The 56,734-nt window shown below is 66.6% G+C and carries 50 protein-coding genes (1 of these 50 cut by a window edge); 24 read left to right on the forward strand and 26 right to left on the reverse strand.

Annotated features, from left to right (window positions below):
- The first annotated feature begins 402 nt into the window (after nucleotides 1-402).
- Entirely contained in the window at nucleotides 403-1,530 is a 1,128-nt protein-coding gene (locus QZ546_RS09065) for a mechanosensitive ion channel domain-containing protein (protein WP_294236329.1), read from the forward strand.
- 55 nt (nucleotides 1,531-1,585) lie between these two features.
- On the opposite strand, the gene QZ546_RS09070 is transcribed toward QZ546_RS09065, so the two are convergent.
- The 6 genes from QZ546_RS09070 to sdhC form a co-directional block, all read right to left on the reverse strand.
- Nucleotides 1,586-3,001: a trehalose-6-phosphate synthase gene (locus QZ546_RS09070; RefSeq protein ID WP_294236331.1), complete on the reverse strand. Its 1,416-nt coding sequence runs from the start codon at nucleotides 2,999-3,001 to the stop codon at nucleotides 1,586-1,588.
- Nucleotides 2,998-4,779, reverse strand: coding sequence for a glycoside hydrolase family 15 protein (locus QZ546_RS09075; RefSeq protein ID WP_294236333.1), 1,782 nt, complete (start codon nucleotides 4,777-4,779; stop codon nucleotides 2,998-3,000). Before QZ546_RS09075 ends, QZ546_RS09070 begins: the two co-directional genes overlap by 4 nt.
- A complete protein-coding gene (gene otsB / locus QZ546_RS09080; protein ID WP_294236335.1) occupies nucleotides 4,776-5,549 on the reverse strand; it encodes a trehalose-phosphatase in 774 nt (257 codons plus the stop codon). The genes QZ546_RS09075 and otsB overlap by 4 nt, the downstream gene beginning before the upstream one ends.
- A gap of 506 nt (nucleotides 5,550-6,055) precedes the next feature.
- Nucleotides 6,056-7,864 carry a succinate dehydrogenase flavoprotein subunit gene (gene sdhA / locus QZ546_RS09085; protein WP_294236337.1) on the reverse strand — a complete coding sequence of 603 codons (1,809 nt, stop codon included), beginning with the start codon at nucleotides 7,862-7,864 and terminating at the stop codon, nucleotides 6,056-6,058.
- Complete coding sequence (gene sdhD / locus QZ546_RS09090) at nucleotides 7,864-8,247, reverse strand: succinate dehydrogenase, hydrophobic membrane anchor protein (RefSeq protein ID WP_294236339.1); 384 nt, start codon at nucleotides 8,245-8,247, stop codon at nucleotides 7,864-7,866. The genes sdhA and sdhD overlap by 1 nt, the downstream gene beginning before the upstream one ends.
- The gene (sdhC, locus tag QZ546_RS09095) at nucleotides 8,247-8,657 is read right to left on the reverse strand and encodes a succinate dehydrogenase, cytochrome b556 subunit (protein ID WP_294236341.1); all 411 of its coding nucleotides are present in this window, start codon (nucleotides 8,655-8,657) and stop codon (nucleotides 8,247-8,249) included. The genes sdhD and sdhC overlap by 1 nt, the downstream gene beginning before the upstream one ends.
- A 230-nt stretch (nucleotides 8,658-8,887) precedes the next feature.
- On the opposite strand from sdhC, the gene QZ546_RS09100 reads away from it, so the two are divergent.
- From QZ546_RS09100 to QZ546_RS09140, 9 genes are all read left to right on the forward strand, one after another.
- Nucleotides 8,888-10,261 (forward strand): methyl-accepting chemotaxis protein, encoded by a 1,374-nt coding sequence (locus QZ546_RS09100; protein ID WP_294236344.1) that lies wholly within the window; start codon nucleotides 8,888-8,890, stop codon nucleotides 10,259-10,261.
- Between the two features lie 51 nt (nucleotides 10,262-10,312).
- Complete coding sequence (locus QZ546_RS09105; RefSeq protein WP_294236346.1) at nucleotides 10,313-11,008, forward strand: SDR family NAD(P)-dependent oxidoreductase; 696 nt, start codon at nucleotides 10,313-10,315, stop codon at nucleotides 11,006-11,008.
- Complete coding sequence (locus tag QZ546_RS09110) at nucleotides 10,998-11,930, forward strand: 50S ribosomal protein L11 methyltransferase (RefSeq protein ID WP_294236348.1); 933 nt, start codon at nucleotides 10,998-11,000, stop codon at nucleotides 11,928-11,930. The genes QZ546_RS09105 and QZ546_RS09110 overlap by 11 nt, the downstream gene beginning before the upstream one ends.
- A gap of 362 nt (nucleotides 11,931-12,292) precedes the next feature.
- Nucleotides 12,293-13,819, forward strand: coding sequence for an acyl-CoA carboxylase subunit beta (locus QZ546_RS09115; RefSeq protein WP_294236350.1), 1,527 nt, complete (start codon nucleotides 12,293-12,295; stop codon nucleotides 13,817-13,819).
- Nucleotides 13,820-13,975: 156 nt separating this feature from the next.
- Nucleotides 13,976-14,395 (forward strand): methylmalonyl-CoA epimerase, encoded by a 420-nt coding sequence (gene mce / locus QZ546_RS09120; protein WP_294236351.1) that lies wholly within the window; start codon nucleotides 13,976-13,978, stop codon nucleotides 14,393-14,395.
- A gap of 8 nt (nucleotides 14,396-14,403) precedes the next feature.
- Nucleotides 14,404-15,162 (forward strand): enoyl-CoA hydratase-related protein, encoded by a 759-nt coding sequence (locus QZ546_RS09125; RefSeq protein ID WP_294236353.1) that lies wholly within the window; start codon nucleotides 14,404-14,406, stop codon nucleotides 15,160-15,162.
- Between the two features lie 78 nt (nucleotides 15,163-15,240).
- A complete protein-coding gene (scpA, locus tag QZ546_RS09130) occupies nucleotides 15,241-17,502 on the forward strand; it encodes a methylmalonyl-CoA mutase (RefSeq protein ID WP_294236355.1) in 2,262 nt (753 codons plus the stop codon).
- A 13-nt stretch (nucleotides 17,503-17,515) separates the two neighbouring features.
- Complete coding sequence (gene bioB, locus QZ546_RS09135; protein ID WP_294236357.1) at nucleotides 17,516-18,541, forward strand: biotin synthase BioB; 1,026 nt, start codon at nucleotides 17,516-17,518, stop codon at nucleotides 18,539-18,541.
- A 191-nt stretch (nucleotides 18,542-18,732) separates the two neighbouring features.
- Nucleotides 18,733-20,730 carry an acetyl/propionyl/methylcrotonyl-CoA carboxylase subunit alpha gene (locus tag QZ546_RS09140; protein WP_294236359.1) on the forward strand — a complete coding sequence of 666 codons (1,998 nt, stop codon included), beginning with the start codon at nucleotides 18,733-18,735 and terminating at the stop codon, nucleotides 20,728-20,730.
- Nucleotides 20,731-20,835: 105 nt separating this feature from the next.
- On the opposite strand, the gene QZ546_RS09145 is transcribed toward QZ546_RS09140, so the two are convergent.
- Nucleotides 20,836-21,678, reverse strand: a complete 843-nt coding sequence (locus tag QZ546_RS09145) for a CoA ester lyase (RefSeq protein WP_294236515.1) — start codon at nucleotides 21,676-21,678, stop codon at nucleotides 20,836-20,838.
- A gap of 218 nt (nucleotides 21,679-21,896) precedes the next feature.
- On the opposite strand from QZ546_RS09145, the gene QZ546_RS09150 reads away from it, so the two are divergent.
- The 5 genes from QZ546_RS09150 to cyoD are packed head-to-tail and all read left to right on the forward strand — an operon-like array spanning nucleotide 21,897 to nucleotide 26,299.
- Nucleotides 21,897-22,340 (forward strand): hypothetical protein, encoded by a 444-nt coding sequence (locus QZ546_RS09150; protein WP_294236361.1) that lies wholly within the window; start codon nucleotides 21,897-21,899, stop codon nucleotides 22,338-22,340.
- Nucleotides 22,341-22,390: 50 nt separating this feature from the next.
- Complete coding sequence (gene cyoA, locus QZ546_RS09155; protein WP_294236363.1) at nucleotides 22,391-23,278, forward strand: ubiquinol oxidase subunit II; 888 nt, start codon at nucleotides 22,391-22,393, stop codon at nucleotides 23,276-23,278.
- A complete protein-coding gene (gene cyoB, locus QZ546_RS09160; protein ID WP_294236364.1) occupies nucleotides 23,275-25,287 on the forward strand; it encodes a cytochrome o ubiquinol oxidase subunit I in 2,013 nt (670 codons plus the stop codon). Before cyoA ends, cyoB begins: the two co-directional genes overlap by 4 nt.
- Nucleotides 25,284-25,919 (forward strand): cytochrome (ubi)quinol oxidase subunit III, encoded by a 636-nt coding sequence (locus tag QZ546_RS09165; protein ID WP_294236366.1) that lies wholly within the window; start codon nucleotides 25,284-25,286, stop codon nucleotides 25,917-25,919. Before cyoB ends, QZ546_RS09165 begins: the two co-directional genes overlap by 4 nt.
- Entirely contained in the window at nucleotides 25,916-26,299 is a 384-nt protein-coding gene (cyoD, locus tag QZ546_RS09170) for a cytochrome o ubiquinol oxidase subunit IV (protein ID WP_294236369.1), read from the forward strand. Before QZ546_RS09165 ends, cyoD begins: the two co-directional genes overlap by 4 nt.
- Here cyoD and glgX read toward each other — a convergent pair.
- From glgX to ubiA, 8 genes are all read right to left on the reverse strand, one after another.
- A complete protein-coding gene (gene glgX, locus QZ546_RS09175) occupies nucleotides 26,296-28,092 on the reverse strand; it encodes a glycogen debranching protein GlgX (RefSeq protein ID WP_294236371.1) in 1,797 nt (598 codons plus the stop codon). The two genes, cyoD and glgX, sit on opposite strands and share 4 nt — an antisense overlap.
- Before the next feature lie 144 nt (nucleotides 28,093-28,236).
- Entirely contained in the window at nucleotides 28,237-29,862 is a 1,626-nt protein-coding gene (locus QZ546_RS09180) for an alpha-D-glucose phosphate-specific phosphoglucomutase (RefSeq protein WP_294236373.1), read from the reverse strand.
- Entirely contained in the window at nucleotides 29,859-31,313 is a 1,455-nt protein-coding gene (gene glgA / locus QZ546_RS09185; protein WP_294236375.1) for a glycogen synthase GlgA, read from the reverse strand. The genes QZ546_RS09180 and glgA overlap by 4 nt, the downstream gene beginning before the upstream one ends.
- 8 nt (nucleotides 31,314-31,321) lie before the next feature.
- A complete protein-coding gene (gene glgC / locus QZ546_RS09190; protein ID WP_294236377.1) occupies nucleotides 31,322-32,584 on the reverse strand; it encodes a glucose-1-phosphate adenylyltransferase in 1,263 nt (420 codons plus the stop codon).
- Nucleotides 32,585-32,662: 78 nt separating this feature from the next.
- Nucleotides 32,663-34,816, reverse strand: a complete 2,154-nt coding sequence (gene glgB / locus QZ546_RS09195) for a 1,4-alpha-glucan branching protein GlgB (RefSeq protein ID WP_294236379.1) — start codon at nucleotides 34,814-34,816, stop codon at nucleotides 32,663-32,665.
- On the reverse strand, nucleotides 34,813-37,245 hold the full coding sequence (locus QZ546_RS09200; RefSeq protein ID WP_294236381.1) for a glycogen/starch/alpha-glucan phosphorylase: 2,433 nt from the start codon (nucleotides 37,243-37,245) through the stop codon (nucleotides 34,813-34,815). The genes glgB and QZ546_RS09200 overlap by 4 nt, the downstream gene beginning before the upstream one ends.
- A gap of 90 nt (nucleotides 37,246-37,335) precedes the next feature.
- Nucleotides 37,336-38,646: an Nramp family divalent metal transporter gene (locus QZ546_RS09205; protein WP_294236384.1), complete on the reverse strand. Its 1,311-nt coding sequence runs from the start codon at nucleotides 38,644-38,646 to the stop codon at nucleotides 37,336-37,338.
- Nucleotides 38,647-38,841: 195 nt separating this feature from the next.
- A complete protein-coding gene (gene ubiA, locus QZ546_RS09210; RefSeq protein ID WP_294236386.1) occupies nucleotides 38,842-39,765 on the reverse strand; it encodes a 4-hydroxybenzoate octaprenyltransferase in 924 nt (307 codons plus the stop codon).
- Between the two features lie 89 nt (nucleotides 39,766-39,854).
- Here ubiA and QZ546_RS09215 point away from each other — a divergent pair, with 89 nt between their 5' ends.
- A complete protein-coding gene (locus tag QZ546_RS09215) occupies nucleotides 39,855-40,007 on the forward strand; it encodes a hypothetical protein (protein WP_294236389.1) in 153 nt (50 codons plus the stop codon).
- A gap of 3 nt (nucleotides 40,008-40,010) precedes the next feature.
- Here the strand turns inward: QZ546_RS09215 and QZ546_RS09220 are convergent, their stop codons facing one another.
- Together QZ546_RS09220 and ppk2 are read right to left on the reverse strand one after the other, a co-directional pair.
- Complete coding sequence (locus tag QZ546_RS09220; RefSeq protein ID WP_294236391.1) at nucleotides 40,011-41,027, reverse strand: glycosyltransferase family 2 protein; 1,017 nt, start codon at nucleotides 41,025-41,027, stop codon at nucleotides 40,011-40,013.
- Between the two features lie 83 nt (nucleotides 41,028-41,110).
- Nucleotides 41,111-41,866, reverse strand: a complete 756-nt coding sequence (gene ppk2, locus QZ546_RS09225; RefSeq protein WP_294236393.1) for a polyphosphate kinase 2 — start codon at nucleotides 41,864-41,866, stop codon at nucleotides 41,111-41,113.
- Nucleotides 41,867-41,943: 77 nt separating this feature from the next.
- Between ppk2 and QZ546_RS09230 the strand changes: the two genes are divergently transcribed.
- Genes QZ546_RS09230 through QZ546_RS09240 form a run of 3 tightly spaced genes read left to right on the forward strand, consistent with a single transcriptional unit; the run spans nucleotide 41,944 to nucleotide 44,297 of the window.
- Entirely contained in the window at nucleotides 41,944-42,687 is a 744-nt protein-coding gene (locus QZ546_RS09230; RefSeq protein WP_294236395.1) for a 16S rRNA (uracil(1498)-N(3))-methyltransferase, read from the forward strand.
- Nucleotides 42,688-42,732: 45 nt separating this feature from the next.
- On the forward strand, nucleotides 42,733-44,106 hold the full coding sequence (locus tag QZ546_RS09235) for a glutamate--cysteine ligase (protein WP_294236397.1): 1,374 nt from the start codon (nucleotides 42,733-42,735) through the stop codon (nucleotides 44,104-44,106).
- Nucleotides 44,106-44,297, forward strand: a complete 192-nt coding sequence (locus QZ546_RS09240) for a hypothetical protein (protein ID WP_294236398.1) — start codon at nucleotides 44,106-44,108, stop codon at nucleotides 44,295-44,297. Before QZ546_RS09235 ends, QZ546_RS09240 begins: the two co-directional genes overlap by 1 nt.
- A gap of 115 nt (nucleotides 44,298-44,412) precedes the next feature.
- Here QZ546_RS09240 and QZ546_RS09245 read toward each other — a convergent pair whose 3' ends face one another.
- Nucleotides 44,413-45,684, reverse strand: a complete 1,272-nt coding sequence (locus QZ546_RS09245) for an isoprenylcysteine carboxylmethyltransferase family protein (protein ID WP_294236400.1) — start codon at nucleotides 45,682-45,684, stop codon at nucleotides 44,413-44,415.
- A 331-nt stretch (nucleotides 45,685-46,015) separates the two neighbouring features.
- A complete protein-coding gene (locus QZ546_RS09250) occupies nucleotides 46,016-46,474 on the reverse strand; it encodes a hypothetical protein (protein ID WP_294236517.1) in 459 nt (152 codons plus the stop codon).
- Between the two features lie 136 nt (nucleotides 46,475-46,610).
- On the opposite strand from QZ546_RS09250, the gene QZ546_RS09255 reads away from it, so the two are divergent.
- A complete protein-coding gene (locus QZ546_RS09255; protein WP_294236402.1) occupies nucleotides 46,611-46,817 on the forward strand; it encodes a hypothetical protein in 207 nt (68 codons plus the stop codon).
- A 12-nt stretch (nucleotides 46,818-46,829) separates the two neighbouring features.
- On the opposite strand, the gene trmB is transcribed toward QZ546_RS09255, so the two are convergent.
- Nucleotides 46,830-47,510, reverse strand: a complete 681-nt coding sequence (gene trmB / locus QZ546_RS09260) for a tRNA (guanosine(46)-N7)-methyltransferase TrmB (RefSeq protein WP_294236405.1) — start codon at nucleotides 47,508-47,510, stop codon at nucleotides 46,830-46,832.
- A 64-nt stretch (nucleotides 47,511-47,574) separates the two neighbouring features.
- Between trmB and QZ546_RS09265 the strand changes: the two genes are divergently transcribed.
- Nucleotides 47,575-48,378 (forward strand): formate/nitrite transporter family protein, encoded by an 804-nt coding sequence (locus QZ546_RS09265; protein ID WP_294236407.1) that lies wholly within the window; start codon nucleotides 47,575-47,577, stop codon nucleotides 48,376-48,378.
- A gap of 3 nt (nucleotides 48,379-48,381) precedes the next feature.
- Here the strand turns inward: QZ546_RS09265 and QZ546_RS09270 are convergent, their stop codons facing one another.
- The 3 genes from QZ546_RS09270 to lnt all read right to left on the reverse strand — a co-directional run bounded on the left by QZ546_RS09270 (nucleotide 48,382) and on the right by lnt (nucleotide 52,097).
- Nucleotides 48,382-49,176 carry a hypothetical protein gene (locus tag QZ546_RS09270; protein WP_294236409.1) on the reverse strand — a complete coding sequence of 265 codons (795 nt, stop codon included), beginning with the start codon at nucleotides 49,174-49,176 and terminating at the stop codon, nucleotides 48,382-48,384.
- A 138-nt stretch (nucleotides 49,177-49,314) separates the two neighbouring features.
- Nucleotides 49,315-50,517 carry a methionine adenosyltransferase gene (gene metK / locus QZ546_RS09275; protein ID WP_294236410.1) on the reverse strand — a complete coding sequence of 401 codons (1,203 nt, stop codon included), beginning with the start codon at nucleotides 50,515-50,517 and terminating at the stop codon, nucleotides 49,315-49,317.
- 41 nt (nucleotides 50,518-50,558) lie between these two features.
- Nucleotides 50,559-52,097 carry an apolipoprotein N-acyltransferase gene (gene lnt / locus QZ546_RS09280; RefSeq protein ID WP_294236412.1) on the reverse strand — a complete coding sequence of 513 codons (1,539 nt, stop codon included), beginning with the start codon at nucleotides 52,095-52,097 and terminating at the stop codon, nucleotides 50,559-50,561.
- A gap of 227 nt (nucleotides 52,098-52,324) precedes the next feature.
- On the opposite strand from lnt, the gene QZ546_RS09285 reads away from it, so the two are divergent.
- From QZ546_RS09285 to QZ546_RS09295, 3 genes are read left to right on the forward strand one after another with little or no spacing between them, the layout of a single operon-like run.
- A complete protein-coding gene (locus QZ546_RS09285) occupies nucleotides 52,325-52,756 on the forward strand; it encodes a VOC family protein (RefSeq protein ID WP_294236414.1) in 432 nt (143 codons plus the stop codon).
- Nucleotides 52,753-53,055, forward strand: a complete 303-nt coding sequence (locus QZ546_RS09290; protein ID WP_294236415.1) for a polyhydroxyalkanoic acid system family protein — start codon at nucleotides 52,753-52,755, stop codon at nucleotides 53,053-53,055. The genes QZ546_RS09285 and QZ546_RS09290 overlap by 4 nt, the downstream gene beginning before the upstream one ends.
- 28 nt (nucleotides 53,056-53,083) lie before the next feature.
- Nucleotides 53,084-53,713, forward strand: a complete 630-nt coding sequence (locus QZ546_RS09295; RefSeq protein ID WP_294236417.1) for a LysE family translocator — start codon at nucleotides 53,084-53,086, stop codon at nucleotides 53,711-53,713.
- A gap of 37 nt (nucleotides 53,714-53,750) precedes the next feature.
- Here QZ546_RS09295 and QZ546_RS09300 read toward each other — a convergent pair whose 3' ends face one another.
- From QZ546_RS09300 to ybeY, 3 genes are all read right to left on the reverse strand, one after another.
- Complete coding sequence (locus QZ546_RS09300; RefSeq protein WP_294236419.1) at nucleotides 53,751-55,079, reverse strand: sorbosone dehydrogenase family protein; 1,329 nt, start codon at nucleotides 55,077-55,079, stop codon at nucleotides 53,751-53,753.
- A 333-nt stretch (nucleotides 55,080-55,412) separates the two neighbouring features.
- Complete coding sequence (locus QZ546_RS09305) at nucleotides 55,413-56,318, reverse strand: hemolysin family protein (RefSeq protein ID WP_294236421.1); 906 nt, start codon at nucleotides 56,316-56,318, stop codon at nucleotides 55,413-55,415.
- Nucleotides 56,319-56,327: 9 nt separating this feature from the next.
- Nucleotides 56,328-56,734, reverse strand: partial view of an rRNA maturation RNase YbeY gene (ybeY, locus tag QZ546_RS09310; protein WP_294236423.1) — the 3' portion only. It continues 109 nt past the right edge of the window; the window shows 407 of its 516 coding nt (coding positions 110-516); its start codon lies beyond the right edge, outside the window; the stop codon is at nucleotides 56,328-56,330.

The raw sequence follows: 56,734 nt of genomic DNA on the forward strand, positions 1-56,734 counted from the left end.
GTACGGTCTCGTGGGCTCGGAGATGTGTATAAGAGACAGCCCGGGTGGATGCGCACCGGGTGGTCCGGGTGGTCCGGGTGCCGTGCCCCCGCCCCCGCCGCCGGTGAACGGTGCGGCCCCGCAGGGTGCCCCCGTACCGCCGCCTCCGCCGCCTGCAGGGGCTCCGGCTCCGGCCCCCACCGGGGCGGTTCGCCCGGCGCGGTGAGCGGGTCTTGACGAAGACGCCCTCCGGCTTTGGTCGGGGGGCGTTTTTGCTTTGGGGGGGGATGGGGCGTGGCCTTCGACTTCGCTCAGGCTGAACGGAGGTTGGTACTGGAACCCCGTTCAGCCTGAGCGAAGTCGAAGGCCAAGGGAATCCGACAACCAAAAGGAACCTTCGCCCCTTTGACCCTTTAGCACCCCATGCGCTGGCTTCGATCGCTCGACATTCCGGCCGAATGGCTGTGGCTCCAAAACGGAACGATCATTGCGGTCGCGATCCTGATCGCGGTGCTGGTCCATGCCGTGGCCATGCGGATCGCGGGCCATGCCGCCCGGCGGACCGCCAGCCAGAGCGACGACCTGGTCCTGGAGCATATCCGTCAACCGCTGCGCTGGGTGGCGATCGCCATCGCGGTCAGCTTCGCGATGCGCCTCGTGCCCATGACGAGCGACGGGCGTGAGATATGGCGGCAGGCGCTAGGCTTCTGCGTGCCGGCACTCCTCGGCTGGCTGGCGGTGGCGGCGCTGCGGGCGTTGCAAGGTGTGGTCTATCTTCGCGCCGATATCAGCGTCGAGGACAATCTCCGCGCCCGGCGCAAGCGGACGCGGGCACAGATATTGGGGCGGATCGGCATCTTCCTGATCGTGTTCCTGACCGTTTGCCTGATGCTGCTCAGCGTGCCGGGCATCCGCACCATCGGCGTCACCCTGATGGCGTCGGCGGGTATTGCAGGATTGGTCGTCGGCGCCGCCGCGCAGCCCGCGCTCAAGAATCTGATCGCGGGCGTGCAGATGGCCTTTACCGAGCCGATCCGCCTCGACGACGTAGTCATCATCGACAATGAATGGGGTCGGATCGAGCAGATCCATTTGACCTTCGTCGTGGTGCGCATCTGGGACGAGCGGCGGCTGGTCGTGCCGGTCGCCAAGTTCCTGGAGAACAGTTTCCAGAACTGGACGCGCGAGACCAGCCAGTTGCTGGGATCGGTCTTCTGGTATCTCGATCCGGCGGCGGACATTCCCCGCTTGCGCGCGAAAATGGGCGAACTGGTCGAGGCGAGCACGCGCTGGGACCGGCGGTTCTTCAACATGCAGGTGACGGATGTGAAACCGGATTCGATCGAGGTTCGCGGTCTGATGACGGCACGCGATGCGGCGATCGCGTTCGACCTGCGCTGCGAAATTCGCGAGGGGCTGCTGGAGTATATCTGGCGGGAGATGCCTGAGGCGCTGCCCCGGCGCCGGTTGGAGCATCATTCCAACATTCCTCCCCTGCAAGGGGAGGGGGACCAGCCGCAGGCTGGTGGAGGGGTGTCGCCTTCTCGATAGCAGGACACCCCTCCGACGCGCTATGCGCGCCACCTCCCCTTACAGGGGAGGAATTTTATGACGCCGCCGCCTCGATCGCCTTCGCTTCCTCTTTCACTCCGTCTCCGCGCAGCGCGGCGAGGAACAGCTCGCACCACCAGAACACGTCTTCGCGCCGGACATTGTCGATCAGGCTCTCCCAGCGCCGGACGCGCTCGCCGCGTGGCATGGTCAGCGCCTGGACGATCGCGTCGGACATTTCCTCGGCGCTATAGGGGTTGATGAGGACCGCGTCCTTCAACTGCTCGGCGGCCCCGGCAAAGCGCGACAGGATCAGCACGCCGGGATCCTCCGGGTCCTGCGCCGCGACATATTCCTTGGCGACCAGGTTCATCCCGTCGCGCAAGGGCGTCACCAGCCCGATCCGCGCGGCGCGGTAGATGCCGGCGAGCACCGGCCGCGGAAAGCCCTTGTTGACGTAGCGGATCGGCACCCAGTCGATATCGGCATATTCGCCGTTGATCCGCCCCGACAGCGCGTCGAGATTGGCGCGGATCTCCTGATAGGTGTTCACCTTCTCACGACTGGGCGGTGCGATCTGGAGCATATAGACCAGCGCTCGCCGCTCCGGATTCTGCGCCAGGAATCGTTCGTAACCCAGAAAGCGCTCGGCCAACCCCTTGGAATAGTCCAGCCGGTCGACGCCGACGATCAGGCTGCGGCCCGTCGCCGACATATACATGCGTTCGCGCGCGAAGCGGGCGTCATGGCCGTTCGCCGCTTCCTCGAACTCCTTGGTCTCGATGCCGATCGGCGCGCGGATCGCCTGAATGGTCTTGCCGTTCCACGTTACCGCGCCATTTTCGCCCAGCGTGCCACCCAGCTCCTTGGTCACATAGTCGCAGAAGCTGTCCAGCCAGTCCTCGGTATGGAAACCCACCACGTCATAGGCGAAGAGCGACTCCACCAGCTTGCGATGGCTGGGCAGCGACATCAGCAGCCGCACCGGCGGCCAGGGGATGTGGAGGAAGAAGCCGATCCGGTTCTTGAACCCCCGTTTGCGCAGGTCGCGGCCCAGCGGGATCAGGTGATAGTCGTGGACCCAGACCAGATCGTCGGGTTCGATCAGCGGCTGCACCGTATCGGCGAACCGTTCGTTGACGCGGGCATAGCCGGAATCGAAATCCCGCTCGAACTCGGTCAGGTCGATGCGATAGTGGAAGAGCGGCCACAGCGTCCGGTTGGCATAGCCGTTATAATATTCGTCGATATCCTGCTCTTCCAGGTCGATGGTCGCGGTGGTGACGCCGCCGCCCTGCTGGAAGTTGATATGGCCGCTGAACTCCTCGGTGGTCTCCCCCGACCAGCCGAACCAGATACCGCCCTGTTCGCGCAGGGCGGCGAGAAGTGCGACCGCCAGCCCGCCCTGATTTCCGCCCGGCCCGGTGGTGGGCGGCTGGACCCGGTTCGAGATGACGATCAGGCGACTCATCGCACGGCACTCCATGGTTTACTCAGCAGGACGGCGCAGTTGATCAGGCCGACCAGCGAATAGGTTTGCGGATAATTCCCCCACAGCTCGCCCGTATTCGGGTCGATATCCTCGGACAGAAGCCCGGCGGGGGTGCAGCGCGCCACCATCTCCTCGAACAGCGCGCGGGCGTCGGCATGACGGCCCGTCACATATAACGCTTCAATCAGCCAGAAGGTGCAAACGTTGAACGCGGTATGGGGCAAGCCGAAGTCGTCCTCGGTCGCATAGCGCAGCATATGGCTGCCCCGGCGCAGGCCCTTTTCCACCGCGTCGAGCGTCGAGCGGAAGCGGGGATCGTCGGGCGACAGGAAACGCAGATCGAGCAGCTGGATGATGCTTGCGTCCAGATCGTCGCCGCCGAAGGTCGCCGACATGCGCTGGGTCTCGGGACGCCACGCCGCCTGCTCGATCGTCTCGCGCATCAGGTCGGCGCGCTCCTGCCAGAAGGTGCGGCGCTCCTCCAGCCCCAGCGCCTGCGCGGCATTGGCGAGCCGGTCGCACGCGGCCCAGCACATGGCGGCGGAATAGGTGTGGACATGGCTCTTGGTGCGCAGCTCCCACAGGCCCGCATCGGGCTGGTCGTACTTTGCCCAGGCGCGCTCGCCGACGCGCTCCAGCGAGTGGAAATCCTCGACGCCCGACATGCGGAACAGGCGGGTGTCGAAAAAGGCCTGCACATCGGACAGCACGATCTGGCCATAAGCGTCGTGCTGGATCTGCTCATAGGCCTGGTTGCCGACACGCACCGGGCCCATGGCGCGGTAGCCGGGGAGCTTGGTCTCGATCCGCTCGACCAGGGTCGCCTCGCCACCGACGCCGTAGAGCGGCTGGATATGCCCGCCGCGCGCGGCGTCGACGATGTTGCGGAGATATTCGAGATACCCCTCCAACACGTCGAGCGCACCCAGCCGGTTGAGCGCCTGCACCGTGTAATAGGCGTCGCGAATCCAGCAGTAGCGATAGTCCCAGTTGCGCCCCGAATCGGCATGTTCGGGCAAAGAGGTGGTGAGCGCGGCGACGATCGCGCCGGTTTCTTCGTGCTGGCACAGCTTCAGGGTGATGGCGGCGCGGATGACGACCGCCTGCCATTCTACCGGCGTGGCGAGCCCACGCACCCAGTGATGCCATTCATGCGTGGTGCGCTCCAGCATCGCGCGGCTGGCCTCGCTCAGCACGCCCTGGAAACTCTCATCCGGCCCCAGGAACATGTGGATCGGGCGCTCGAGCCGGAACCACTGCTCGGCGGCGATATGGCCGACCGGCGCGTCGGTGGTCAGGCGCAGCGTCTGCTGCGTCATCAGATAGCGGATATGGTTGGAGCCTTGCGTCCGCTCGGTCGGATTGCCCCAGTCGGTCGCGACGCGCAGCGCGATGCGAATGCGGGGCGAGCCGATCGGCCGGACGATCCGCACATAGCTGGTCGGGCGATAGACACGGCCATCACGCGAGAAGCGGGGGCAGAAATCGGTGATCTCGATACCGTTGCCGCGATCGTCCATATGCGTGGTGACGAGGATCGGCGTGTTGCGCAGATAGCCTTGCGTGGTCGAGACCCGGTCCTCCAGGTCGATCGCCCAATAACCCGTCTCCGGCGCGCCATCGCCCAGCAGCGCGCAAAAGGCCGGGTCGCCATCGACGCGCGGCACGCAGCCCCAGACGAAGCGCCCGGTCGAATCGACCAGCGCCGAAACTTGGCAATTGCCGATCGGCCAGAGATTCAGGTCCTGTTGGATCATTCGGCATTCTCCAGCGCTTGGGCGAGCCATTCATGGACGGCGGCGACATCGGGCAGGCGGTAGCGCGCGGCGGTTTCGCGCATCGGGCCGACCAGCACGCCGGCCCCGCCGAGCGCGGCGGCGGCGGCGAAGCCGTCCTCGTCGGTCACGTCGTCGCCGAAGAAGATCGGGATGGTGCCACGCATGGCGGGGCTTTCCATCAGCGTCTCGATCGCCTGGCCCTTATCGCCAGGCAGGCGGATCTCGACCATCATCTTGCCGGGTTGCAGCGTCAGCCCGTGGCGTTCGGCGATGGCGGTGGCTTCGCGCAGGGCTAGCGGTTCGGCCTGCGGGTTGCGGCGATAGTGAAGGCCGGCGCCGAAGCTCTTGGTCTCGAAATACAGATCGTTGGCTTCTGCCACGGCGCGCATTTCGTCGGTCGCGGTGGCGAGATGGTCTGGCTTGTCCGGCTGGACATGGCCGTCCTCGGGAGAGCGGCGTTCGGCGCCATGGCTGCCCGCCAGCGTGAAATGCTGGGCCTGCGGGCCGAACAGCGCGTCGAGCTGCGCGATCGAGCGGCCGCTGACGATGGCGAGGCGGCCGGGCATGTGCACGGCCAATGCGTCCAGCCGGTCGGCGAGTTCGCGGCTGACATATACGCCCTCCGGATTGTCGGCGAGGTCGACCAGCGTGCCGTCGAAGTCGAGGAACAGGCTGTCCGTGGCGGACAGGCGGGGCGGGGGCGGGGCGAGGTCGGCCAGCATGGGCGAAAGCATAGCGGATGCAGACATGCCGAGTGAACCCATCCCCGCCGCTCGCGTTCCGCTGCGCTGCCGAAATGATTACGGAAGGGGGGCCGAGGAGGCTGTGACGGAGCGGCTCGGCACACCCCCTCCCGCAGGCGAGTTTTAGGTCGGTCATGCCCCCGGCATGACCTAAACGATGCGGGGCATCGTTTACCTGAAACTGGGGATGGGGGGAGGACCCTTTCCATGGGCTGTATCGCTTGTGGCTTTCCCTCCCCCAACCCCTCCCGCTTGCGGGAGGGGAGAAGAAGGGGCTGCCAGTGCGGATTGATTCCGGCGCTCAGCGCTTGGCGCACCCCCTCCCGCAGGCGGGAGGGGGATGGGGGGAGGGGACTCTCCGCAAGCTGGATCGCCTGAGGCTTGTCCCTCCCCTAGCCCCTCCCGCTTGCGGGAGGGAAGTAAGAAGACGGCGCTGCCATGAGCGAACCGAAAACAAAAAAGGGCCGGCGATCGCTCGCCAGCCCCTCTTTTCCGAACCGTGAAACCGGGCCTCAGTAAACCCGCTTCTTCGGCTTGATATACTCAATATCGTCGGTCAGCGTGTAGTCGTGCACCGGGCGATAGTCGATGGCGACCCCGCCGCCCTGGCCGCCCCAGCCGTCGAAGGTCGCGACGGTGTGCTTCATCCAGTTGGCATCGTCGCGATCGGGGAAGTCCTCGTTCACATGCGCGCCGCGGCTTTCCTTGCGGTTCAGCGCCGATTCCATCGTCACGACGGCCTGGCTGATGAGGTTGTCCAGCTCCAGCGTCTCGACCAGATCGGTGTTCCAGATGAGCGAACGATCCCTGATGCCGATGTCCTTCATCCGGTCATAGGTGGCACGGATCATCTGGCGGCCTTCGGTCAGCAGCTCGTCGGTGCGGAACACGGCGCAGTGGCGCTGCATCGTCTTCTGCATCTCGCTGCGCACCGACGCGGTGGTCGAGCTGCCGGCGGCATTGCGGAAGTGATCCAGGCGACCCAGGGCCAGCTCTTCCGAGCCCTTGGGCAGCGGCGCGTGCGGCGTGCCGGGCTTCAGCGTGTCCTTGATGCGCAGGCCGGCCGCACGGCCGAACACGACAAGGTCGATCAGCGAGTTGGAGCCGAGGCGGTTGGCACCATGGACCGACACGCAGGCCGCTTCGCCGACCGCGAACAGGCCGGAGACGACCGAATCCGGGTTGCCGTCCTTCAGGCGGACGACCTCGCCATGATAGTTCGTCGGAATGCCGCCCATGTTGTAATGGACGGTCGGCGTGACGGGCAGCGGCTGGCGGGTCAGGTCGACACCGGCGAAAATCTTGCCGGTCTCGGTGATGCCGGGCAGGCGCTCGGCCAGGACCTTCGGGTCGATATGGTCGAGATGGAGGTAGATATGATCCCCCTCCTTGCCGACGCCGCGCCCTTCGCGGATCTCCATCGCCATCGAACGCGACACGACGTCGCGGCTGGCGAGATCCTTGGCCGACGGCGCGTAACGCTCCATGAAGCGCTCGCCCTCGGAGTTGGTGAGGTAGCCGCCTTCGCCGCGCGCACCCTCGGTGATGAGGACGCCAGCACCATAGATGCCGGTCGGGTGGAACTGCACGAACTCCATGTCCTGGAGCGGCAGGCCCGCACGCAGCACCATGCCGCCGCCGTCACCCGTGCAGGTGTGCGCCGAGGTGGCCGAGAAATAGCAGCGGCCATAGCCGCCGGTCGCCAGCACGACATTGTGCGCGCGGAAACGGTGGATCGAGCCGTCTTCCATGCACAGCGCGATCACGCCACGGCAATTGCCCTGATCGTCCATGATCAGGTCGAGCGCGAAATATTCGATGAAGAAGTCCGCGTCATATTTCAGCGACTGCTGGTACAGCGCGTGCAGCATGGCGTGGCCGGTGCGGTCGGCGGCGGCGCAGGTCCGCTGCGCGGGCGGGCCTTCGCCCATATTCTGCATCATGCCGCCGAAGGGGCGCTGATAGATCTTGCCCTCTTCGGTGCGGCTGAACGGCACGCCTGCGTGCTCCAGCTCGTACACGGCGGCGGGCGCCTCGCGGCACAGATATTCGATCGCGTCCTGGTCGCCCAGCCAGTCCGACCCCTTGACGGTGTCGTACATGTGCCAGGTCCAGTGGTCCGGGCCCATATTGCCCAGCGAGGCGGCGATGCCGCCCTGCGCGGCGACCGTGTGGCTGCGCGTCGGGAACACCTTGGTGATGCAGGCGGTCTTCAGACCGGCTTCTGCGATGCCCATGGTCGCGCGCAGGCCCGAGCCGCCCGCACCCACGACGACCGCGTCATAGGTATGGTCGATGATCTTGTAAGCGGCAGCGGACATTATGCAGCGGCTCCGAAAGCGATCTTGAGGATCGAGAAGATGGCGATGGCGGCGATCGTGAAGACGAACAGGTTCATCACGACCAGCAGCGCGACGCGGTTCTGGTCCTGCTCATAATCCTCGATCACGACCTGCAGCCCCAGGCGCATGTGATAGAAGATCGATGCGACCAGCAGCACCATGGGGATGGCGGCCCAGGGATTGGCCAGCCACAGATGCATCGCCGCATAGTCGAAGCTGGGCTGGCGCAGGATCGAGATCAGCAGCCAGGCGACCAGCAGGAAGTTGGATCCGGCGGTCAGGCGCTGGTTCAGCCAGTGATGGGTGCCCGACTTGGCCGAGCCCAGGCCGCGCACGCGGCCGATCGCGGTTCCCGAACGCATCACTTGATCCCCAGATAGAGCCAGAACGCCACCGTCATCACGACGGCGAAGATCATGGTGGCCTGCGCCTGCAGCTTGTTCGACTTCAGCTCGAACCCGGCGCCCACGTCCATGAACAGGTGGCGGATGCCGTTGGCCATGTGCTGGAACAGACAGGCGGTCAGGCCGATGCCGACGACATAGCCGATGATGTTGAGCCGGCCCGACTGGACGGTGAAGACGTCGCGGAAGGTCGCATAGCTTTCCGGGCCCCCGGCGATGGCAGCCAGGAACCAGACGAGAAGCGCCGCACCCACGGTCGCCATGCCAGTGCCGGTGGCACGATGCAGGATGGAGACCAGCATGTTGGGGCCCCATTTCCAGATCTGGAGGTGTGGGGAGAGCGGGCGTGCGGTGTTGCGGGCGGCCAAGGGCAAATCCTCGAACAGTCTAAAGTCAGGCTGGTTTGCGGATACGCCTATGGTGAAGACGCCGTCAGGATGCAAGTCGCGAGGCGAGATTGATTGCATCGGCCGGGCCGGTCGCCGCCATGGGACGGGATGGGCCATTCGCACGCTTCGCCGTTGGCATAACCCGCTTTTAACCCTTTTTGCGCAAGGTCGTGACGAATGTTTCCACGCGTTTGAAACGGGGAGCCTGCGTGCCCAATTCCGACTTCAAGTCCGACCTGCCCCCGCCCACGGTCATCACCGCCGCGATCGACCTCGACGCGCGGATCCGGGCCTTTGACGGCGGCGACGGCTCGCTGATCCGGGTGGCCGCCGAATTATGGCCGGTGATCGAGCCCAGGGCGCATGAGGTCATCGACGCCTATTGGGACCATTGGCGCAAGTCCAATCCCGGACAGCCCGAATGGACCCCGCTCGACCAGGAGCGGCGCCGGGCCGCGGGCAATGCCTATCTGCGCAATCGCTTCTGCAACCTGTCGGGGCGCGACTGGGTCGAGTCGCTGGGCCGCTCGGTCGCCTCTGCCTTTGCCGGTGGGGTCAAGCCCATGGACGCGCTGGCCATGTCCTGCGCCAGCGACCGGGCCGCGCTCAGGATCCTGGTGGAGGACATGTCCGCCGACGATCCGCGTCGCGCGGCGGCGATCGATGCGCTGATGCGCCTGTTCGGCATGGAAACCGAGCTCACCGTCGAACTGTTCTCGGGCTATGAGAATTGGTGTGCCGGTCGTGAGCGCGAACGGCTGGCCGGGGATTTCCGCAACGGCATCGTCACGGTGGTCGAGAATGCCTCGGTCGAGGGACAGGATCTGCGGCGTCAGGCGCAGGATGCCTCGCTGTCGACTCGCGGGATGCTGGGCAAGTCGAGCGAGGTCGCGGCCGCCGCCGAGCAGTCCGCGGTCGCCATGCGCGAGGCGGCGCAGACCGCCGCCGGGCTGATCCGCGCGATCGAGGATGCGCGGGCCGAGGTCGACCAGGCCGCCGATGTCGCCAACCGCGCCGCCGACCAGGCGGGCCAGGCGGTCGGCATGTCCGAAATGCTGTCGGACCATGCCAAGTCGATCGAATCGATCCTGGGGCTGATCCGCGACATTGCGGGGCAGACCAATCTCCTGGCGCTGAACGCCACGATCGAGGCCGCTCGCGCCGGCGATGCGGGCCGGGGCTTCGCGGTCGTCGCGCAGGAGGTGAAGAGCCTCGCCAGCCAGACCGCCCGCGCCACCGACGATATCGCGACCAAGATCGCCGCCATCCAGGCTGCGACCCGCTCCACGGTGGAGACCAACGCCTCGATCAAGGCGACGGTCAACGAACTCCAGGCCTCGGCCGAGCATATCCGCCACGCCATGGAGGCGCAGGCGCAGACGGTGACCGCGATCACCGCTGCCGTCGACGAAACCGCGCTGGCCGCCGATTCGATGTCGCATACCATCGCCGCGATCCGCCAGGATACCGAGCATGTCGCGCAGGAGATCGACCGGGTCGGGCGCGGCTTCGACCATCTGGACACGCGCCTGGGCGACCTGAAGACCAGCGCCACCCAATTCGTGGCGCGGGTTGCCGCCTGATCCCCGCCGTGCCGGTTGACGCCTCGGCGATCGACCGGCACGGACAGGGACATGACGACGATATTGGTAACGGGCAGCAGCCGAGGCATCGGCGCGGCTATCGCATCGACCCTGGGCGAGATGCCCGGCACGCGGGTCCTGGGCCATGCTACGCGCAGCGGGATCGCTGCCGACCTGTCGAAGGATGGGGCGCCCGCGCAGCTCTGGGCCGCCGCGCTCGCTGAAGCGGGCGGCGCGATCGACGTGCTGGTCAACAATGCCGGGATTTTCGAGGCGAGCCCGCTCGACGCCGACGACTGGTCGGACAGCTGGGCGCGGACCATGCAGGTCAACCTGACCGCCTCGGCAGAGCTGTGCCGCCTGGCCGTGCTGCACTGGCAGGAACGGGGCGTCGGCGGACGGATCGTCAATATCGCCAGCCGCGCGGCCTATCGCGGCGACTCGCCCGCCCATTGGCATTATGCCGCGTCCAAGGGCGGCATGGTCGCGATGACCAAGACCATCGCGCGGGGCTATGCCGCGCAGGGCATCTTGGCCTTCGCCGTCTGCCCCGGCTTCACCATGACCGGCATGGCCGAGGATTATCTGGCCAGCCGGGGCGGCGACAAGCTGCTCGCCGACATTCCGCTCGGCCGCGTGGCCTCGCCGGAAGAGGTCGCCGCGACCGTCCGTTTCCTCTGCACCGACGCGCCCGCTTCGATGACCGGCGCGGTCCTGGACGTGAACGGAGCCAGCTATGTCCGCTGACAGCTGGAAGCTGACCCTGCCCTGCACCCGCGACGAGGCCGAGGCGATCGACGCGGCCGACGATCTGGCGATCGAGGCGGTCATCATGACCACCGAGGAGGTGGAGGACGACCGCGAGCATTGGCGGCTCGACGCCTATTTCGAGGCGGAGCCCGATGCTGCCACCATCGCAGCCGTCCGTGCGCTGGTGCCGAGTGCGGGCGACCATCCTGCCACGGTCGAGCATGTGCCGGCGCAGGACTGGGTGACGATGAGCCAGGCTGGACTTGAACCGCTCTCGGTCGGGCGGTTCTTCGTCCATACCGGCGACGAGGCGGTGCCGGAGGGTCTGCGGGGCTTCCATATCCCGGCGGGGCGCGCGTTCGGCACCGGGCATCACGAAACGACGAGCGGCTGCCTCGCCATGCTGGACGGTATGGCGGACGAGACGGTCGCGAATGCGATCGACGTGGGCACCGGCACCGGCCTGCTCGCCTTCGCCGCACGGCACCTCTGGCCCGAGGCGAAGGTGGTCGCGACCGATATCGACCCCATCGCGATCGACGTGACGGCCGAGAATGCCACGATCAACGGCGTCGACGGGGTGGAGCTGATCGTCGCCGACGGCGCGCTCGCCGATCCGATCATGGCGGGGGCGCCCTATGATCTGGTCATCGCCAATATCCTGGCCGGGCCGCTGATCTCGATGGCGCCCGAACTGGCGGCGATTGCGGGACCGGCGGCGACGTTGGTGCTGGCGGGTCTGCTGGAGACTCAGCGGGCGGATGTGGTCGCTGCCTATGCGGCGTGCGGCTGTTCGCTGGAGGCGGTCGACCGGCGCGGCGACTGGAGCGTGTTGCGGCTGCGCGCTGGGCGGGAGCGGTTCTTGCCGAGCGGGCCGTTCGATCCCAAGGGGCGGGATGGCTGGGCTTTGGATATCTGACTGTCTTTCTCCCCTCCCGCAGGCGGGAGGGGTTGGGGGAGGGCAAGGCCACAGGCGATGGTCTCGGTGAGACTCCGAGCCCTCCCCCCAACCCCCTCCCGCCTGCGGGAGGGGGAGCGCATGCGGCGATTGAATCCCTCTTCTTCTCCCCTCCCGCAGACGAGTTTCAGGTCGGTCATGCCCCCGGCATGATCTAAACGATGCTGGGCATCGTTTACCTGAAACTGGGCTGGGGGAGGGAAGGCGACACGCCATGCGCTCTGATGTTCGCTTACCTCCCCCTTACGAAAACGTCAGCCGCACCATTTGCCATCCCCCCGGCCTCTCGGGCATAAGCCCGCGCAAAGAGTGAAGGAGAGGTCATGGCATCGACGATGGTCGAACTGGAACGCCGCCGCGCGGCCGCGCGTGCCGGCGGGGGCGAGAAGCGCGTCGCCGCGCAGCACGCCAAGGGCAAGCTGACCGCGCGCGAGCGGCTCGACGTGCTGCTCGACGAGGGCAGCTTCGAGGAGCTCGACATGTTCGTCGAGCATAACTGCACCGATTTCGGCATGACCGAACAGATCGTTCCCGGCGACGGCGTGGTGACCGGCTCGGGCACGATCAACGGGCGGCTGGTCTTTGTCTTCAGCCAGGACTTCACCGTCTTCGGCGGATCTCTGTCGGAACGGCACGCTCAGAAGATCTGCAAGATCATGGACATGGCGATGAAGGTCGGCGCGCCCGTGATCGGCCTGAACGATAGCGGCGGCGCGCGCATCCAGGAGGGGGTGGCCTCGCTCGGCGGCTATGCCGAGGTGTTCCAGCGCAACGTGCTGGCGAGCGGCGTGGTGCCGCAGCTCAGCCTCATCATGGGCCCCTGCGCGGGCGGCGCGGTCTATTCGCCGGCGATGACCGACTTCATCTTCATGGTGAAGGATTCGAGCTACATGTTCGTCACCGGCCCCGATGTGGTGAAGACGGTGACCAACGAGGTCGTGACGCAGGAAGCGCTGGGCGGCGCGGTGACGCACACGACCAAGACCGGCGTCGCGGATGTGGCGTTCGAGGACGATATCGAGGCGCTGCTGGCGGCACGCGACTTCATCGACTTCCTGCCCGCCAACAATCGCGAGGGCGTGCCCGAACGGCCGACCGCCGACGCCTGGGACCGGATCGAGGAAAGCCTCGATACGCTGATCCCGGCCAGCGCCAACCAGCCGTATGACATGCATGAGCTGATCGCCAAGGTCGTGGACGAGGGCGATTTCTTCGAGGTCCAGCCCGCGCATGGGGCGAACATCATCACCGGCTTCGGCCGGATCGAGGGGCGCACCGTCGGCTTCGTCGCCAACCAGCCGATGGTGCTGGCGGGGGTGCTCGACATCAACGCATCCCGCAAGGCGGCGCGCTTCGTACGCTTCTGCGACGCGTTCGAGATTCCGATCGTCACCTTTGTCGACGTGCCCGGCTTCCTGCCCGGCACCGCGCAGGAGCATAACGGCATCATCAAGCATGGCGCGAAATTGCTCTTCGCCTATGCCGAGGCGACGGTGCCCAAGATCACGGTCATCACGCGGAAAGCCTATGGCGGCGCCTACGACGTGATGGCGTCGAAGCACTTACGCGGCGACCTCAACTATGCCTGGCCGACCGCCGAGATCGCGGTGATGGGCGCCAAGGGCGCGGTCGAGATCATCTTCCGGGGCCGCACGCCTGAGGAAATCGCCGAGCGCACCGCCGAATATGAGGCGCGCTTCGCCAACCCGTTCGTCGCGGCGTCCAAGGGCTTTGTCGACGAGGTGATCCAGCCGCATTCGACCCGCCGTCGTATCGCACTGGGCCTGCGTAAGCTGCGCAACAAGGACCTCGCGAATCCGTGGAAGAAGCATGACAATCTGCCGCTCTGAGATGATCGCGGGCGGGGTTTCCCTCCCCCATCCCCTCCCGCTTGCGGGAGGGGCGTGTTCGGGGCCAGCGGTCGCCCGGAACCTCTCCCCTCCCGCAGTCGGGAGGGGCCGGGGGAGGGCTGGCGCTGTCCCCACGCCGAAACGCTGGAGGCGCGCATGACCCTGGGCCGCCTCAACCATATCGGCATCGCCACGCCTTCGATCGAGAAGACGGTCGAAACCTATCGCCATCTCCTGGGCGCAGAGGCGATCGGCGCGCCGTTCGACCTGCCCGCACAGGGCGTGCGGGTGTGCTTCATCGACGCGCCGAACACCCAGATCGAGGTGATCCAGCCAATCGACGAAACCTCCCCCATCGCCAATTTTCTGAAGAAGAACCCAGGCGGTGGGCAGCATCATCTATGCTTCGAGGTCGCCGACATCCCCGCCGCCGTCGCCGAATTGCAGGCCAAGGGTGCGACCCTGTTGGGCCAGCCGCGCATCGGCGCGCATGGCACGCCGGTCGTGTTCCTCCACCCGCGCGACATGGGCGGCGTGCTGGTCGAACTGATGGAAACGCCGGGAGAGGGGCATTGAGCGAACCCATGTTGTTGACGGAACGGCGCGGCGACGTCCTGGTCCTGACGCTCAACCGGCCCGAACGGCTGAATGCCGCGCCCCCGGCATTGTTCGATGCTATCCGTGAAGCGCTGGAGGCACGCGGCGATGCGCGCGCGATGCTGATCGCGGGCGAGGGCCGGGCCTTCTGCTCGGGCGCGGACATATCGGGCGGCGATGTCGGCCCCGACACCGTCCACCGCGCGCTGGTCGAGCATTACAACCCCGCCATGCTGGCGCTCGCCGACCTGCCCATTCCGGTGGTCAGCGCGGTGCGCGGGGCGGCGGCGGGGATCGGGTGCAGCCTGGCGCTCGCCGCCGATTTCTGCGTGGCGAGCGAGAGCGCCTATTTCCTCCACGCCTTCGTCAATATCGGGCTCGTCCCCGATGGCGGGGCGAGCTGGATGTTGCCGCGTCTGATCGGCCGCGCCCATGCCGCCGAGATGATGATGCTGGGCGAGCGTGTTCCGGCGGCGAAGGCGCTCGACTGGGGCATGATCCACAAGGTCGTGGCCGACGATGTGCTCGACGCAGAAGCCTTTGCGCTGGCCGAGCGGCTGGCGGCGGGGCCGAGCGTCGCGCTGGGCCTGATGCGTCGTGCGCTCCAGGCGGGTTTCGAGAGCGACTATGCCACCGCGCTGGCCCGCGAGGCGGAGGACCAGCGCAGAGCCCGCGCGACGCTGGACGGTGAGGAAGGCGGCCGGGCCTTTTTCGAGCGGCGTCCCCCGCGTTTCCTGGGGCGATGAGACTTGCGCGCGAATGATGATTTCGCTCTAGTGAAAGAAAATAAGCGTCGCGCGTAACGAATGGATTAGGAGTGGCCGATGGCCGAACGCCCCGACCTGTCTGACTGGGAAGCCCTTGCCGCCCGTGAGGTGAAGGGGCGCAACCTCGACTGGCAGACGCCGGAGGGGATCACGGTCAAGCCGCTCTACACGGCTGCCGATGTGCGGGAGGACCCCGGCCTGCCGGGCTTTGCGCCGTTCACGCGCGGGGTTCGGGCCAGCATGTATGCGGGTCGCCCCTGGACGATCCGGCAATATGCGGGCTTCTCGACCGCCGAGGAGTCGAACGCCTTCTACCGGCGCAATCTGGCGGCGGGGCAGAAGGGGCTGTCGGTCGCCTTCGATCTGGCCACCCACCGGGGCTATGACAGCGACCACCCGCGCGTGACCGGCGATGTCGGCAAGGCGGGCGTCGCGATCGACACGGTCGAGGATATGAAGATCCTGTTCGACGGCATTCCGCTCGATGCCATGTCGGTCAGCATGACGATGAACGGCGCGGTGATCCCGGTGCTGGCCTTCTTCATCGTCGCGGCCGAGGAACAGGGGGTTCATCGCTCCAAGCTGGAAGGGACCATCCAGAACGACATCCTCAAGGAGTTCATGGTCCGCAACACGTACATCTACCCGCCCGAACCCTCGATGCGGATCATCTCGGACATCTTCGGCTATACATCCGCCGAGATGCCGAAGTTCAACAGCATCTCGATTTCGGGCTATCACATGCAGGAGGCCGGGGCGACGCAGCTCCAGGAGCTGGCCTTCACCATCGCCGACGGCATGGAATATGTGAAATACGGTGTCGCCTCGGGCCTCGACATCGACAAGTTTGCCGGGCGCCTGTCCTTCTTCTTTGCGATCGGCATGAACTTCTTCATGGAGGTCGCCAAGCTGCGCGCCGCGCGCGTGCTGTGGCACCGGGCGATGACGCAGCTGGGCGCGAAGGACGAGCGCTCCAAGATGCTGCGCACCCATTGCCAGACATCGGGCGTGTCGCTGACCGAGCAGGACCCGTATAACAACGTCATCCGCACCACCATCGAGGCGATGGCGGCGATGCTGGGCGGCACCCAGTCGCTTCACACCAATGCGCTGGACGAAGCGATCGCGCTGCCCACCGACTTCTCCGCCCGGATCGCGCGCAACACGCAGATCGTGTTGCAGGAGGAAACGGGGATGACCAAGGTCGTCGATCCGCTGGGCGGCAGCTATTATGTCGAGAGCCTGACGCAATCGCTGGTCGACGGCGCCTGGGAATTGATCGAGCGGATCGAGTCCGAAGGCGGCATGGCGAAAGCGGTCGCGGCGGGCTGGCCCAAGGCGATGATTGAGGAAGCCGCCGCCGCCCGCGCGGCCAAGGTCGACCGGGGCGAGGATGTGATCGTCGGGGTCAACAAATACCGGCTGGCCGATGAAGCGCCGGTGGAAATTCTCGACATCGACAATCATGCGGTGCGCGCGGGCCAGGTAGCGCGGATCGGCCGGGTGAAAGCCGCCCGCGATGAGGCCGTGTGCCGGGCGGCGCTGGATGCCCTGCGCGAAGCTGCCCAAAATCCTCCTCAAGCTCGTCTTGGGGAGGGGGACCATCCGAAGGATGGTGGAGGGGCCGGGGCTGACGTCGCCGCCCCTCCACCACCGGCTGCGCCGGCGGTCCCCCTCCCCGAGCAAGCTCAGGGAGGATTGGGGAATAATCTCCTTGCCTTGGCCGTGGAGGCGGCACGGGCACGGGCGACCTTGGGCGAGATTTCCTCGGCGCTGGAGGACGTGTTCGGCCGCTACGGGACCCAGCCGACCCCGGTCTCGGGGGTGTACGGCGGCGCTTACGCCGAAGACGAACGCTGGGCGCGCTTGATCCGGGGCGTCGAGGCCGTGGAACGCCGTCTCGGCCGCAAGCCCCGGCTGTTCGTCGCCAAGATGGGCCAGGACGGGCATGACCGGGGCGCGAACCTCGTCTCCTCGATGTTCGGCGATCTGGGGTTCGAGGTCGTGCCCGGCCCGCTCTTCCAGACACCGGCGGAAGCCGCGCAGATCGCGCTCACCCGCGACGTCGATGTCGTCGGCGCCTCCAGCCTCGCCGCCGGGCACAAGACCCTGATCCCCGAGCTGATCGGCCATCTCCGCGAGGCGGGCCGCGCGGATATCAAGGTGATCGCGGGTGGCGTTATTCCCGCACAGGACTATCAGGCGCTGTATGATGCCGGGGTGCAGGCGATTTTCGGCCCCGGCACCAATCTTGTGAAAGCGGCCGAGGATGTGCTGAGGCTGCTGGGCCATAATATGCCGCCCGAGACGGGCGAATGACAGGACGAAGGACATGACGACGACCACCGCGCTGCGCCCCGAGGCGACGAGCTTGCGCACAGACTGGACCCGCGCCGAGATCGCTGCGCTGTTCGACCTGCCCTTCACCGAGCTGCTGTTCCGCGCGGCCGAGGTGCACCGCGCGCATCATGCGGCGGACGAGGTGCAGCTGTGCACTTTGTGTTCGATCAAGACCGGCGGCTGCCCCGAGGATTGCGGCTATTGCTCGCAAAGCGCCTCGGCCGAGAGCGACGTGAAGGCCGAGAAGCTGATGGACGTAGACGCGGTGCTGGCGGCGGCGGCAGACGCCAAGGCGGCGGGCTCGCAGCGTTTCTGCATGGGCGCGGCGTGGCGCAGCCCCAAGGAGCGCGACATGGACAAGGTCGTCGCCATGGTCGAGGGCGTGAAGGCCATGGGGCTGGAGACCTGCATGACGCTGGGGATGCTGGATGCGCCCCAGGCACAGCGGCTGGCCGCGGCGGGTCTCGATTACTACAACCACAATATCGACACCTCGCCGGAGAACTACGCCAACGTCATCACGACGCGCTGTTTCGAGGACCGGCTGGAGACGCTGTCGAACGTGCGCGAGGCGGGCATTTCGGTCTGCTGCGGCGGGATCGTCGGCATGGGCGAGACGCGGGGCGACCGCGTCGGCTTCGTCCATGCGCTGGCCACTCTGCCGCGCCACCCCGAAAGCGTGCCGGTCAACGCGCTGGTCCCGGTCAAGGGCACGGTGCTGGGCGACATGCTGGCCGATACGCCGCTCGCGCGGATCGACGATATCGAGTTCGTCCGCACCGTCGCGGTCGCGCGCATCACCATGCCGATGAGCATGGTCCGCCTGTCGGCGGGCCGCGAGAGCATGTCGGCGTCGACGCAGGCCTTGTGCTTCCTGGCGGGGGCGAACTCGATCTTCACCGGCGACAAGCTGCTGACGGCAGGCAATGCGGGCGACGATGCGGATGCGGCGCTGTTCGCCAAGCTCGGCCTGAAGCCGATGGAAGGCGCCGAACCGATGCGGATCGCGGCGGAGTGACCGTTCCACCGCCCTGTTCCCCGGCGAAGGCCGGGGCCCAGTTGCGGTGAGCCCTTGATGGCGCGTGACAGATGCCTCCCCCGAGGAGCCACGGCGCGCCATCGGCTACAGGGAAACCGGACCCCGGCCTTCGCCGGGGAACGGCTCTGAATTTCGACACGGACCAACGACATAAAAGGAGAGGTACCCCCGTGTTCCAGAAGATTCTGATCGCCAATCGCGGGGAAATCGCGTGCCGGGTGATCCGCACCGCCCGCGCGATGGGTATCGCCACCGTCGCGGTATATTCCGACGCCGATGCGGGCGCGCCGCATGTCCGGCTGGCCGATGAATCGGTGCGCCTGGGCCCCGCGCCCGCCGCCGAAAGCTACCTCAAGGCCGAGTTGATCCTCGCCGCCGCGAAAGCCACGGGCGCAGATGCGATCCATCCCGGCTATGGCTTCCTGTCCGAGCGCGAGAGCTTCGCCAAGGCCTGTGCCGAGGCGGGTGTCGCGTTCATCGGCCCGCCGCCGAATGCCATTGCCGCGATGGGCGACAAGATCGAATCGAAGAAGCTCGCCAAGGCGGCGGGCGTCAATGTCGTCCCCGGCTATCTGGGCGAGATCGCCGATACCGAGGAAGCGGTGCGAATCGCGTCGGATATCGGCTTTCCGGTGATGATGAAGGCCAGCGCGGGCGGCGGCGGCAAGGGGATGCGCCTCGCCTGGTCCGAGGCCGATGTCCGCGAAGGCTTCGAGGCGACCAAGCGCGAAGGGCTGGCCAGCTTCGGCGACGACCGCGTCTTCATCGAGAAGTTCATCGAATCGCCGCGCCACATCGAAATCCAGGTGCTCGGCGACCAGCATGGCAATATCGTCTATCTGGGCGAGCGCGAATGTTCGGTCCAGCGCCGCCACCAGAAGGTGGTCGAGGAAGCCCCGTCGCCCTTCGTCACCCCCGAGATGCGCCGCGCCATGGGCGAGCAGGCGGTCGCGCTGGCGCGTGCGGTCGGCTATTATTCGGCGGGCACCGTCGAGCTGATCGTCTCGGGCGCGGATACCACCGGCAAGAGCTTCTACTTCCTCGAGATGAACACCCGCCTCCAGGTCGAGCATCCCGTCACGGAAGAGATCACCGGCCTCGATCTGGTCGAACAGATGATCCGCGTGGCCGCCGGTGAACCTTTGGCCTTCACGCAGGACGCGGTGACGCTGACCGGCTGGGCGATCGAGAATCGCGTCTATGCCGAGGACCCGTATCGCGGCTTCCTGCCCTCGACCGGGCGGCTGGTCCGCTACAACCCGCCCGCCGAGCAGGCTGATGACACCGTCCGCGTCCGGGTCGACGATGGCGTCGCCGAGGGCGGTGAGGTCAGCATGTTCTACGACCCGATGATCGCCAAGCTCGTCACCTGGGCCCCGACCCGCGAAGCCGCGATCGACGCGCAGATCGCCGCGCTCGACGCGTTCGAGATCGTCGGGCCGGGCACCAATATCGACTTCGTCTCCGCGCTGATGCAGCATCCCCGCTTCCGGTCCGGCGCGCTGTCGACCGGCTTCATCGCCGAGGAATATCCCGAGGGCTTCAGGGGCGCGCCTGCGTCGGAGGAACTGACCCGGACGCTCGCCGCTATCGCGGCCTTCGCCGCCACGGCCGAGGCGGACCGCGCGCGTCGCATCGACGGCCAATTGGGCCACCGGTTGCAGCCGCCCGCCGACTGGACGGTGCGGATCGGCGGGGTCGACCATGCGGTGAACGTGTCGACCGAGGGCTTGCGTGTCGACGGTGTGGGCCTGGACCTGGAGATCGCCTATACGCCGGGCGACCGGATGATCGCGGTCGAGGACGAGGCAGGCGAAACCCTCCATGTCCGCATTGCGAAAACCCGCACCGGCTTCCGCCTGACAACGCGGGGGGCCAGCCATCAGGTCCGCGTCCTGCCCGCCCGCGCGGCGGCCTATGCGCGGCACTTGATCGAGAAGGTGCCGCCCGACCTGTCCAAATTCCTGATCGCGCCGATGCCGGGCCTGCTCGTCCGCCTCGACGTGGCCGAGGGCGACAAGGTCGAGGCGGGGCAGCCGCTCGCTGTCGTCGAGGCGATGAAGATGGAGAACATCCTGCGCGCGGCCAAGACGGGGACGGTCAAGACGATCTCTGCCAAGGCGGGCGACAGCCTGGCCGTGGATGCGGTGATCCTGGAACTGGAGTAAGCCAAAAACACCCTCACCCTTCCGGCGCTCGGCGCCTCCCTCCCTCTCCCGGCGGGAGAGGGAAGGGCCCCGCCCGCGATAGCGGGTGGGAAGGGTGAGGGCGGGTTATTGGACCGGCATCTCCGCGAGCGCCAAGATGCGCTCGGCGTCCGCCAGGTGAAGCCGCTCGACCATCTGCCCGTCCAGCCGGATCGCCCCCAGCGCCGTTTGCGCGGGATCGGCAAAGGCCGCGACCACCCGCTTGGCCCATGCGATCTCTGCCGCATCCGGCCCGAACCCCCTATTCGCCGCCGCGATCTGGTTGGGGTGGATCAGCGTCTTGCCGTCAAAGCCCAGCCGCCGTCCCTCGGCACATTCGACGGCCAGTCGCTCCGGCGCGTCGAGGGCGTTGCATACGCCGTCCAGTGCGATCAGCCCGGCGCTGCGGGCCGCGACGACGATCTGCACACGCAGTGGCAGCAGCGCCTCGGCTGCGGGCGGCGAGGGCAGGCGCATTTCCTTGGCCAGGTCGTTGGTCCCCGCGATCAGCGCCGTCAGGCCCAGTTCGGCCGCTGCCTGGGCGATCACGCCCAGGGACAGGATGCCGCGACACGTCTCGATCATCGCCCAGAGCGGCACGTTCGGTCCCAGCGCGGCACGAGCGGTCGCAAGAGTCGCGACATCGTCGACCTTGGGGATCAGCACCGCCGCCGGTCGCGCGCTCGCCAGCGCCGTCAGGTCGTCCGCCGCATGGGGGGTATCCAGGCCGTTCGTTCGCACGACCAGCAGCCGGTCGCCAAAGCCGCCTTCGCGCACCGCTGCCACCGCCGCCGCGCGCGCATCGGTCTTGGCGTCGGGGGCGACCGCATCCTCCAGGTCCAGTATTGCCGCATCGCTGTCGAGCGTGCGCGCCTTGGTGATGGCGCGGGGGTTGGAGGCGGGGAGGAACAGGGCGCTGCGCAGGATCATGGTGCCAGCATAGACGGGCGGGGACACCGCCGTCACGCCTCTGGTGCCATGGCCGTTTCCTACCCATAATGTCAGGATTGCAAAGCCGACTCCACCATCCCGGCGAAGACCGCGATTCAGCAGGGATTGCCGGGCAAATGGCGCCTATCCTGGACCCCGGCCCTTGCCGGGGTGAGGCACAGGGGACGGTAGGGGCATCGAAACGGGGAAAGATCGCAATGACGGCTGCGCTGTTGCTTTTGGGTCTGACGATATTGCTACGCTGTTGTCCGGCCTTGCCGGTCAGCCGCTGGCTGGCGGCGTTTCTAGTCGCCGCTCCGGCCAGGCTGCTGAACCGCATCCGACCGGGGCATTGGGCGATGATGGCGCTGGGCGTCGCGCTGCTCGGGCTCGCCATCTGGTTCGAGATCGACGAGATTCGGATGCTCGCCGCAGCGGCCGGGTCGATGGGCGATCTGGTGATGCTCGCCTCGGCGATCGAATGGGGCGGGGTGGCCGAACTGGCCATGGCGGCGATGCTGTCCTCCTCGATGCTGTCGCGCTGGCCGGTGTTCCGCCGCTGGGCCGGGCGGATCACGGCAAGCCGGGCCACGCGTCCGCGCCGGCCGGAGCGTGCCGCCAATGACGGCGACGACAGTGAGGGACGACGACTCGCCGCCTGACATGCATACGGGCGCGGAACGAAAGCAGGAGGCCGCCGTTCACCGCCTGAATGCTCCGTGGTCCGCGCCTCGCCAAGATTCCAGCGCGTTTCGCGTGGCTTGGACCATGCGTCGCGCTTTCCGCCTGCGAGCCGGGCATATTGAACCCGGCCGGGCCGATCGCCTCGGGCGAGCGTAGCATCTTCTTCAATTCGCTGGCGGTGATGCTGGCCATCGTCGTGCCGGTGATCGTCTTGGCCTTCGCCTTTGGCTGGTGGTACCGCGCGAGCAACACCCGCGCCAAGCATCTGCCCGAATGGGCCTATTCGGGGCGGCTGGAGCTGCTGGTCTGGTCGATCCCGGCGCTCGCCATCATGTTCCTGGGCGGCATCGCCTGGATCGGCAGCCATGATCTCGACCCGCCCAAGCCCATCGCCTCAAAGGCGAAGACGATGACCGTGGAGGTCGTCGCGACCGACTGGAAATGGCTGTTCCTCTATCCCGAACAGGGGATCGCGACGATCAACCGGCTGGTCGTGCCGGTCGGCACGCCGGTGAAGTTCCGCATCACCTCGGCAGGGGTCATGAACAGCTTCTTCGTGCCGCAGCTGGGCAGCCAGATCTACGCCATGTCGGGCATGGATTCCACGCTTCACCTGCGCGCCGACAAGGCTGGGCGCTATCGCGGGCTGTCGGCGCATTATAGCGGGGAGGGCTTTGCCGATATGGACTTCTTCGTCGACGCGGTGCCGCAGGGCGCCTTCGACCGCTTCGTCGCGACTGCGCGCGGGGGGCAGGGCAAGACGCTCGACTGGGCCGAGTTCGTCGCGATGGCGCATCCCAGCCGCAATGTCCGCCCCGCCAGCTATCCTCGGCTTCAGCCCGGTCTTTACGACCAGATCGTGATGCGCAACGGCGCGCCGGAGGCGGACCAGGCCAAGGACGGGCGCGAGCAATGAGCCTGACCGGCAAGCTCGGCTGGGACTCGATCCCGTTCCACGAACCGCTGCCGCTGGTGTCGGCGGGCGTGATCGGGCTGGTGCTGCTGGGCGTGTTCGTCTGGGTGTGGCGGCGCGGGCATCTGCCGTACATTTGGAACGAATGGATCACGAGCGTCGACCACAAGCGTATCGGCATCATGTACTGCCTGTTGGCGGGCGTGATGCTGTTGCGCGGCTTTTCCGACGCGCTGCTGATGCGCTCGCAACAGGCGCTGGCCTATAATAGCGAGGGCTATCTGCCGCCGGATCATTATGACCAGATCTTCTCGGCGCACGGGACGATCATGATCTTCTTCGTGGCCATGCCCTTCATGATCGGCCTCATGAATTTCGTCGTGCCGCTGCAACTGGGCGTGCGCGACGTGGCGTTCCCGACGCTCAATTCGGTCAGCTTCTGGCTGACGTGCAGCGGCGCATTGCTGGTCAATATGAGCCTGGTCATCGGCGAGTTCGCCAAGACCGGCTGGCTGGTCTATCCGCCGCTGTCCGAGCTGCGCTTCTCGCCCGGGGTCGGCGTCGATTATTATCTCTGGGCGCTGCAGATATCGGGGATGGGCACGCTGCTGTCCGGCGTGAACCTCGTCACCACCATATTGAAGATGCGCGCGCCGGGCATGGGATACAGCCGGATGCCGATGTTCACTTGGACGTCGCTGGCCTCCAACCTGCTGATCGTCGCGGCTTTCCCGGTGCTGACCGCCGTGCTCGGGATGCTGATCCTCGACCGCTATCTGGGCTTCCACTTCTTCACGAGCGATGCGGGCGGCAACCAGATGATGTTCGTGAACCTCATCTGGGCCTGGGGCCATCCGGAAGTTTATATCCTGATCCTGCCCGCCTTCGGCGTGTTTTCCGAGATCATCTCGACCTTCTCGTCCAAGCCGCTCTTCGGCTATCGTTCGATGGTCATCGCGACTATGGTGATCTGCATCCTGTCCTTCATGGTCTGGCTGCACCATTTCTTCACCATGGGGGCAGGCGCCGACGTCAACGGCTTCTTCGGCATCACGACGATGATCATCGCGGTGCCGACCGGGGTAAAGGTCTTCAACTGGCTGTTCACCATGTATGGCGGGCGTATCCGCTATTCGTCGATGATGCTGTGGTCGATCGGGTTCATCGTCACCTTCGTGATCGGCGGCATGACGGGCGTGATGCTGGCGGTGCCCCCGGCCGATTTCGTGCTGCACAACTCGCTGTTCCTGGTCGCGCATTTCCACAATGTCATCATCGGCGGTGTGCTGTTCGGCGCCTTTGCGGGCTTTACCTTCTGGTTCCCCAAGATGTTCGGCTTCACCCTGGACGAGATCTGGGGGAAGCGTGCCTTCTGGTTGTGGATCAGTGGCTTCTATGTCGCCTTCATGCCGCTCTACGTGCTGGGTCTGATGGGCATGACGCGGCGGATGCAGCATTATGACGTGCCCGGCTGGCATCCCTGGCTGATCGTGGCGGGGATCGGGGCGCTGCTGATCCTGGGCGGGATCATCTGTCAGGTCATGATGCTCTATGTCTCGATCAAGAACCGGAAAGACCGGGTCGATGAGAGCGGCGACCCGTGGGACGGGCGCACGCTGGAATGGATCACCAGCTCGCCGCCGCCGGTCTTCAACTTCGCGGTGCTGCCCGATGTGAAGGGCGAGGAAGCCTATTGGGGTATCAAGGCCAAGGCGCGCGAGAACCGGCGCCTGTCCGACCGCCCCGATTACGAGCCGATCGAGATGCCGCGCAATTCGCCGACCGGTGTCGTGAGCGCCTTCTTCGCCACCGCCATGGGCTTTGCGCTGATCTGGCATATCTGGTGGCTGGTGATCCTGGGCTTTTTCGGCGCGTGGGGGACGTTCGTGGTCTTCGCGTGGCGCGATAAGGCGGAGTATGAAATCCCGGTCGACGAGGTCGAACGGCTGGACCAGGCGCGCCGTCGCAGCAAGGCGACTTTGCTCGACCTGCCCGAAGAGGCACTGTCATGAGCGGCGCGGCACAGACTCATGATCCCAACAAGCTGGGCCGCGCGGCCGAGCCCAATCCGGACGGCCCCGCGCCCAAGCGGATCGTCGTGTCTTATGGCTTCTGGATCTTCCTGCTGTCGGACTTCATCCTGTTCGCCTGCTTCTTTGCCGGATATGCGGTGCTGAAGGATGCGACAGCTGGCGGCCCCTCGGGCAAGGACCTGTTCGAGCTGAAGCTGGTCGAGACGGAGACGGTGCTCCTTCTCCTCTCCAGCTTTGCCTGCGGCCTTGCGGGGATTGCGACGCTGGCGCGCGACATGCGCTGGTTCCAGATCGCGATGGCGGCGACCGGGCTGCTCGGCGCCGGGTTCCTGGCGCTGGAAGCCTATGAGTTCCTCCACCTGATCGGCGAAGGCGCGGGGCCGGGGCGCAGCGCGTTCCTGTCGGCCTTTTTCGCGCTGGTCGGGTGCCATGGGTTGCACGTCACGCTGGGGCTGCTCTGGCTGACGACGATGATGGCGCAGACCTGGGCCAAGGGGTTTCGCGAAGACATATTGCGCCGCATCCTGTGCTTCAGCCTGTTCTGGCACGCGCTCGACATCATCTGGGTGGCGCTGTTCACCATGGTCTATCTGATGGGAGTGCGGGGATGAGCCAGCGGCCCGACGAGGAAATGGCCCGCGACGAAACCGCGCCGGGTGTCGATGGCGAGCGCGACTCGATCGTCGGCGGCATCCGCAGCTATGCGATCGGGCTGGTTGCCGCGGCGATCCTGACCACGGCGTCCTTCGCGCTCGTCCAGTTCGACATCGTCTGGGGGCCCGCCGTCCCCGCCGCGCTGGTGGCGCTGGCGATCGGGCAGATGGGGGTGCATCTGGTGTTCTTCCTGCACATCACCACCGGGCCCGACAACAGCAACAATGTGCTGGCGCTGTTGTTCGGGGTGCTGATCGTGGCGCTGGTGCTGCTGGGGTCCATCTGGATCATGGGGCATTTGAACCACAATCTGATGGGGCCGATGGCGACGCCTTAGCTCTGGATCGCCGGTCCCCGGATGGCGGAGACGCCGCGTGCCCGGTCGAAGCGGAGGATCAGGCTTTCGTCGCCGAGCGGCAGGTGCAGCGCGAAGCCGTCGCCGTTCCAGTCGTCGGGTCCCATGGAATCGCCCGATAGCGTGCGCCATTCGGCCGCTTCCAGCCAGTCGGTCCAGTCGAGCGGCGTCTCGCGACGGAAGGCGCTAAGCGCGGCGACGAAATCCTCCAGCGCCTCGTCACGATTCGCCCAGTCGAGCCAGGTCGTGTCATTGTCCTGCGCATAGCCGTTATTGTTGCCCCGCTGGCTGCGGCCGAACTCGTCGCCGGCGGTCAGCATCGGGGTGCCGCGCGACAGGAACAGCGTGGCCAGCATCGCGCGGACGGATTGCTGGCGGGCATGAAGGATGGCCGGATCGTCGGTCGGCCCCTCTCGCCCATGGTTCCACGCCACCTCGTCACTATGCCCGTCGCGATTGTCCTCGCCATTGGCGTGGTTGTGGCGCTCGGCAAAGGCGGTCATGTCGGCCAGGGTGAAGCCGTCGTGTGCGGCAACGAAATTGACCGAGCGGCTGGCCGGGCTGCTAAAGACATCCGCCGACCCCGCGATCCGCGTCGCCAGGTCGCCGCTGCGCCCGTCGCCGCGCCAGAAGCGGCGCACCTGATCGCGGTATCTATCGTTCCACTCCAGCCAATGCTCGGGAAAGGCCCCGAGTTGATAGCCGCCGGGGCCGATGTCCCAGGGTTCGGCGATCATGATGCGGCTGGACAGGATCGGGTCGGCGGCGATCTCGGCAAAGATCGGCGCGTGCGGATCGAACCCCGGCCCGCGCGCCAGCACCGGCGCGAGGTCGAAGCGGAAGCCGTCCACCCCCGCCCGTGCGAAATGGCGCAAGCTATCCAGGATCATGGCGCGCACGCTCGGGCGGCTGGCGTCGAGCGTGTTGCCGGTCCCTGCGTCGTTGATCAGCGTTCCCTCGGCGGTGCGGGCATAGACGTCCGGGTCCAGTCCCCGGAAGGACAGCGTCCCGCCCTGCACATCGCTCTCGCCCATATGGTTGAACACGAGGTCGAGGATGACGCCGATCCCCGCCTCGCGGAGCGCCGCGACGGTGGCGACCAGCTCGGCGACACCGCCCGGCACCCGTTCGGGGCAGAGCGCCATCGGCACGACCGGGTTATAACCCCAGGCATTGCGCAGGCCGAGCGGCGGCAGATGCCGCTCGTCGATCGCGGCGGTGATCGGCATCAGTTCGACCGCCGCCACACCCAGCTTGCGCAGGTGATCGAGCACCGCCGGATGCGCGAGCGCCGCCAGCGTGCCCCGCTGTTCCGGCGGAATGGCGGGATGGCGCATCGAGAAGCCGCGTATGTTCAGCTCATAGATCAGCCCGCCCGGCTGAAAGAGCGGCGGGGCTGGGGACTCGGTCAGCGGGGCGACGACGCGGGCGCGCGGGACGATGTCGGCGGTGTCCTCGCCATATCGGCCAAGGCGCGGGGACTGGACGAAGGGGCGGTCGAGTTCGAGCGCATATGGGTCGACCAGCAGCTTGGCGGGGTCGAACCACAGGTGGCACGCCGGGTCGTACTCGCCATGCGCGCGATAGCCGTAGAGATGGGCAGGGCCGGGAACGGTGGCGCTCCAGACATCGCCCTCGCGGGTCATGGCGACGCGGCGTTCCTGCGGGCCGTCGAACAGGCACAATTCCACCCGATCGGCGGTCGAGCGGACGGCGAAGCGGGTGCCGCCGGGGACCGGCGTTGCGCCGAGGGGGAGGGCGGGCTGATTCGTCATGGCGGCAGCATGGCAATTCCTCCCCTGTAAGGGGAGGGGGACCGCCGCGAAGCGGTGGTGGAGGGGTGTTCCCGCTGATGGTGACACCCCTCCGTCAGTCCTGCGGACTGCCACCTCCCCTTGCAGGGGAGGAAGAAGGTAGGATCACGTCACCACATCGGGTTCGGTGCGCCCGGTGTGCTGGGTGATCCCGGCGATCTCGTCTGCCGCCGCGATGATGTCGGCGAGCATCTCGGGCGTCTCGCGGTCGAGTTCGTCGTCCGAGTAGCGCTCCAGATACACCCGCAGGGTCGCGCCGCTGGTGCCGGTGCCCGACAGGCGGAACACGACGCGGCTGCCGCCCACGAACAGCACGCGAATGCCCTGGTTGCGGCTGACCGACTGGTCAGTCGGGTCGGTATAGGCGAAGTCGTCCGCCGTCTCGACCGTCAGCCCGGCGAACGTTTCGCCCGGCAGGGTCGGCAGCTTGGCGCGCAGGTCCGCCATCAGCGCATCGGCGCGCTCGCTCTCGACGCCCTCATAGTCATGACGCGCATAGTAATTGCGGCCATAAGTCGCCCAGTGATCGCGCGCGATCTGGTCGACCGACTTGCCCGAGGCGGCGAGGATGTTGAGCCAGAGCAGCACCGCCCACAGCCCGTCCTTCTCACGCACATGGTCCGAGCCCGTCCCTGCGCTCTCCTCGCCGCAGATGGTCGCCATCCCGGCATCAAGCAGATTACCGAAGAACTTCCATCCGGTCGGCGTTTCGTACGCCGGGATGCCCAACTTCTCGGCCACGCGGTCGGCGGCGGCGCTGGTCGGCATGGAACGCGCGATGCCCTTCAGGCCACCGGCATAAGCGGGCGCCAGATGCGCATTCGCCGCCAGCATCGCCAGGCTGTCCGAGGGCGTGACGAAGCGCCCGCGCCCGATGATCAGGTTACGGTCGCCGTCCCCGTCCGACGCCGCACCGAAATCGGGCGCGTCGGGGGCCATCATCCGGTCGTACAGCTCTTTCGCATGGACCAGATTGGGGTCGGGATGATGCCCGCCGAAATCGGGGAACGGGGTGCCGTTGCGGACCGTGCCCTTGGCAAAGCCCAGCCGGTTCTCCAGGATTTCGGTCGCATACGGCCCGGTCACCGCGCTCATCGCGTCGAACGACATGGTGAAGCCGCCCTCGACCGCTGCTCGAATCGCGGCGAAGTCGAACAGGCTTTCCATGAGTGCGGCATAGTCGGTGACCGAATCGATCACTTCGACGGTCATGCCGCCCACCGTCACCTCGCCCAGCGTATCGAGGTCGATGTCGTCCGCCTCGACCGTCAGCCAGCGGCTGATCGTCTTGGTGTTGGCATGGATCGCGTCGGTCACCTTTTCAGGCGCGGGGCCGCCATTCGCGATATTGTATTTGATGCCGAAGTCTTCGTCCGGCCCGCCGGGATTGTGGCTGGCGGACAGGACCAGCCCGCCCAGCGCCTTACGTTGACGGATCACGTTGCTCGCCGCCGGGGTCGACAATATGCCGCCCTGGCCGACGACCACGCGCGCAAAGCCGTTCGCCGCCGCCATGCGGATCGCGACTTGGATCACCTCTCGGTTCAGGAAGCGGCCGTCGCCGCCGATCACCAGCGTCTGGCCGATCTTCTCGTCACCTAGCGCGTCGAACACCGACTGGAGGAAATTCTCGGCATAGTTGGGCTGCTGAAAGACCCGGACCTTCTTGCGCAGGCCGGATGTGCCCGGCTTCTGGTCGAGATAGGGCTCGGTCGCGACGGTCTTGATCATGGGTTCCCCAGCACGGATCGATAGAGTTCGGCATAGTGGCGGCCGCTATGGTGCCAGCTATAGTCGGCATTCATGCCATTGACCTGCATGGTCCGCCATTGGTCTTGATCGGCATATAGTCTCATAGTGCGACGCAGCACCGCGACGATATTGTCGGTGGTGACATTGTCGAATTGCAGCCCGGTGGGCACGCCCATGGCAAGCGCGGCCTCGTTGGCGTCGATGATCGTGTCGGCCAGTCCGCCGGTGCGGGCTACTACGGGGACGCAGCCATAGGCCAGGCCGTAAAGCTGGGTAAGGCCGCACGGCTCGAACCGCGAGGGGATCAGGATCGCGTCGCACCCGCCCTGAAGCAGATGGGACACCGGCTCGTCATAGCCGATCCGCACCGCGACCCGGCCGGGATGGCGCAGCGCGGCCGTGGCGAAGGCGATCTCCAGCGCCGGGTCGCCCGTGCCCAGCACGATCAGCCGTCCACCCAGCGCGACCAGATCGTCCACCACCTCGACCAGCACGTCCATGCCCTTTTGCCAGGTCAGGCGGCTGATGACGGTGAAGATCGGGCTATCATCCTCGTCCAGCCCGAACGCCTTTTCGACCGCGCGCTTGTTGGCGATACGATCGTCCAGTGTCTCGACGGAGAAGGGGACGGGCAGGGCGGCATCGGCCCCGGGGCTCCAGATGGCCGGGTCGATGCCGTTGACGATGCCGCTGACGCACTCGGCGCGGGCGGCGATCAGGCCCTCCAGCCCCATGCCATACTGCGCGCGGTGGATTTCCTCGGCATAGGTGGGGCTGACCGTAGTGATCGCGTCGGCGGTGCGCAGGCCGGCCTTCAGATAGCCGATCTGGCCATAATATTCGACGCCGTCGACCGACCAAGCCTCCGCCGGCAGTCCCAGATCGGGGAAGTGGTGCGCCGCGAACGAGCCCTGAAAGGCGATATTGTGAATGGTGACGATGCTCTTGGCGACCTTGCCCGGGCCGGGGGCATAATGGAGGAAGGCGGGAGCGAGCGCTGCCTGCCAGTCATGCGCGTGGAGCAGGTCGAAATCATAACCCGGCACCGCGCCAGAGGCGAGGTCCGCGCCTGCCCGCGCCAGCACGGCGAAGCGCCGCCAATTGTCGGGCCAGTCGTTCCCGGCATTGTCGACATAGGGAAGCCCCTCGCGCGCCCAAAGCTGCGGCGCCTCGATCACCAGCAGCCGGTGGGTGCCGATCATCGCCTCGCGCAGCCAGGCCTCGGTGCCGATGATGTGCGTCCAGTGATGGACGCGCGGCGCGTCCTCGCCGATCGCGCGCATGACCTTCGGAAAGCCGGGGATCAGCGTGGTGACGGCGATGTCGTGCGGCGCCAGCGCCTCGGGCAGCGCGCCGACCACATCGGCCAGGCCGCCGGTCTTGATGAGTGGGAACGCCTCCGAGGCGACCGACAGGACGGAAAGGGTCATGGGGACTTTCAGTTGGCCAGACGGTCGATCATCGGCTGTGTGATCAGGCAGATGCCCTTATCGGTGCGGCGGAACCGGTGCCCGTCGAGCACCGGGTCTTCGCCGACCACCAGCCCGTCGGGAATCTTGACGCCGCGATCCAGGATCACGCGCCGCAACTGCGCGCCGCGTCCGATCTGGCAGAAGGGCAGGACGACGGCCTCGTTCAGCGAGGCATAGCTATGCGTGCGCACGCCGGTCGACAGCAGCGAGCGGTTGATCGATGATCCCGACACGATGCAGTCGCCCGCGATCAGGCTGGCCACCGCCGACCCGCGCCGTCCCTCGACATCATGGACGAACTTGGCCGGCGGCGTGATCTCGGCATAGGTCCAGAGCGGCCAGCTGCGGTCGTACAGGTCGAGCTGCGGCACCACGTCGGTCAGGTCCAGGCTCGCCTCCCAATAGGCGTCGACCGTGCCGACGTCGCGCCAATAGGCGCCAGGCTCGTCATGCGAGCGCACGCAACTGGCGGAGAAACGGTGCGCCTGGGCTTTGCCGTGTTCGACCAGATAGGGGATGATGTCCTTGCCGAAATCGCGGGCGGAGCCGGGCGTCTCGGCATCGCGGCGCAGCTGTTCGAACAGGAAGGCGGTGCGGAAGACATAGATGCCGAGCGACGCCAGAGACACGTCCTGATTGCCGGGGATGGAGGGCGGATCGGCGGGCTTTTCGACGAAATCGACGATGCGGTCGGTCTCGTCGACATGCATCACGCCGAAGGCGCTGGCCTCGGCGCGGGTGACCTCCAGACAGGCGACGGTGACGTCGGCGCCGCTATCGACATGCTGCTGGAGCATCAGCTCATAGTCCATCTTGTAGACATGGTCGCCCGCCAGGATGACCATGAATTCGGGCGCATAGCTCTCGATGATGTCGATATTCTGAAAGACCGCATCGGCGGTGCCCTCATACCATTGAAATTCGCTGATCCGCTGGCTGGCGGGCAGGATGTCAAAGCTTTCGTTGCGTTCGTCGCGCAGGAAGTTCCAGCCGCGCTGAAGATGCCGGATCAGCGAGTGGGCCTTATACTGGGTCGCCACGCCGATGCGGCGGATGCCGGAATTGATCGCGTTGGACAAAGCGAAGTCGATGATCCGCGCCTTGCCGCCGAAATAGACGGCGGGCTTGGCGCGGGTATCGGTCAGTTCCATCAGCCGACTGCCACGGCCGCCCGCCAGCACATAGGCCATGGCATCGCGCGCCAGCGGTTGTCCGCGCCTCAGGTCCATCGTCCGTCTCCTGTCCGTGTGTTAGTATCACAACGCGCCGGCCACGCGTTGATATTCGTGAAAAGGTCTAAATCTGGATCATCCGTCGAACCGCAGGATGACGGTGGCGAGCGGCGGCAGGGTGATCCAGGCCGCACCGTCGCTGGCATCCACGCCCCCCATATTGCCCAGCCCCGATCCCCAATATTGGGCCGCGTCGGAGTTCAGCACCTCGGTCCAACGGCCGTCATGGGGCAGCGGCAGGCGATAGGGCGCGCGGGCGACCGGCGTCATGTTGGCGATCACCGCGACCGGCTTCTCGCCCGGCGCCTTGCGCAGCCAGGCGAAGACCGAATGCGCGCTGTCATCCGCGACCAGCCATTCGAAGCCCTCGCGCTCGCAGTCGCGGGCATGGAGCGCGGGCGTGTCGCGGTAGAGATGGTTGAGATCGCGGACCAGCGAGCGCACACCCTCATGCGCATGGCTGCACCGCAGATGCCAGTCGAGCGGGCGATCTTCGGACCATTCCTCGCGCTGGGCGAATTCCTGGCCCATGAACAGCAGCTTCTTGCCCGGATAGGCCCACATAAAGGCGTAATAGGCGCGCAGATTGGCGAATTTCTGCCAGTCGTCGCCCGCCATCTTGGTGAGGAGACTGCCCTTGCCGTGAACGACCTCGTCATGGCTGAGCGGCAGGACGAAATTCTCGTCAAAGGCGTAATGGAGGCCGAACAGGATCTCGCCATGATGGTGCCGCCGATGCACCGGCTCGCGCGCCATATATTGGAGCGTGTCGTGCATGAAGCCCATGTTCCACTTGAACCCGAAGCCCAGCCCGCCGTCATGCGCAGGGGCCGAGACGCCGGGCCAGGCGGTCGATTCCTCGGCGACGGTGAAGACGCCGGGATGCTGGCCGTATACCTGCCGGTTGACCTGGCGGAGAAACTCGACCGCTTCCCAATTCTCGCGGCCGCCCTGTTCGTTGGGCACCCACTCGCCGTCCTTGCGGCTGTAATCGCGGTACAGCATCGAGGCGACGGCATCCACGCGAAGCCCGTCGATATGGTAACGCTCGGGCCAGAAGAGCGCATTGTTGACGAGGAAGCTCGCCACTTCGCGCCGCCCGAAATTATAGATGGCGGTGTTCCAGTCGGGATGGAAACCCTGGCGCGGATCCTCATGCTCATAGAGCGCGGTGCCATCGAAATGCGACAGGCCATGCGCGTCAGTGGGGAAGTGGGCTGGCACCCAGTCGAGGATCACGCCCACCCCGGCGCGGTGCGCACCATCGACGAAACGCGAAAACCCCTCCACATCGCCGAACCGCGCGGATGGGGCATAGAGACCCGTCGTCTGATAGCCCCAGCTGGGGTCGTAAGGATGCTCGGAAATGGGCAGGAATTCGATATGGGTGAAGCCCATCTCGACCACATAGGGGATCAGCCGCTCGGCCAGCGCGTCCCAACTGAGATACCAGCCATTCTCGTCGCGGTCCCAGGACCCGGCATGAACCTCATAGATGCTGATCGGGACGCGACGCGGATCGACGCCCGCCCAATGTTCGCGGTGCGCCTTGTCGTGCCAGCGATGCGCGGGGGGAGCGGTGGTGATCGAGGCGGTCTTGGGGCGAAGTTCGGCGGCAAAGGCGAACGGGTCGGCCTTCATCGGCTGTTCCGCACCATGCGGGCCGGTGATGGCGAACTTGTACGCTCGGCCCTCGCCGATATCGGGGATGAAGATTTCCCAGACGCCGACATCGAGGCGGCGGCGCATGACGTGGCGGCCGGGGTTCCAGTCGTTGAAGTCGCCGACCAGCGCCACCCGCTCGGCATTGGGGGCCCAGACGGCGAAGTGCACGCCCGCCACGCCCTGATGCTCGATCAGGTGCGCGCCCATCTTGTCGTACAGGCGGAAGTGATTGCCTTCGCCCATCAGGAAATCATCGACCGGCCCCAGCACGGGCCCGAAACTATAGGGATCGGTGATCCACCATTCCGCGCCATGCCCCTGTGCACGGTATTTGACCGGCTGGGCAGGGCCCTCGACCGCACCCTCGAACAGCCCGCGCGGATCGACCTGGTCCAGCGTGCCCAGTTCGGTGCCGCTCAGGTCGAAGGCGGTGATCGTCTCCGCCCCCGGCACCAAGGCCCGCAAAAACGTGCCGCCCGGGCCCTGATGCGGCCCCAGCAACGCGAACGGATCGGCGTTGCGGCCTTCGATCAGGGCTTCCAAGGCGGCACGGGGTGGCTTCACATCACGTTCCAGATTTCCTCGGCATATTGCCGGATGGTGCGATCGGAGGAGAACCATCCGACTTTCGCGACATTGTGGATGGCCGAGGTCGCCCAGCCCGCCTGATCCTGCCAACGGGCATCGACGCTGCGCTGCGCAGCGGTGTAGGCGTCGAAATCGGCGGCGACCATGAACCAGTCGCTGTCATACAGCCCGCCCATCAATCCCGCATAACGACCGGGATCGTCGGGCGAGAACACGCCTGAGGCGATGGCGGAGACGGCCTGGCGCAGTTCCGGGCTACCCTCGATCACCGCGCGGGGATTGTATCCGTCGCGGCGCTGGGCGGCGACCTCGTCGGCGGTCAGGCCGAAGATGACGATATGCTCGTCGCCGACATGCTCCTTGATCTCGACATTGGCGCCGTCGAGCGTGCCGATGGTCAGCGCGCCGTTGAGCGCGAACTTCATATTGCCGGTGCCCGACGCCTCCATGCCCGCGGTCGAAATCTGTTCGGACAGGTCGGCGGCGGGGATGATCTTCTCGGCCAGGCTGACATTGTAGTTCGGCACGAAGCCGACCTTCAGCAGATGGCCGACGCTGGGGTCCGAATTGACCCGGCGGGCGACGTCATTGGCCAGTTTGATGATCAGCTTGGCATTGTGATAGCTCGACGCCGCTTTCCCGGCGAACAGCTTGACGCGCGGGGTCCAGTCGCGCTCGGGGTGGCTGCGGATCTGATCGTAGAGCGCCACCGTCTCGATGATGTTGAGCAGCTGGCGTTTATATTCGTGGATGCGTTTGATCTGGACGTCGAACAACGCATCCGGGTCTATGCGCAGCCCACTCGATTCCCGGAGATAATTTGCCAGCCCCACCTTGTTGGAACGTTTGATTGCCAGAAAGCGTTCCCTGAAATTCGCGTCCTGCGCAAAATCCGTGAGCGCTATCAATTTTTCCGCGTCATCCTCGAACGCCGGTCCGATCGCCTCGCGGATCAGCGCGGTTAGCTGTGGATTGCATTGCTGCAACCAGCGGCGCGGGGTGATGCCGTTGGTCTTGTTGTTGATCCGCGTCGGATAGAGGTGATGGAGGTCGGCAAAGACCGTCTTCTTCATCAGCTCGGTATGAAGCGCCGCCACGCCGTTGACGCTGTGGCTGCCCGCAAAGGCCAGGTTCGCCATGCGCACCCGCCGCTCGCCGCCCTCGTCGATCAGGCTGATCGCGGCGATGGCGCGGTCGTCCACACCCGCCATGCCCCGCGCCTCGCGCAACAGCTTGGCGTTGATCGCATAGATCAGCTGCATGTGGCGCGGCAGCAACCGCTCGAACAGGTGCAGCGGCCAGCTTTCCAGCGCCTCGGGCAACAGGGTGTGGTTGGTATAGCCGAAGGTGCGGCGGGTGATGTCCCACGCCTCGTCGAAGCCCAGATCGTGATGATCGATCAGCAACCGCATCAGCTCGGCGACCGACACCGCCGGATGGGTGTCGTTCAGCTGGATCGCCGCCTTGTCGGGCAGGGTGCGGATATCCTTGAAATACTGGACATGCCGCCGGACGATGTCCTGGATCGAGGCCGAGGAGAAGAAATATTCCTGCCGCAGCCGCAGCTCCTGCCCCGCGGGCGAGCTGTCCGACGGATAGAGGACGCGGACCAGCGTCTCGGCCGCCAGCTGTCCCGCCAGCGCGCCGCTATAGTCGCCCGCATTGAACCGATCGAGCCGGATCTCGTCGATCGCCTGCGCGGTCCATAGCCGCAGCGTGTTGACCCGCTTGCCGCGCCAGCCGACCACGGGGGTGTCGAACGCCACCGCCTCGACCGCCTCGGCGGGCTTCCAGTGGACCGCGCCGCTCTCGGTCCCGATCACCTCTCCGCCGAAGCCGACGAAATAGGCGCTCTCGCGGCGCTCGAATTCCCAGGGATTGCCGTGGCTGAGCCAGGTCTCGGGCAGCTCGACCTGCCAGCCATCGTCGATCCGCTGGCGGAACATGCCGTTCACATAGCGGATGCCATAGCCGTAAGCGGGCAGGTCGAGACTGGCCAAGCTCTCCATGAAGCACGCCGCCAGCCGTCCCAGGCCGCCATTGCCCAGTGCGGCGTCGGGTTCGATCTCCTCCAGCTCGGCAAGGTCGACGCCCAGCGCCTGGAGCGCACCGGCCACCTGCGCCATCACCCCCATGTTCGACAGCGCATCGCGCAGCAGCCGGCCGATCAGGAACTCCAGGCTGAGATAATAGACCCGCTTGGCGCCCGCCGCATGGGCTTCGCGGGTGGAGGCCATCCAGCGTTCGATGATGTCGTTGCGGACGGTCAGGATGGTGGCGGCCAGCCAGTCGTGCGGCCGCGCATTGGCGGCATCCTTGCCGATCCGGTGCACCAGCGTGTCGACAATGGCGTCGGCCAGCGGTCCGGTGTCGTCGACGTGCAAAGTGGTGATGGTGGTCGTCATCGATTCGGCGATCCCTGTGTCCCAGTTCTCGCCAGCTTAATCGCGTGCGATCCGAAGTCACGCGCCAACATCTCGCAATGGCGAAGACGCTCAGCCCCTCGTGATGCCCCAGAGTAGGGTCAGATTAAGGCCGATAATGATGGCCGCAATAAACCAGGCTAGGATTCGCAGCCAGACCGGGCTGGCGAATGGCCCCATCATGCCCTTGTTCGCGGTGAAGCGGACCAGCGGCACCACCGCGAAGGGCAGTTGCAGGCTGAGGATCACCTGGCTGAGGACGAGCAGCTTGGTCGCGCCCGCCTGTCCGCTGGCCCCCACGACCAGCACGGCGGGCACGATGGCGAGGCCGCGGGTGATCAGCCGCCGGAGCCAGGGCGCCAGGCGCAGGTCGAGGAAACCCTCCATCACGATCTGCCCGGCGAGCGTCCCCGTGACGGTCGAATTCTGACCCGAGGCGAGCAGCGCCACGCCGAACACCACGCTCGCCGCGCCCGCGCCCAGCATCGGGGCGAGCAGGCGGTAAGCCTGGTCGATCTCCGCGACGTCTGTGCGGCCCGCGACATGGAAGGTGGCGGCGGCGACGATCAAGATCGCGGCGTTGATGAAGAAGGCGAAGAACAGCGCGACGGTACTGTCGATCGTCGCCATCCGGATCGCATCGCGCTTGCCCTCGGTCGTCAGGCCGAACGCACGGGTCTGTACCACCGAGGAGTGCAGATAGAGGTTATGCGGCATCACCGTCGCGCCCAGGATGCCGATCGCGATGTAGAGCATCGCCGGGTCGGTCAGGATGCGGGTGGTGGGCACGAACCCGGCCATCACCGCGCCCGGATCGGGGCGCGAGGCGATCAGCTCATAGAGGAAACAGCCGCCGATGATGAGGAGGAGCGCGATGATGAATGCCTCGACCTTCCGGAACCCGTAACGCTGGAGCGCCAGGATCAGGAAGACGTCGAACCCGGTGATGAGGACGCCCCAGACGAGCGGCAGGTCGAACAGCAGTTGCAGCGCGATGGCGGTGCCCAGCACTTCGGCCAGATCGCAGGCGATGATCGCGATCTCGCAGAGCAGCCAGAGGATGCGCGAGACGGGTTTGGAATAGGCTGCCCGGCACGCCTGCGCCAGGTCAAGCCCGGCGGCGATGCCGAGGCGCGCCGACAAGGCCTGAAGGATCATCGCCATGATGTTGGACAGCAGGATGACCGAGAGCAGCGCATAGCCATAGGCCGATCCGCCCGCGATGTCGGTCGCCCAGTTGCCCGGATCCATATAGCCGACCGCGACCAGATAGCCCGGCCCGGCAAAGGCGAACAGCCGCCGCAGGAAGGACGCGCCCTCCGGAATGACGATCGAACGATGGCTTTCGGCTAGCGAGCGGGTGGCGGGCGTGGCTACGGTCATCGGCCTGAAGATGTGACGGAGTTTCCGAGAACCGACAACCCGCCAAAGCGTTGCGCTGGGTCAAGTTTAAGCGGGGCAATTCCTCCCCTGCAAGGGGAGGTGGCAGGGCGAAGCCCTGACGGAGGGGTGTCCCGCTCTCGATAGGTTGTCACCCCTCCGACGCGCTGCGCGCCACCTCCCCTTGCAGGGGAGGAATCAGAGGGACGAGCCCACCACTGCGCAGGCCAGCGCCATCAGCAATCCTGCGAACCGATTGGACCGGAACCGGTACAGCGCCCCCGCACCATCTTCGGGCGTCAGCGTCACCACCTGCCACCCCAGATGCAGCGCGATCGGCACCAGCGCCGCGACCGCCAGCGGGTCCGGCCGCACCAGCCAGATCGCCCCTGCCCAGCACAGCACCGCCACAAGGTAAAACGCTCCCACGCCCGGCTTCACATGCGCGCCCATGCGCAGCGCCGAGGAGCGCACCCCGATCAGCGCATCGTCCTCGCGGTCCTGAAGCGCATAGATGGTGTCATAGCCGATCACCCAGGCGATCGACCCGGCATAGAGCAGCCAGAGCGGCGCGGAGAGCGCCCCCGCCACCTCCGCCCAGCCGACCAAAGCGGCCCAGCTGAACACCATGCCCAGCCAGGCCTGCGGCCACCAGGTGATCCGCTTCATGAAGGGATAGGCGGCGACCGGCGCCAGGCTCGCCACCGCGACGATGGCAGCCAGCGCGCGCAACTGGACGAGGACGACCAGCCCGATCAGGCACAGCGCGACCAGCCAGATCGCCGCCAGCTTGACAGAGACGAGGCCCGAAGGGATCGGCCGCGCCCGCGTCCGTGCGACCTTGGCATCCAGATCGCGGTCGACGATGTCGTTGAAGACGCACCCTGCGCCGCGCATCGCGATCGACCCCAGCAGGAACCACAGGATCAGCGGCCAGCGATCCGGCAGGCCCCCCGCCAGCGCGATCGCCCAGACGCCGGGCCAGAAGAGCAGCCACCAGCCGATCGGCCGGTCGAACCGCGCCAGCAGCGCCAGCCCCCGCAGCCGGGGCGGCAGCCGCCCGACCAGTCCCTTATGCTCGCTATCGGGTACGATCTCGATGGTGCTGGGCTCGATGGTCATGGCAAGGGGGCCTATGGCCGCGACCCGTGGCGCGCAAGGGCGTTCGACGCTATCGTCGTGCCCGTGTCCTCCCGCGATAGCCTTGCCTCATGATCGGCCTGTCGGTCGCGGTCGGCCGTTTCGTCGAGGCGCTGTTCTGGGCGATCCTGCGCGTCGCCGGGATGGTCGGCGGCGTGGTGCTGGTCGCGGCGCTGGCACTGGGCCTGGCCTGGTGGCTGATCCGGCGGCGTCGGCGCGGTTAGGGATCAGGCCGCGACCGTCGCCTGACCGGAACGGATGATGTTGAGATTATACTGCGCCAGGAAGCTGCCGCGTCCGGTGACGCTGCCCTCCAGATCGGGGCGCTCGCCGATGGTGAGGCAGTTTTCCCATGCCCCCTCCGCCAGAGGCAGCCAATGGTCGAGCGCACGGTGCGGCTCGGCCAGCGCCGCCTCCAGGAACAGGTCGCCCAGCGCGAAGAAATAGTCGGGGGACTCCGGCCAGTTCGCCATTTCGCTTTCGTTCATCGTCAGCGCCTCTTGCAGGCGCCCGGTCTTGGTGAACGCGTGCAAGGCGTTGATGACCAGATCGTGCCGCCAGTTCGCGTCCAGCGGCGTGGCGGCGAGCGCTTGGGCATAATGGTCGCAAGCGGACAGGAGGTCGCCCCGCATCTGCGCGTCCTTGCCCAATTGATAGGTCAGGTATGCGTCGTCGGGCCGGTCGGCCAGCTCGGCGAGCAGCAGCAGCCAGTGGCGGTCCATCTTGCGCGCGAGCTGCGGCGCGAGGTCGCCGTCATGCCCGATATCGAGCGCAATGCGATGGCGGGGCAAGGCGGAGGCGACCTGTTCGCGCACGCGCCCTTCATAGCGGACGCCGCGCGGCAGCAGGCGCGTCATCCATGTCCGCTGCACGGTGCCGGTGTCCGCCTCGCTGTGGACGCACGGTGCTCCCAGCCGGTCACCGGCGGTCGCACACCATTCGCGGATGGCGGCACCGTCGCCGATGATCCATTCATCGGCGTCGATGACCAGGTTCCATTCCGCATCGGCCAGCGTCAGGGCGTGATTGCGTGCGATGGCGAAGCTTTCGGGCCAGGGCAGATGATGCACCTCGGCCCCCAGCTCTTGCGCGATCGCGACCGTATCGTCCGTCGATCCGGTGTCGAGCACGACGATCCGGTCGACCCAGGGCGACACGCTGTTCAGGCAGCGGGCGATGGAGCGGGCCTCGTCGCGGACGATCAGGACGGCGGCAATGTCGGACGGGGTCCGTGTCACGGGCATGACTTTCGATACGTGCCAAGGCCGGGTGCGATGGCTCGCCGCCTCTTAGATCGCATCATGGTTATGAAAGTCTAAACGCGCGGCTATTTCGCCAGGCGGCCATCCTCCAGCGCGGCCATGTCAAAGGGGAAGAGCGTTTCGGGGTCCGGCGCGTCCACCCCATCGGCGATGGCGGCCGGGGCGATGGCGTGCAGGATGTGGCGGATGATCGCGATACGCGCGTCCTTCTTGTCGTCGGCGCGCACGACATGCCACGGCGCGAAGGGGGTGTGGGTGCGGGTCAGCATCGTGTCGCGTGCCGCCGAATATTCGGCCCATTTGGCCTGCGCGACCTTGTCCATGTCGGACACCTTCAGCGCCTTCAGCGGATCGGTCCGCCTGTCCTCCAGCCGCTTTTCCTGTTCCTTCTTGGTGATGTCGAGCCAGATCTTGACCAGCCTGATGCCGCTTTCGACCAGCATCCGCTCGAAATCGGGGGCGTCGCGCAGGAACGCTTCCTGTTCGGTGGCGGTGGAGAAGCCCATCACCACCTCTACCCCTGCGCGGTTGTACCAGCTGCGGTTGAAGATCACGATCTCGCCTGCGGCAGGCAGATGGCTGGCGTAGCGCTGGAAATACCATTGCGTCCGTTCGCGGTCGGACGGCTTGGGCAGGGCGACCACGCGGGTGGCGCGGACGGAGAGATGCTCGGTGATCCGCTTGATCGTGCCGTCCTTGCCCGCCCCGTCGCGCCCCTCCAGCACGATGACGACCCGCTCGTCGGAGCCCATCATCGCCATCTGGGTGCGAACCAGCGCCAGTTGCAGCGATTCGAGTTCTTCCTGGTAATGCTTGCCCATTCGTGCCTCCTTTGCGTGAAGAAACACCCGAAACCGCAAAAGTGGCAAGCGTCGCGCGACCCGTGTAAGCGGGGCCCATGCCCGCTACCCCCGCCTGGCCGCCGCAATCCACGCCCCGCCTGTTCGTCGACCAGCCGCTCGCTGAGGGGCCGATCCGCATCGACGGCCCCGCCGCGCATTATCTGGTGTCCGTCATGCGCACCAAGGTCGGCGATCCGGTCAAGCTGTTCGACGACCGCACCGGCGAATGGCTGGGCGTCGCGGCCTCGGTCGGCAAGCGCGACCTGACGCTGGACGTGACCCAGTTACTGCGTGAGCGCGAGGCGGTGCCCGATCTGTGGCTGTGCGCCGCGCCGCTCAAGAAGGGGCGGGTCGACTGGCTTGCCGAAAAGGCGTGCGAGCTGGGCGTGGCGCGGCTGGTGCCCGTCGTCACCCGCCGCACCGTGGTCGACAAGCCCAATACCGAGCGATTGCGCGCCCATATGATCGAGGCGGCCGAGCAATGCGGGCGCACCGCCTTGCCCGAGGTCGCCGAGCCGGTGAAGCTGCCCGCGCTGCTCCGCGACTGGCCCGAGGGGCGCGCACTGTTCTTCGCCGACGAGACGGGCGGCGTCCCCGCGCTGGAGGCGATGCGGGCGCACCAGGGCCCGGCGGCGATCCTGATCGGCCCCGAAGGCGGCTTCGACACGGAAGAGCGCGAGGCGATCCGCGCGCACCCCTCCGCCATCGGCATCGGCCTGGGGCCCCGCATCCTGCGCGCCGACACGGCGGCGGCGGCGGCGGTGTCGCTGTGGATGGCGGCGGCGGGCGATTGGCGTTGATTCACCCTATGGCGTGACGCCGCGCGCCCGCGTAAGGCGCGGTTCATGAGCACCAAGACCGCGAGCACCGCCAAGGGCGCCATCATCGAGTCCCGCGATCAGCTGATCGCAAGCTTCGCGCGGGGAGAAAAGCCCCGCGACCGCTGGCGGATCGGCACCGAGCACGAGAAGTTCGTCTATGCGCTCGGCGACCATCATGCGCCGTCCTATGACGAAGCCTCGGGCATTCGCGCGCTTTTGGGCGAGCTGGAGCAATATGGCTGGGCCCCGGTGCTGGAGGGCGGCAACGTCATCGCGCTGAGCGGCGCGGACGGCTCGATCAGCCTGGAGCCCGCCGGCCAGTTCGAGCTGTCGGGCGCGCCGCTCGACAATCTGCACCAGACCTGTGCCGAAACCGGGCGTCACCTGACCCAGGTGAAGGCGGCGGGCGACAAGCTGGGCCTCGGCTTCCTGGGCCTGGGCATGTGGCCGGACAAGACCCGCGCCGAGCTGCCCATCATGCCCAAGGGGCGCTATGCGATCATGCTGCGCCACATGCCGCGCGTCGGCTCGCTGGGGCTCGACATGATGCTGCGGACGTCCACGATCCAGGTGAATCTGGACTATGCGTCCGAGGCGGACATGGTGAAGAAGTTCCGGGTCGGCCTGGCGCTCCAGCCGCTGGCGACCGCGCTGTTCGCCAATTCGCCCTTCACCGAAGGCAAACCCAACGGCAAGCTGTCCTTCCGCAGCCATATCTGGTCGGACACCGACCCGGCGCGCACTGGCATGTTGCCCTTCGTGTTCGAGGACGGCTTCGGGTACGAGCGCTATGCCGACTATGCGCTCGATGTGCCGATGTACTTCGTCTATCGCGACGGCAAATATATCGACGCGGCGGGGCTGTCCTTCCGCGATTTCCTGAAGGGCGAACTGTCGGTCCTGCCGGGCGAGTTGCCGACGATCGACGACTGGAACGACCATCTGTCGACCGCTTTCCCTGAGGTTCGGCTGAAGACCTTCCTGGAGATGCGCGGCGCCGATGGCGGTCCGTGGAACCGCATTTGCGCACTGCCCGCGCTGTGGGTCGGATTGCTGTACGACGATGCGGCGCTCGATGCCGCCTGGGATCTGGTCAAGGGCTGGTCGCTGGACGAGCGGCAGGCGCTTCGCGACTCGGTGCCCGAACTGGCGCTCGACGCGCCGCTGCCGGGTGGTGGCCGCCTGCGCGATATTGCGGGCGAAGTGCTCGACATCGCCCATGCGGGACTGGCGGCGCGCGCGCGGGTGAACGGGGCGGGGGATAACGAGACCGGCTTCCTCGACCCGCTGCGTGAGATCGTGCGTTCGGGCAAGGTGCCCGCGCAGGTGCTGCTCGACCGCTATCATGGCGAGTGGGGTGGGGACATCTCGCGGGTTTATGAGGAAGCGAGCTTCTGATGACGGGCTTCGCGCTCTGGATGATCGCAGCCGTCGGGGCTTCGGTATTTTGTCTGGTGCGTGGTGTTCTGGATTGTCGGCGTGGGCATTATGTCTGGGGAGTGCTCGGGATCGCCAGTAGTCTGGTCTTCATGCTCACGCCGATACCAACCCATGCGGTGAAGGTTGATCTTCCCGTCAACAGCCGCTGACGGATCAACGCCAGCCTGTATTCAATGTCGCGGCGTGGGCTTCGACTTCGCTCAGCCTGAACGGGCCGCGAGGCGAAACCTCCGTTCAGCCTGAGCGAAGTCGAAGGCCAAGGGCTTACCCCCGCCCCAGAACCCAGCGGAAAAAGCGCGGCACCGCTCCATAGCGCGCCATCCAGTCATAATAGTCCCGGTACGCCGGATCGGCCGACAAATGCCGCTCCTCGGTCCTGGCCCGCCAATAATAGATGCCATTGACCACGCCCAGCAGCAGGCAACTGCGCGCGGCATCCACCCATGTTCCCGTCGACAGGATCGGGATCGTCGCGATCCACCAGAAGATGTTCTTCGACAGATAGGCCGGGTGCCGCGACACTGCATAAGGCCCGTGGGTCAGGATGCCCCGGTGCGTCAGGTTGGAAAAGCGGATGCCGAACGCCACGGTCGACCAGGCATAGATGGCGGTCAGCCCGACCAGCACCGCCCCGATCGTCGACAGGATCACGGGATGCCCCGCGAACCAATAGCTCCACTCGGCCGTCCCCGGCCGATAGTTGAGCGGGCCGTTGTCCCCCATCAGGATCGTCGGCGGATAGCAGATCAGCGCCGCCGCCCAGGCCGCCGCATAAGGATTGGCCGAGCGGATATGCGCATCGAGCGGCCGCATGGTCAGCAGATAGCCGACCGTCGCAAAGGCCACGTCGATCAGGAACATCAGCGTGATCAGCCAGTTGGCCAGCGCCACCGGATCGTGCAGCACGACCGATAGGTCGCCGCGCACGAACAGGCCGAACCCGCCCGGCACCACGCCCAGCATGAAGGGCAGGAAGAACGCCTTCACCGCCCAGGCGCGCAAATGGGCATAGATGGCCTCGGGCTCGACCCCCTTCTGCCCGGTCAGCCACGCCCCCAGCATCCACGTGCCGTCCCTCGGCTCGACCAAGCGCCGGTCGAGCCAGATCACATAGGGGATCGAAAACAGGAACAGCGCGGGCGCCATCCAGCCCAGGCACTGCATCGCGAACAGGAAGAAGCCCTGCCAATAAAAGCGCCCGGTCGCGAAGATCAGCGCGATCAGCGCGAAGGTCGCCCATAGCCCGGCCAGCTTGGTCAGGCTGATGTCCAGCGTGTCGCGCAAGGGGCGGGGATGCGCCCAGTCGATGCCGGTCGAGGCATGGCGGTGCACCTTGTCGACCAGGATCGACCAGAGCAGCATCGGCACGCCCGCGCAGAGCAGATGGACCAGCGCCGCATAGGGCCCGTCGAGATGCCTCCACCAGGCAAAGCCGAGCCAGCCGAGCGAACCCGCCAGGCCCGCCAGCCCGACGCCATGACTGACGGCAGAGGCGGGGCGCGGCGGTCGCGCCGAGGGGTGAGGGAGATCGGCCATGGGATGCGGGGCTTAGCGCAATTCGGTAAGCAAGGCGTTAGGCCGGACATCTATTCTTCCCTCGCCCCTCTCTGAGGGGAGAGGGTTGCGCAGACTTGGTCTTTGCGCAGCAAAGGCTTAGTCGGAGCTGGGTGAGGGGTGGGCGCTCGGGGACCGAGCGCGCGAGCCAAAGGCTCGCTCAACCCCTCACCCAAGCTGCGCTAGCCAGCACGCTGGCAAGCTTCGCTAACCCTCTCCCCTGTCCAGGGGAGAGGGAAGGGACAAGCGCCATGAATGTCGATCGGCCCCAGGGCCTATCACAATCCTACCCGCGAGCGGGGAAGACCATGGGTCACTCCGCCGCCAGAATCCCCTGAATCTCTTCTTCGCTAATCCCGAACGCGGCGGCTAGGCCGCCGGTCGACGCGCCGCGCTTGGCCAGTTCGCGGATCCGCCCCTCGTCGACCACCGTCGTATAGCCGCGCGTGTCGCGCTGCTCGCGCACCACGTCCTTGCGACCGGAGGTGCGGTGGCGCTTCGCGGCGGCGGCGTGCGGGTCTTTTTCGGCGGCGGCGATTTCGGCCTCGCGCCGGGCGGTGCGTTCGGCTTCGCGGGCCGCCATGTCCCGCTCGCGATTGGCGGCGCGCGCTTCCAGCCGGCTGGCCATCAGCGATTCGCGCTCGCTGGCCCGTGCCTCGCGCGCCTTGGCACGGGCCGCGGCGCGCTCCTCCAGGCTGTCATTGGTGCGGACGCGCAAGCCGCCTTTGGCGGGCGTCACGCCCCAGCTGTCATCGACCAATTCCGCCTCCATCCGCTGCAAGGCGGTCGTCTATAGCGGCGGCACGGGCCAGGGCCAGCGGGATTGCCGAAAGGATTGATCGCATGGCGAGGCAACAAGTGGGCGATCCGCAGGTTATTGATCCAGACTATAAATCCGGGAGGCCGCGATGAACCCTATGCTCGACCCCGACCTGATCGAATATATGGACGACCAGACGTTACTGGCCGCCTATGCGCTGGCGACCGGGGCCGCCGATCGCGACGATATCGCCACGATCAGCGCCGAGCTCGCCCGCCGCAACCTGGCCCCGCCACCGCCCCTGTCTGGTGTGGTCGGGCGTGCCGACTTGCGAGCCGCATCGTTCCACGCCTGAGGGGTTTTCCGCTTACTGGCGGATATACCGGAAATACCACACCTCATGCCCTTGACGCCGGGCCTTGCGTTCGTAGCGCGTCTCGGGCCAGTCGGCGGGGCGGGTCAGGAAGTCGGTCGGGGTCTCTGCCTGCCAGACGAAATCCTGCCGCGCGTTCATGATCATCATCGACCAGTGGCAATAGGTCGGATCGTCCGTGCCCAGGCGAAACTCGCCGCCCGACTTCAGCTTGCGCGCGATGGTGTCGAGCGGGCCGTGGTTCATCATCCGCCGCTTGGCATGGCGCGCCTTGGGCCAGGGATCGGGGTGGAGCAGATAGACGCGGTCGAGGCTCGCATCGGACAGCCGCTCGATCACCTCCAGCGCGTCACCCATGTGCAGCCGGACATTGGCGAGGTCGCGGTCGCGGATATGGCCCAGCGCGCCGACCACGCCGTTCAGGAAGGGCTCGCAGCCGATAAAGCCGGTGCCGGGTGTCGCCTCGGCCTGGCCCGCCAGATGCTCGCCTGCGCCGAAGCCGATCTCGACCTGGAGCGGACGATCGTCGCCGAACAGCCGCGTCGCATCCAGCGGCCCGTCTTCGGGCACGCTGAGCGCCGGCAGCATGTCCTCGACCAAAGCGGCCTGGCCTTGGCGCAGCTTATGCCCCTGTCGCCGACCATAGAGGCGGCGGATCGTCGTCGGATCGTTCATCGCGCGCCCTTAGCGCGGGGAAGGGGCGGGAGCCAAGAGCGCGTGCGCGCGTTGCTGGCGGGGAATGGATCAGGATGACAGCAAAGCCGAAGGCAAGGCGCAGAAAGCCGCCGATGCCAAGGACCTCCACCGTGCGGTGCGCGAGGCGGGGGAGAGCGAACTCGACCGCCCCGCAGGCGCGTTGTTCTGGTCGGGGCTGGCGGCGGGAATCGCGATCCACAGCTCGCTGATCGCCGAGGGCGCGCTGCATGCGGGTTTGCCCGAGGCATCGTGGCGCGAGCTGGTCACGGCGCTCGGTTATCCGGTCGGGTTCCTCGTGGTGATCCTGGGGCGGATGCAGTTGTTCACCGAAAGCACGATCACCGCGATGCTGCCGCTGGTGACCAGGCCATCGGGCTGGGCGTTGCAACGGACGCTGCGGCTGTGGGGGATCGTGCTCTTCGCCAATCTGATCGGCACCGCGCTCGCCGCCGGGATGGTCGCGGGCGGGGCGCTGGGGAATCCTGAGATTCGCGAGGCGATGATCGCGGTGTCGGCGGGCATTCTGGACCTGAACGGGTGGCAGACGTTCATCAACGCCATCCCCGCCGGTTTCCTGATCGCGGTGGTCGCCTGGATCTTGCCCAACGGCCGGACCCAGGCCTTCTGGATCATCCTGGCGATCACCTATGTCATCGCCATTGCGGGATTTAGTCATTCGATCGTCGGCGCGGACGAGACCTTCCTGTTGCTTTTCACGGGGAAGGTCACGATCGAACAAGCCGTGTTCGGGCTGATGCTCCCGGCGATACTCGGCAATCTGGTCGGCGGCGCGGGGCTGTTCACCTTGCTCGCGCATGGCCAAGTGCAGGGCGAGACGCGGGAATAGGCGCTATTTCGGTCGTGGCCCCGGAGAGATCCGGTTGCCTTGCACGATCCAGAAACTTTTGTCTTTGGTGAGGACGAAGACAGGCGAGGCCAGGCTGTAGGATGCGAAGACGTGGATTTCGGTCGGGACCGGGTCCATCAGATGGGTGATGAAAAGCCCGGCTTCCTTCCCGTCCTTTTTGACGTCGGGTTTGGGCAAATTCAGGCAGCTGAGACTGAAGGCCCGCGTGCTGACGATCTTGCCATCGGGCGCGATGACGATGCGGTAATTGCCGCCCATCATATAGCTGTCGTTCGTCACCTGTGGCGTCAGCAGATAGACGGTTACCGGCCCGCCATCGGCCGAGGGAATGACGACGCTATTGAATGGGGCCGGGGTGCATGGGCGATAGCCTTGCGTCTCGGCAGTGGTGCTGGCGATTTCGCGGGCACGGGCGAGGATCATCTGTGCGGGCGTCAGCGGTTCCGGCTTGGCGAGGATTTGATGCCGGACGACCTTGCCGCCACGCACGTCGGCGACGAAGAAGGCGCGGGCCGTCGTCGCTTGCCCCTTGAAATAGGTTGCGCGCAGCGTGTCGCGGTCGAGCGGTTCGATGACATAGCCGCCCGCACCCGTCAGCTGATCCCTGGGCACATCCTCCAGCAGCGAGTCGGTGCTGACCCAGGCCGCCCGGTCGAAGGCGTAGATCATCGCGCCATAAGCGGAGGCGTCGGCGATGCGTTGCTGGTCCGAGCGTTCGTCTTGGATCACGGCCGTGGCCGGACTCGCCACGGCCAGGATCGCGGCCATCCCGATCATTTGCATCGCATACCTCCCCCAGGTCGCGGGGCGCAGGCTGACGCGGGTCGGGCCGTTGGGCAAGCCATGCCCACAAAGAAAAAGGCCCGTGCGAATGTCTCCGCACGGGCCTTTTCTCAGCAACGGTCGCGTGCCGGATCAGGCGGCGACGGCGGCCTTGATCTGGTCGACCAGGTCGGTCTTTTCCCAGGTGAACAGCGCGCCTTCGGCCTCACGACCGAAGTGACCATAAGCGGCGGTCTTGGAATAGATCGGCGCGTTGAGCTTCAGATGCTCGCGAATGCCCTTGGGCGTCAGGCGGACCAGCTTGGGCAGCGCAGCCTCAAGCTTGGCTTCCTCGACGGTGCCGGTGCCATGCAGGTCGACATAGACCGACAGCGGCTCGGCGACGCCGATCGCGTAGGACAGCTGGATGGTGCAGCGCTTGGCCAGGCCCGCCGCAACGACGTTCTTGGCGAGGTAGCGCGCGACGTAAGCCGCCGAACGGTCGACCTTGGTCGGGTCCTTGCCGCTGAACGCGCCGCCGCCATGCGGTGCCGCGCCGCCATAGGTGTCGACGATGATCTTGCGGCCGGTCAGGCCGGCATCACCGTCCGGGCCACCGATCTCGAACAGGCCGGTCGGGTTGACGTAAATCTGCTTGTCGTCCGGCAGCCAGCCCTCGGGCAGGATGTCGGTCAGCACCGACTTTACATAGTCGCGAAGCTTGGCCTGGCCGGCCTCGTTCGACAGCTCGGCCGAGTGCTGGGTCGACACGACGATCGCGGTCGCGCGGACCGGCAGGCCGTTCTCGTACTGCAGCGTGACCTGGCTCTTGGCGTCGGGCTCCAGGAAGGGGGCCGCGCCGGAGTGGCGGTCGGCCGCCATCTTTTCCAGGATCTTGTGGCTGTAATAGAGGGTCGCGGGCATCAGGCCGGGCGTCTCGTCGGTCGCATAACCGAACATGATGCCCTGGTCGCCGGCGCCTTCGTCCTTGTTGCCGCTCTCGTCCACGCCCATCGCGATATGCGCCGACTGGCCGTGCAGGTTGTTCGAGAAGTCGAAATGCTGCCAGTGGAAGCCCGACTGCTCGTAACCGATCCGCTTGACGGTATCGCGGACGGTCCGCTCGATCTCCTCCAGCGCGCCCTCGGCCCACTGGTTATTCTCGAACACGCCCTTGCAGCGGATTTCACCCGCCAGCACGACCTTGTTGGTGGTGGTCAGGGTCTCGCACGCGATGCGCGCTTCGGAGTCCTTGGACAGGAACAGGTCGACGATCGCGTCGCTGATCTGGTCGGCGACCTTGTCGGGGTGACCTTCGGAAACCGATTCCGAGGTAAAGATGTACGAGTTCCGCATTCCCGTCCTCATAAGGATATAAAGATAGCTTTATATCGGTCCTAGCGGGCGCGGCGGCGAATGGCAACGCCGATCGCGGCCAGGCCCATGGCGATGGCCAGCGCCAGCATGTTGCCGATCCGCGAAAAGAGCGTCGGCGGCAGCGCGGCGGGCAGGGGTGCCTCGGCGGCACCCGCCGTCTCGTGCGGCACGGTCGCGACCAGGCGGCCATCGGCGGCGATGATCGCCGATATGCCGGTCGGCGTGGCGCGGATGATCGGCAGCCCTTCCTCGATCGCGCGCATCCGCGCCTGGGCCAAATGCTGGGGCGGGCCCCAGCGGCCGAACCAGGCGTCGTTGGATGGATTGAAGAGCAGGCGCGGGCGATGGGCTTCGTCCACGACCTGGCCCGAGAAGATGATCTCGTAGCAGAGCTGGACGCCCACCGGCCCGAAGTTCGGCACGCGCAAGGAACGCGGTCCGGGGCCGGGGGTGAAGTCCATGTCGCCGGGGACTAGCCGCGCCAGGCCCAGCGGCTTCAACAGCCAGGGCATGGGCAGATATTCGCCATAAGGCACCAGATGCGCCTTGTCGTAGCGGCCGGTGATCTGGCCATTGGCGGCGATCGCGAAGACGCTATTCGCTGCGCTCGCCACCCGCTTGCGGTCGGGTGAGAAATAGAGTGCGGTGCCGCCGACCATAGCGGTGTCGCGGGGGCCCAGCACATTGGCGATCTGGCGGCGCGTCCAGAAGGGCGGGGCATAGTTGAACCCAAAATAGGCCCAGTCGGGATAGCCGTCCTCGATCATGTCGCGCACCACGCCCTCGGGCCAGACGACCAGGCGCGGGCGGGGGCCGGGGCGGCCTGACAATTCGATCAGGCGCCGGAGCAGCAGCGGTCCGTCGCTCTCGCCGCGTTGGTCCTGGCTGACATCGGGCTGGACCACGCGGACCAGCGGCGCGTCGGCGGCGGGCTCAGGCGCGCGGGTGAGGGGGGCGGATAGGGCGGCCAGGCCCGTTGCGGGGACCATCACCGCCGCCAGATGCCAGCGCCTGCGAAGTGCGAGCCAGATCGCGCCCGCCAGCACCACGGTCAGCCCAGACAGCGCATAGGTGCCGACGAACGCGCTCATCCGCGCCACGCCGATGACCGGCAACCAGGCGACCGACAAGGGATCCCAGGCATAGCCGGTGAACAGCCGGGCCCTCAGATATTCGGTCGCGATCCAGGCGGCGCCGAAGATCAGTACATAGGCCGTATCCGCCCGTCGTCCGCGAAAGCGCCACGCCACGCCCGACGCGGCCATCGGGAATATGGCGAGGTACAGCGCGAGCCCTACCGCCGCGACATAGCCCAGCACCGGCGGCATCTTATCCTGAAAGTCGAAGGCGTGCTGGAACCAGTTGTTGTTGACGGTGAAATGTCCGACCCCGAACGCCCAGCCGCGCCACAAGGCGCTTCGGATGCTGGGGGCATCCTGCACCAGGGCGAGAAGGACGATCAGCCCAACGAGCAGCAGCGGCCAGAGGTCGAGCGGGGCGAAGCCGCAGGCGGCGACGGCCCCGGCGATCAGGGCGATGAGAGCGGGATAGCGGGTCACGGCGGCAGGATATGGCGCGGGCCTGTGACAGGAGCAATGCGGGATCATCCTGAAATTCCTCCCCTGGAAGGGGAGGGGGACCATGCGCAGCATGGTGGAGGGGTATCGCCGCTTGTTGTGGTCCGCTCTCCTGGCCGTGACACCCCTCCGTCGGGCTACGCCCGCCACCTCCCCTTCCAGGGGAGGAAAGGCTGGCAAATCGGCCCTCGCCACCCTAGCTTGCGCCCATGACCCTGCGCCCCTTCCACCTCGCCTTCCCGGTCCACGACCTGGCCGCCGCCCGCCATTTCTATGGTGAAATCATGGGCTGCCCCGAGGGCCGGTCGAGCGATCACTGGATCGACTTCGACCTGTTCGGCCACCAGATCGTCGCGCATCTCGATCCCGCCGCCGAGCCCGTCGCCGTCGAGAATGCGGTCGACGGGCATCAAGTGCCGGTGCCGCATTTCGGCGTCGTCCTGACCATGGCCGACTGGGAAACCCTCGCCGCCCGGGTCGAGGCGGCGGGCGTGGCCTTCGGCATCGCGCCCTATGTCCGGTTCAGGGGCCAGCCGGGCGAGCAGGCGACGATGTTCTTCCGCGATCCCAGCGGCAACGCGCTGGAGTTCAAGGCCTTTGCCGACGATTCGATGCTCTTCGCCACAGAGATGCCCGCATGAGCGCCCCCGTTTCGCTCGATATCCCGCACCAGCTCGGCAAGGAGGGCGTGCGCCAGCGGTTGGACGGGAGCATCGGCAAGATCGGGCGGATGATCCCCGGCGGCGCGACCGTCGAGCATCGCTGGGACGGCGACACGATGCACTTCACGGTCGGCGCGATGGGCCAGTCGATCGGCGCGCAGGCCACCATCTATGAGGACAAAGTCCATGCGGTGGTGAACCTGCCCGCTTTCCTGTCGCTCTTCTCCAGTCAGCTGGAGGCGGTGATCCGGTCGGAGGCGCCGAAGCTGTTGAAATAAGGACCCCGCTTAGGGGAAAGGGGGGTATATGGCGCTTCATACCTGGTGGCTGTTCGTCGGGGCTGTATTCCTGTTGTCGGGAACACCCGGTCCCAACATGCTGCACATCATGACCCGCTCGGTCGATATGGGGCTGCGACGCAGCGTCGCCGCCATGGCGGGGTGCCTGAGTGCGGTAGTCCTCGTGCTCGCCGCCTCTGCCGCGGGACTCACCACGCTGTTGCTCGCGCTGCCGGGGGCGTTCGAGGTGATCCGTTATGCGGGTGTCGCCTATCTGTTGTTCCTGGGGATCAAGGCTTGGCGGGCCGAGGTCGCGCCGGTCGATGTCGGCGACGGGGCGATCCCGCCCGGCCTGTCGCGGCGCGCGGTATTTCGCGGCGGCTTCCTTATCGGGATCAGCAATCCCAAGCTGATCCTGTTCGCGGTCGCCTTCCTTCCGCAGTTCATCAACCCGGCGGAAGCGCAGGCGCCGCAATTCGCGATCCTGGTCGTCACCTTCGCGGTGATCGAGGCGCTGTGGTATGCGGTCTATGCGCTGGGCGGCCGATCGCTGGCGCGCTACCTCGCTCGGCCGATGGTCAAGCGGGCTTTCAACCGGCTGACGGGTGCGATCTTCATGGGATTCGGCTTGGCCCTCCTGAAGGTGAAGCCCAGCTGAGCAGTCCAAGGGGCCCCGATCGGCCGGGCCCCTCGGATTATCTCGCCGCGCTGACCTTCCACACCACATTGCCCACATCGTCCGCGACCAGCAGGCCGCCGGTCTTGTCAACGATCACGCCCACGGGGCGCCCCTGCGCTTCGCCCTTGGCGTTCAGGAAGCCGCTGACCACGTCGACCGGCTTGGCCTTTGGCGTCGGGAAGGCGCCGGGGCCGAAGGGGACGAAGACGACCTTGTAGCCCGAGGGCGGCTTGCGGTTCCACGAACCATGTTCGCCGATAAACGCGCCGTTCGCAAAGCGCTCGCCCAGCTTCGCGCCGGTCGAGAAGGTCAGGCCGAGTGCTGCCACATGCGGCCCCAGCGCATAGTCGGGGCGCTTTACATATTGCTGGAGCGCGGGCTGGGCGGGCTGGACGCGATTGTCGGGATAGCCGCCCCAATAATACCAGGGCCAGCCGAAGTGATCGCCGAATTCGACCTGGGTCAGATAGTCGGGCGCCAGGTCCGAGCCGAGCATGTCGCGCTCATTGACCACGGTCCACAGCCGCCCATTGGCGGGATTAAGCGCCATGCCGGTCGGATTGCGCAGCCCCGCCGCATAGATGCGCCAGTTCTTGTCCTTTGGCCACACCTGCAGGATGGCGGCGCGGTTCTTCTCGGCGTCCAGCCCGTTGTCCGCGATATTGCTGGCCGAGCCGACCGAGACGAACAGCGTCTGCCCATCGCCCGAGGCGATCACGTTGCGGGCCCAGTGATTGCCGCCACCGCGCAACGGCACGACCTTCTCCGGCTTGGCCGTGATCTTCGTCTCGCCCTCTACATAGGGCACGCGGACCAGCGCGTCGGTGTCGGCGATGTAGAGCTGCCCGTCGAACAACACCATGCCGAAGGGCGAATTGAGCCCGGTCATAAACGGCGTCTTCAGGTCCGCCTTGCCGTCGCCATTGGTGTCGCGCAGCAGGGTGATGCGATTGGCGGACGGCACCGCCGCGCCCGCCCGGCCCAGGAAGAAGTTCATCACCCGGTCGACGATTCCCGAGCTGGGGCGCGGCGGCGAATTGGTCTCGGCGACCAGTACATCGCCATTGGGCAGTTCGTACAGCCAGCGCGGATGGTCCAGGTTGGTCGCAAAGGGCTGGATCGTCAGGCCCGGTGCGACACTCGGCTTTGCGCCATTCGCCCAGCCGACCGGCTTGGCGATGCCGACGGTCGGGATGACCTGTTCGCGCGGCGCCTCGATCACCGGCTGCTTGCCCGCGACCTGGTCGACGCTCAGCCGCGCGGTATCGGGCCAGGCGAGCCAGGCGATGACGGCGATACCGATCAGGACGATGATGCCGAGGACGATCAGGACATGTTTGCGCATGGCCCACAGATAGGCCGAGCGTGCGGGCTGGGGAAGGGGGCGATATGCCGTTCCGGAGCAGATCGGGGGCCGCCCCAGGCCCGTCGCGTCATGCCCCTGCAAAAGGGCGGCCGCCGATGCAAAATGGGAGTGCATCGGCGGCCATCGACCATGCGAGGATCAGGGAGTTTACCCGCATGGTCGAAATCGGGAAGTTTGGGTGTCCATAGTCTTGCGGAATGTCTTGGGGACAATGTTTCCGCCGACACTCATGGACTAGGGCGATTTACGCGGCGACGGAAATCGATTTAATTGCTACCCGTGATCGGATGAGCGAATGACGCCGCCGGCCGTCTACTCGGCCTCGGACGCGACCGCCGGATGCAGGCGCAGGCGATGGATGCGACGCTCGTCGGCCTCCGTCACCTCGATCCGCCAGCCGCTCGGATGGTCGATGCAGGTGCCGGGCTCGGGCACCTGGCCCGCCAGCACGGCGGTCAGGCCGCCCAGCGTGTCGACATCGTCCTCGGCCTCTTCCAGTGCCGGATCGACCGCACGGCCGACTTCCTCCAGGCTGACGCGCGCATCGGCATCCCAAGCCCCGCCGTCGAGCGGCACGAGCAGCGCCTGCGGCGCTTCGTCATGCTCGTCCTCGATCTCGCCGACGATCTCCTCGATCAGGTCCTCGATGGTGACCAGGCCCTCGGTGCCCGAATATTCGTCGAGCACCACCGCCAGATGCACCCGCTTCTGGCGCATGTCGGCCAGCAGGTCGAGCGCGCCGCGCGACATCGGCACATAGAGCGGATCGCGGATCAGCCCGGCGAGCGTTGCGGGATGCTCCGCGCCGGTCGCCAGGATGTTGAAAACGTCCTTGATATGGACCATCCCGATGATCGCATCGAGCGTCTCGCGATAGACGGGCAGGCGGCTGTGCCCCGCCTCGGCGAAGATCTGGACCAGATGGTCGAAGGTCGTCTGTTCCTCGACGGCGATGATGTCGGCGCGCGGCACGCCCACATCGCCGGCATCGCGCTCGCCGAAATGCAGCAGGTTGCGGACCATCTGCCGCTCCAGCGGGGTCAGGTCGCCCTTGGCATCGGGGCCGGGATCGCCCTCATGCCGGTCGATCGCCTCTTCCAACTGGTCGCGCAGCGATTCTTCCTGATCGCCGCCGAAGATCAGGGATTTCAGCCCCTGCCAGATGCCGGATTCATGGGAGTCACCGTTGCCGGTGCTGCTACTGGGGCCGTCGGCCATCGGGGGGTGTCAGTCCTCGCGCACTAGATAGGGGTCGGCGATGCCGAGGCTGGCCAGCGCGTCGCGTTCGATCGCCTCCATCGCTTCGGCCTCGTCATCGTTCATATGGTCATAGCCTAGCAGATGCAGCACGCCATGCACCAGAAGATGCGTGGCATGTGTTTCGGCCGAAATCCCGCGCTCGGCCGCCTCCGCCACGCAGACGCCGTGCGCCAGGACGATATCGCCCAGCAGCACTTCGCCATCGTCCGAATTCTGCGTGACCGTCTCGATCAGGTCGGGCTGCACCATCGGGAAGGACAGGACGTTGGTCGGCTTGTCCTTCTGGCGATACTGGTGGTTGAGCGCGTGGACCTCGTCGTCGCTGGTCAGCCGGACCGAGATCTCGATCAGTGCGGGCGTGGTCAGCAGGGGGC

The organism is uncultured Sphingomonas sp., from assembly GCF_913062585.1.
GTDB lineage: Bacteria > Pseudomonadota > Alphaproteobacteria > Sphingomonadales > Sphingomonadaceae > Sphingomonas.

Bases quoted from the DNA above. Each gene is read 5' to 3' on its own strand.
- QZ546_RS09065 (WP_294236329.1), top strand. From the start codon at position 403: ATGCGCTGGCTTCGATCGCTCGACATTCCGGCCGAATGGCTGTGGCTC.
- QZ546_RS09070 (WP_294236331.1), bottom strand. From the start codon at position 3,001: ATGAGTCGCCTGATCGTCATCTCGAACCGGGTCCAGCCGCCCACCACC.
- QZ546_RS09075 (WP_294236333.1), bottom strand. From the start codon at position 4,779: ATGATCCAACAGGACCTGAATCTCTGGCCGATCGGCAATTGCCAAGTT.
- otsB (WP_294236335.1), bottom strand. From the start codon at position 5,549: ATGTCTGCATCCGCTATGCTTTCGCCCATGCTGGCCGACCTCGCCCCG.
- sdhA (WP_294236337.1), bottom strand. From the start codon at position 7,864: ATGTCCGCTGCCGCTTACAAGATCATCGACCATACCTATGACGCGGTC.
- sdhD (WP_294236339.1), bottom strand. From the start codon at position 8,247: ATGCGTTCGGGAACCGCGATCGGCCGCGTGCGCGGCCTGGGCTCGGCC.
- QZ546_RS09105 (WP_294236346.1), top strand. From the start codon at position 10,313: ATGACGACGATATTGGTAACGGGCAGCAGCCGAGGCATCGGCGCGGCT.
- QZ546_RS09110 (WP_294236348.1), top strand. From the start codon at position 10,998: ATGTCCGCTGACAGCTGGAAGCTGACCCTGCCCTGCACCCGCGACGAG.
- QZ546_RS09115 (WP_294236350.1), top strand. From the start codon at position 12,293: ATGGCATCGACGATGGTCGAACTGGAACGCCGCCGCGCGGCCGCGCGT.
- mce (WP_294236351.1), top strand. From the start codon at position 13,976: ATGACCCTGGGCCGCCTCAACCATATCGGCATCGCCACGCCTTCGATC.
- QZ546_RS09125 (WP_294236353.1), top strand. From the start codon at position 14,404: ATGTTGTTGACGGAACGGCGCGGCGACGTCCTGGTCCTGACGCTCAAC.
- scpA (WP_294236355.1), top strand. From the start codon at position 15,241: ATGGCCGAACGCCCCGACCTGTCTGACTGGGAAGCCCTTGCCGCCCGT.
- bioB (WP_294236357.1), top strand. From the start codon at position 17,516: ATGACGACGACCACCGCGCTGCGCCCCGAGGCGACGAGCTTGCGCACA.
- QZ546_RS09145 (WP_294236515.1), bottom strand. From the start codon at position 21,678: ATGATCCTGCGCAGCGCCCTGTTCCTCCCCGCCTCCAACCCCCGCGCC.
- QZ546_RS09150 (WP_294236361.1), top strand. From the start codon at position 21,897: ATGACGGCTGCGCTGTTGCTTTTGGGTCTGACGATATTGCTACGCTGT.
- cyoA (WP_294236363.1), top strand. From the start codon at position 22,391: ATGCTCCGTGGTCCGCGCCTCGCCAAGATTCCAGCGCGTTTCGCGTGG.
- cyoB (WP_294236364.1), top strand. From the start codon at position 23,275: ATGAGCCTGACCGGCAAGCTCGGCTGGGACTCGATCCCGTTCCACGAA.
- QZ546_RS09165 (WP_294236366.1), top strand. From the start codon at position 25,284: ATGAGCGGCGCGGCACAGACTCATGATCCCAACAAGCTGGGCCGCGCG.
- cyoD (WP_294236369.1), top strand. From the start codon at position 25,916: ATGAGCCAGCGGCCCGACGAGGAAATGGCCCGCGACGAAACCGCGCCG.
- glgX (WP_294236371.1), bottom strand. From the start codon at position 28,092: ATGACGAATCAGCCCGCCCTCCCCCTCGGCGCAACGCCGGTCCCCGGC.
- QZ546_RS09180 (WP_294236373.1), bottom strand. From the start codon at position 29,862: ATGATCAAGACCGTCGCGACCGAGCCCTATCTCGACCAGAAGCCGGGC.
- glgA (WP_294236375.1), bottom strand. From the start codon at position 31,313: ATGACCCTTTCCGTCCTGTCGGTCGCCTCGGAGGCGTTCCCACTCATC.
- glgC (WP_294236377.1), bottom strand. From the start codon at position 32,584: ATGGACCTGAGGCGCGGACAACCGCTGGCGCGCGATGCCATGGCCTAT.
- QZ546_RS09200 (WP_294236381.1), bottom strand. From the start codon at position 37,245: ATGACGACCACCATCACCACTTTGCACGTCGACGACACCGGACCGCTG.
- QZ546_RS09205 (WP_294236384.1), bottom strand. From the start codon at position 38,646: ATGACCGTAGCCACGCCCGCCACCCGCTCGCTAGCCGAAAGCCATCGT.
- ubiA (WP_294236386.1), bottom strand. From the start codon at position 39,765: ATGACCATCGAGCCCAGCACCATCGAGATCGTACCCGATAGCGAGCAT.
- QZ546_RS09215 (WP_294236389.1), top strand. From the start codon at position 39,855: ATGATCGGCCTGTCGGTCGCGGTCGGCCGTTTCGTCGAGGCGCTGTTC.
- QZ546_RS09220 (WP_294236391.1), bottom strand. From the start codon at position 41,027: ATGCCCGTGACACGGACCCCGTCCGACATTGCCGCCGTCCTGATCGTC.
- ppk2 (WP_294236393.1), bottom strand. From the start codon at position 41,866: ATGGGCAAGCATTACCAGGAAGAACTCGAATCGCTGCAACTGGCGCTG.
- QZ546_RS09230 (WP_294236395.1), top strand. From the start codon at position 41,944: ATGCCCGCTACCCCCGCCTGGCCGCCGCAATCCACGCCCCGCCTGTTC.
- QZ546_RS09235 (WP_294236397.1), top strand. From the start codon at position 42,733: ATGAGCACCAAGACCGCGAGCACCGCCAAGGGCGCCATCATCGAGTCC.
- QZ546_RS09240 (WP_294236398.1), top strand. From the start codon at position 44,106: ATGACGGGCTTCGCGCTCTGGATGATCGCAGCCGTCGGGGCTTCGGTA.
- QZ546_RS09245 (WP_294236400.1), bottom strand. From the start codon at position 45,684: ATGGCCGATCTCCCTCACCCCTCGGCGCGACCGCCGCGCCCCGCCTCT.
- QZ546_RS09250 (WP_294236517.1), bottom strand. From the start codon at position 46,474: ATGGAGGCGGAATTGGTCGATGACAGCTGGGGCGTGACGCCCGCCAAA.
- QZ546_RS09255 (WP_294236402.1), top strand. From the start codon at position 46,611: ATGAACCCTATGCTCGACCCCGACCTGATCGAATATATGGACGACCAG.
- trmB (WP_294236405.1), bottom strand. From the start codon at position 47,510: ATGAACGATCCGACGACGATCCGCCGCCTCTATGGTCGGCGACAGGGG.
- QZ546_RS09265 (WP_294236407.1), top strand. From the start codon at position 47,575: ATGGATCAGGATGACAGCAAAGCCGAAGGCAAGGCGCAGAAAGCCGCC.
- QZ546_RS09270 (WP_294236409.1), bottom strand. From the start codon at position 49,176: ATGATCGGGATGGCCGCGATCCTGGCCGTGGCGAGTCCGGCCACGGCC.
- metK (WP_294236410.1), bottom strand. From the start codon at position 50,517: ATGCGGAACTCGTACATCTTTACCTCGGAATCGGTTTCCGAAGGTCAC.
- QZ546_RS09285 (WP_294236414.1), top strand. From the start codon at position 52,325: ATGACCCTGCGCCCCTTCCACCTCGCCTTCCCGGTCCACGACCTGGCC.
- QZ546_RS09290 (WP_294236415.1), top strand. From the start codon at position 52,753: ATGAGCGCCCCCGTTTCGCTCGATATCCCGCACCAGCTCGGCAAGGAG.
- QZ546_RS09295 (WP_294236417.1), top strand. From the start codon at position 53,084: ATGGCGCTTCATACCTGGTGGCTGTTCGTCGGGGCTGTATTCCTGTTG.
- QZ546_RS09300 (WP_294236419.1), bottom strand. From the start codon at position 55,079: ATGCGCAAACATGTCCTGATCGTCCTCGGCATCATCGTCCTGATCGGT.
- QZ546_RS09305 (WP_294236421.1), bottom strand. From the start codon at position 56,318: ATGGCCGACGGCCCCAGTAGCAGCACCGGCAACGGTGACTCCCATGAA.